General features: G+C 58.4%; 49 protein-coding genes, 4 tRNA genes and 1 riboswitch (2 of these 54 running past the window's edge). Of the genes, 31 read left to right on the top strand and 22 right to left on the bottom strand.

The features are described from left to right. Positions 1-454 carry the 5' portion of an SDR family NAD(P)-dependent oxidoreductase gene (locus AO353_RS03185; RefSeq protein ID WP_054593647.1) on the bottom strand. It extends 305 nt beyond the left edge of the window, so 454 of the gene's 759 nt are visible here — the first part of the coding sequence; it begins with the start codon at positions 452-454; the stop codon falls past the left edge of the window. Between the two features lie 122 nt (positions 455-576). Here AO353_RS03185 and AO353_RS03180 point away from each other — a divergent pair, with 122 nt between their 5' ends. Next, the gene (locus tag AO353_RS03180) at positions 577-1,473 is read left to right on the top strand and encodes a LysR family transcriptional regulator (RefSeq protein WP_054593646.1); all 897 of its coding nucleotides are present in this window, start codon (positions 577-579) and stop codon (positions 1,471-1,473) included. A gap of 37 nt (positions 1,474-1,510) precedes the next feature. Here the strand turns inward: AO353_RS03180 and AO353_RS03175 are convergent, their stop codons facing one another. The 3 genes from AO353_RS03175 to AO353_RS03165 all read right to left on the bottom strand — a co-directional run bounded on the left by AO353_RS03175 (position 1,511) and on the right by AO353_RS03165 (position 4,933). Then, a complete protein-coding gene (locus AO353_RS03175; RefSeq protein WP_371917620.1) occupies positions 1,511-2,011 on the bottom strand; it encodes a TylF/MycF/NovP-related O-methyltransferase in 501 nt (166 codons plus the stop codon). A gap of 55 nt (positions 2,012-2,066) precedes the next feature. Continuing rightward, positions 2,067-3,683 carry an inorganic phosphate transporter gene (locus AO353_RS03170; RefSeq protein WP_054593645.1) on the bottom strand — a complete coding sequence of 539 codons (1,617 nt, stop codon included), beginning with the start codon at positions 3,681-3,683 and terminating at the stop codon, positions 2,067-2,069. A 227-nt stretch (positions 3,684-3,910) separates the two neighbouring features. After that, the gene (locus AO353_RS03165; RefSeq protein ID WP_019693178.1) at positions 3,911-4,933 is read right to left on the bottom strand and encodes a transporter; all 1,023 of its coding nucleotides are present in this window, start codon (positions 4,931-4,933) and stop codon (positions 3,911-3,913) included. Positions 4,934-5,211: 278 nt separating this feature from the next. On the opposite strand from AO353_RS03165, the gene AO353_RS03160 reads away from it, so the two are divergent. Both AO353_RS03160 and AO353_RS03155 read left to right on the top strand, forming a co-directional pair. Beyond that, positions 5,212-6,837: a methyl-accepting chemotaxis protein gene (locus AO353_RS03160; protein WP_054593644.1), complete on the top strand. Its 1,626-nt coding sequence runs from the start codon at positions 5,212-5,214 to the stop codon at positions 6,835-6,837. Positions 6,838-7,105: 268 nt separating this feature from the next. Next, entirely contained in the window at positions 7,106-7,477 is a 372-nt protein-coding gene (locus AO353_RS03155; protein ID WP_054593643.1) for a hypothetical protein, read from the top strand. A gap of 76 nt (positions 7,478-7,553) precedes the next feature. Here the strand turns inward: AO353_RS03155 and AO353_RS03150 are convergent, their stop codons facing one another. After that, positions 7,554-7,874: a PepSY domain-containing protein gene (locus tag AO353_RS03150; protein ID WP_054593642.1), complete on the bottom strand. Its 321-nt coding sequence runs from the start codon at positions 7,872-7,874 to the stop codon at positions 7,554-7,556. A gap of 122 nt (positions 7,875-7,996) precedes the next feature. Next, positions 7,997-9,124 (bottom strand): glycerophosphodiester phosphodiesterase, encoded by a 1,128-nt coding sequence (locus AO353_RS03145; protein WP_054593641.1) that lies wholly within the window; start codon positions 9,122-9,124, stop codon positions 7,997-7,999. A 251-nt stretch (positions 9,125-9,375) separates the two neighbouring features. Here AO353_RS03145 and AO353_RS03140 point away from each other — a divergent pair, with 251 nt between their 5' ends. Then, the gene (locus tag AO353_RS03140) at positions 9,376-9,705 is read left to right on the top strand and encodes a DUF2025 family protein (RefSeq protein ID WP_054593640.1); all 330 of its coding nucleotides are present in this window, start codon (positions 9,376-9,378) and stop codon (positions 9,703-9,705) included. Here the strand turns inward: AO353_RS03140 and AO353_RS03135 are convergent. Together AO353_RS03135 and AO353_RS03130 are read right to left on the bottom strand one after the other, a co-directional pair. Beyond that, positions 9,693-10,025, bottom strand: coding sequence for an antibiotic biosynthesis monooxygenase family protein (locus AO353_RS03135; protein ID WP_054593639.1), 333 nt, complete (start codon positions 10,023-10,025; stop codon positions 9,693-9,695). The two genes, AO353_RS03140 and AO353_RS03135, sit on opposite strands and share 13 nt — an antisense overlap. After that, positions 10,022-10,732 carry a CTP synthase gene (locus AO353_RS03130; protein ID WP_054593638.1) on the bottom strand — a complete coding sequence of 237 codons (711 nt, stop codon included), beginning with the start codon at positions 10,730-10,732 and terminating at the stop codon, positions 10,022-10,024. The genes AO353_RS03135 and AO353_RS03130 overlap by 4 nt, the downstream gene beginning before the upstream one ends. Positions 10,733-10,747: 15 nt before the next feature. Here AO353_RS03130 and AO353_RS03125 point away from each other — a divergent pair, with 15 nt between their 5' ends. Beyond that, entirely contained in the window at positions 10,748-11,710 is a 963-nt protein-coding gene (locus AO353_RS03125; protein ID WP_081013851.1) for a LysR family transcriptional regulator, read from the top strand. On the opposite strand, the gene AO353_RS03120 is transcribed toward AO353_RS03125, so the two are convergent. Together AO353_RS03120 and AO353_RS03115 are read right to left on the bottom strand one after the other, a co-directional pair. Beyond that, a complete protein-coding gene (locus tag AO353_RS03120) occupies positions 11,695-12,234 on the bottom strand; it encodes a DUF1003 domain-containing protein (RefSeq protein ID WP_054593636.1) in 540 nt (179 codons plus the stop codon). The genes AO353_RS03125 and AO353_RS03120 overlap by 16 nt on opposite strands. A gap of 163 nt (positions 12,235-12,397) precedes the next feature. After that, the gene (locus AO353_RS03115; protein WP_054593635.1) at positions 12,398-13,012 is read right to left on the bottom strand and encodes a TetR/AcrR family transcriptional regulator; all 615 of its coding nucleotides are present in this window, start codon (positions 13,010-13,012) and stop codon (positions 12,398-12,400) included. A gap of 202 nt (positions 13,013-13,214) precedes the next feature. On the opposite strand from AO353_RS03115, the gene AO353_RS03110 reads away from it, so the two are divergent. Further along, complete coding sequence (locus AO353_RS03110; protein ID WP_054593634.1) at positions 13,215-14,270, top strand: MBL fold metallo-hydrolase; 1,056 nt, start codon at positions 13,215-13,217, stop codon at positions 14,268-14,270. A gap of 83 nt (positions 14,271-14,353) precedes the next feature. On the opposite strand, the gene AO353_RS03105 is transcribed toward AO353_RS03110, so the two are convergent. From AO353_RS03105 to AO353_RS03095, 3 genes are all read right to left on the bottom strand, one after another. Next, positions 14,354-14,674 carry a helix-turn-helix domain-containing protein gene (locus AO353_RS03105; protein ID WP_054593633.1) on the bottom strand — a complete coding sequence of 107 codons (321 nt, stop codon included), beginning with the start codon at positions 14,672-14,674 and terminating at the stop codon, positions 14,354-14,356. 30 nt (positions 14,675-14,704) lie between these two features. Beyond that, positions 14,705-15,022, bottom strand: a complete 318-nt coding sequence (locus AO353_RS03100; protein ID WP_054593632.1) for a helix-turn-helix domain-containing protein — start codon at positions 15,020-15,022, stop codon at positions 14,705-14,707. 94 nt (positions 15,023-15,116) lie between these two features. Beyond that, positions 15,117-16,076, bottom strand: coding sequence for a hypothetical protein (locus tag AO353_RS03095; protein ID WP_054593631.1), 960 nt, complete (start codon positions 16,074-16,076; stop codon positions 15,117-15,119). A 214-nt stretch (positions 16,077-16,290) separates the two neighbouring features. Here AO353_RS03095 and AO353_RS03090 point away from each other — a divergent pair, with 214 nt between their 5' ends. Together AO353_RS03090 and AO353_RS03085 are read left to right on the top strand one after the other, a co-directional pair. Beyond that, a complete protein-coding gene (locus tag AO353_RS03090; protein ID WP_054593630.1) occupies positions 16,291-17,268 on the top strand; it encodes a hypothetical protein in 978 nt (325 codons plus the stop codon). A gap of 34 nt (positions 17,269-17,302) precedes the next feature. Next, positions 17,303-20,809 carry an alkaline phosphatase family protein gene (locus tag AO353_RS03085; RefSeq protein WP_054593629.1) on the top strand — a complete coding sequence of 1,169 codons (3,507 nt, stop codon included), beginning with the start codon at positions 17,303-17,305 and terminating at the stop codon, positions 20,807-20,809. Between the two features lie 378 nt (positions 20,810-21,187). On the opposite strand, the gene AO353_RS03080 is transcribed toward AO353_RS03085, so the two are convergent. The 4 genes from AO353_RS03080 to AO353_RS03065 form a co-directional block, all read right to left on the bottom strand. After that, positions 21,188-21,907: an HNH endonuclease gene (locus tag AO353_RS03080; protein ID WP_054593628.1), complete on the bottom strand. Its 720-nt coding sequence runs from the start codon at positions 21,905-21,907 to the stop codon at positions 21,188-21,190. A 135-nt stretch (positions 21,908-22,042) separates the two neighbouring features. Further along, positions 22,043-22,591: a Bro-N domain-containing protein gene (locus AO353_RS03075; RefSeq protein WP_054593627.1), complete on the bottom strand. Its 549-nt coding sequence runs from the start codon at positions 22,589-22,591 to the stop codon at positions 22,043-22,045. A gap of 348 nt (positions 22,592-22,939) precedes the next feature. Next, a complete protein-coding gene (locus AO353_RS03070) occupies positions 22,940-24,187 on the bottom strand; it encodes a ribonucleotide-diphosphate reductase subunit beta (protein ID WP_054593626.1) in 1,248 nt (415 codons plus the stop codon). Positions 24,188-24,851: 664 nt separating this feature from the next. After that, positions 24,852-25,115, bottom strand: a complete 264-nt coding sequence (locus AO353_RS03065) for a DUF2790 domain-containing protein (protein WP_054593625.1) — start codon at positions 25,113-25,115, stop codon at positions 24,852-24,854. Between the two features lie 416 nt (positions 25,116-25,531). On the opposite strand from AO353_RS03065, the gene acs reads away from it, so the two are divergent. The 6 genes from acs (at position 25,532) to argR (ending at position 32,360) form a co-directional block, all read left to right on the top strand. Beyond that, on the top strand, positions 25,532-27,487 hold the full coding sequence (acs, locus tag AO353_RS03060; RefSeq protein WP_054593624.1) for an acetate--CoA ligase: 1,956 nt from the start codon (positions 25,532-25,534) through the stop codon (positions 27,485-27,487). A 726-nt stretch (positions 27,488-28,213) separates the two neighbouring features. Continuing rightward, positions 28,214-28,990, top strand: a complete 777-nt coding sequence (locus AO353_RS03055; RefSeq protein WP_054593623.1) for an ABC transporter substrate-binding protein — start codon at positions 28,214-28,216, stop codon at positions 28,988-28,990. 91 nt (positions 28,991-29,081) lie between these two features. Beyond that, entirely contained in the window at positions 29,082-29,771 is a 690-nt protein-coding gene (locus tag AO353_RS03050) for an ABC transporter permease (RefSeq protein ID WP_019693168.1), read from the top strand. Then, complete coding sequence (locus AO353_RS03045) at positions 29,768-30,466, top strand: ABC transporter permease (RefSeq protein WP_019693167.1); 699 nt, start codon at positions 29,768-29,770, stop codon at positions 30,464-30,466. Before AO353_RS03050 ends, AO353_RS03045 begins: the two co-directional genes overlap by 4 nt. 36 nt (positions 30,467-30,502) lie before the next feature. Then, positions 30,503-31,267: an ABC transporter ATP-binding protein gene (locus AO353_RS03040; RefSeq protein WP_019693166.1), complete on the top strand. Its 765-nt coding sequence runs from the start codon at positions 30,503-30,505 to the stop codon at positions 31,265-31,267. Positions 31,268-31,379: 112 nt separating this feature from the next. Beyond that, positions 31,380-32,360, top strand: coding sequence for a transcriptional regulator ArgR (gene argR, locus AO353_RS03035; protein ID WP_054593622.1), 981 nt, complete (start codon positions 31,380-31,382; stop codon positions 32,358-32,360). Positions 32,361-32,393: 33 nt separating this feature from the next. On the opposite strand, the gene AO353_RS03030 is transcribed toward argR, so the two are convergent. Further along, complete coding sequence (locus AO353_RS03030; RefSeq protein WP_054593621.1) at positions 32,394-37,109, bottom strand: dermonecrotic toxin domain-containing protein; 4,716 nt, start codon at positions 37,107-37,109, stop codon at positions 32,394-32,396. Between the two features lie 287 nt (positions 37,110-37,396). On the opposite strand from AO353_RS03030, the gene AO353_RS03025 reads away from it, so the two are divergent. The 7 genes from AO353_RS03025 (at position 37,397) to astE (ending at position 45,179) form a co-directional block, all read left to right on the top strand. Further along, the gene (locus AO353_RS03025) at positions 37,397-38,617 is read left to right on the top strand and encodes an aspartate aminotransferase family protein (protein WP_054593620.1); all 1,221 of its coding nucleotides are present in this window, start codon (positions 37,397-37,399) and stop codon (positions 38,615-38,617) included. 136 nt (positions 38,618-38,753) lie between these two features. Beyond that, entirely contained in the window at positions 38,754-39,773 is a 1,020-nt protein-coding gene (gene aruF / locus AO353_RS03020) for an arginine/ornithine succinyltransferase subunit alpha (RefSeq protein ID WP_019693162.1), read from the top strand. A 68-nt stretch (positions 39,774-39,841) separates the two neighbouring features. Continuing rightward, the gene (gene astA / locus AO353_RS03015) at positions 39,842-40,867 is read left to right on the top strand and encodes an arginine N-succinyltransferase (protein ID WP_054593619.1); all 1,026 of its coding nucleotides are present in this window, start codon (positions 39,842-39,844) and stop codon (positions 40,865-40,867) included. Beyond that, positions 40,864-42,330: a succinylglutamate-semialdehyde dehydrogenase gene (astD, locus tag AO353_RS03010; RefSeq protein WP_173859949.1), complete on the top strand. Its 1,467-nt coding sequence runs from the start codon at positions 40,864-40,866 to the stop codon at positions 42,328-42,330. The genes astA and astD overlap by 4 nt, the downstream gene beginning before the upstream one ends. 128 nt (positions 42,331-42,458) lie before the next feature. Continuing rightward, positions 42,459-43,805 (top strand): N-succinylarginine dihydrolase, encoded by a 1,347-nt coding sequence (astB, locus tag AO353_RS03005; protein WP_054593617.1) that lies wholly within the window; start codon positions 42,459-42,461, stop codon positions 43,803-43,805. A 63-nt stretch (positions 43,806-43,868) separates the two neighbouring features. Then, a complete protein-coding gene (locus AO353_RS03000) occupies positions 43,869-44,156 on the top strand; it encodes a hypothetical protein (protein ID WP_019693158.1) in 288 nt (95 codons plus the stop codon). 12 nt (positions 44,157-44,168) lie between these two features. Next, positions 44,169-45,179: a succinylglutamate desuccinylase gene (gene astE, locus AO353_RS02995; protein ID WP_054593616.1), complete on the top strand. Its 1,011-nt coding sequence runs from the start codon at positions 44,169-44,171 to the stop codon at positions 45,177-45,179. 122 nt (positions 45,180-45,301) lie between these two features. On the opposite strand, the gene AO353_RS02990 is transcribed toward astE, so the two are convergent. Continuing rightward, the gene (locus AO353_RS02990) at positions 45,302-45,811 is read right to left on the bottom strand and encodes a 6,7-dimethyl-8-ribityllumazine synthase (RefSeq protein WP_054593615.1); all 510 of its coding nucleotides are present in this window, start codon (positions 45,809-45,811) and stop codon (positions 45,302-45,304) included. Between the two features lie 120 nt (positions 45,812-45,931). Continuing rightward, a riboswitch (FMN riboswitch) is annotated at positions 45,932-46,102 on the bottom strand. A 215-nt stretch (positions 46,103-46,317) separates the two neighbouring features. Between AO353_RS02990 and ltaE the strand changes: the two genes are divergently transcribed. From ltaE to AO353_RS02955, 7 genes are all read left to right on the top strand, one after another. Continuing rightward, positions 46,318-47,322, top strand: a complete 1,005-nt coding sequence (ltaE, locus tag AO353_RS02985) for a low-specificity L-threonine aldolase (protein WP_054593614.1) — start codon at positions 46,318-46,320, stop codon at positions 47,320-47,322. Between the two features lie 146 nt (positions 47,323-47,468). Next, on the top strand, positions 47,469-50,090 hold the full coding sequence (gene alaS, locus AO353_RS02980; RefSeq protein ID WP_054593613.1) for an alanine--tRNA ligase: 2,622 nt from the start codon (positions 47,469-47,471) through the stop codon (positions 50,088-50,090). Positions 50,091-50,180: 90 nt separating this feature from the next. Then, entirely contained in the window at positions 50,181-51,422 is a 1,242-nt protein-coding gene (locus AO353_RS02975) for an aspartate kinase (RefSeq protein ID WP_054593612.1), read from the top strand. Positions 51,423-51,605: 183 nt separating this feature from the next. Further along, a complete protein-coding gene (gene csrA, locus AO353_RS02970) occupies positions 51,606-51,794 on the top strand; it encodes a carbon storage regulator CsrA (protein WP_003178872.1) in 189 nt (62 codons plus the stop codon). A 62-nt stretch (positions 51,795-51,856) separates the two neighbouring features. After that, positions 51,857-51,947 (top strand) — tRNA-Ser (locus AO353_RS02965). 107 nt (positions 51,948-52,054) lie between these two features. Next, a tRNA-Arg gene (locus AO353_RS02960) sits at positions 52,055-52,131 on the top strand. Positions 52,132-52,203: 72 nt separating this feature from the next. Then, a tRNA-Arg gene (locus tag AO353_RS02955) sits at positions 52,204-52,280 on the top strand. Between the two features lie 19 nt (positions 52,281-52,299). Here the strand turns inward: AO353_RS02955 and AO353_RS02950 are convergent. Next, positions 52,300-52,812: a hypothetical protein gene (locus AO353_RS02950; RefSeq protein WP_054593611.1), complete on the bottom strand. Its 513-nt coding sequence runs from the start codon at positions 52,810-52,812 to the stop codon at positions 52,300-52,302. Positions 52,813-53,132: 320 nt separating this feature from the next. Here AO353_RS02950 and mgtE point away from each other — a divergent pair, with 320 nt between their 5' ends. Then, entirely contained in the window at positions 53,133-54,575 is a 1,443-nt protein-coding gene (mgtE, locus tag AO353_RS02945; protein WP_054593610.1) for a magnesium transporter, read from the top strand. 165 nt (positions 54,576-54,740) lie between these two features. Here mgtE and AO353_RS02940 read toward each other — a convergent pair whose 3' ends face one another. After that, positions 54,741-55,067, bottom strand: coding sequence for an Arc family DNA-binding protein (locus AO353_RS02940; RefSeq protein WP_003178899.1), 327 nt, complete (start codon positions 55,065-55,067; stop codon positions 54,741-54,743). 388 nt (positions 55,068-55,455) lie between these two features. On the opposite strand from AO353_RS02940, the gene phnN reads away from it, so the two are divergent. Further along, entirely contained in the window at positions 55,456-56,040 is a 585-nt protein-coding gene (gene phnN / locus AO353_RS02935) for a phosphonate metabolism protein/1,5-bisphosphokinase (PRPP-forming) PhnN (RefSeq protein ID WP_054593609.1), read from the top strand. 123 nt (positions 56,041-56,163) lie between these two features. Further along, positions 56,164-56,240, top strand: a tRNA-Arg gene (locus AO353_RS02930). Between the two features lie 164 nt (positions 56,241-56,404). Here AO353_RS02930 and AO353_RS02925 read toward each other — a convergent pair. Beyond that, positions 56,405-56,739, bottom strand: partial view of a DUF6680 family protein gene (locus AO353_RS02925; protein WP_146016078.1) — the final stretch only. 436 nt of this gene lie beyond the right edge of the window; 335 of the gene's 771 nt are visible here — the last part of the coding sequence; its start codon lies beyond the right edge, outside the window — the gene reads right to left on this strand; the stop codon is at positions 56,405-56,407.

Here is a 56,739-nt window from a genome sequence, read left to right as displayed (position 1 = left end):
GCAGGCTGAAGCGGGTCAGACCGCTGGAAATATTGATGATCCGGCCACCGTCATTCAGCAGTGGCAGCAGGTTCTGGGTCAGGAAAAACGGCCCCTTCAGGTGAATGTTCATCAGCAGATCGAATTGCTCGACGGTGGTGTCGGCAAAGTTCGCGTGCACGCCGACCCCGGCGTTGTTGATCAGAAAGTCGAAGTGCTGGCGATCGAAGTGGTTTTTCAGGACCTTCCCGACCTCTGCGGCGAACGCGCCGAAACCTTCACTCCGGCCGACGTCGAGTTGCAGCATGGCGGCACGACCTCCAAGGCTTTCGATCTGTGTGACCAGCGCCTGGGCTTCATCGGCGCGGCTGTTGTAGGTGCCGATAATGTCGATGCCCTGAGTCACCAGGTGCAGGGCGGTGCTTTTGCCGAGGCCACGGCTGGCGCCGGTGATCAATGCGATTTTGCGGTTCATGGGACGTTCTCCAGAGCAGTGAGTGATGATGGGAGAAAGTTTATTTATCCGCCTTGTGGTGATAAACAGGCTTTAATCGGAATCACTGGTCGGAATAACCGAACAATAAAGAGTGCCCCCCCATGAACAAGCTGGAACTGTTGCGCACCTTCGTCCGGGTCAGCGAGATGTCGAGTTTCACCCTCGCGGGCGAAAGCCTCGGCTTGCCCCGTTCTACTGTTTCCGAACACGTCCAGGCCCTGGAAGCCCTGCTTGGTACACGCCTGCTGCAACGCACCACGCGCAAGGTTCAGGCAACTCAGGACGGGCTGGTCTTGTACGAGCGGAGCAAGGATTTGCTGTCGCACATGGATGAAATCGAAGGGCTGTTTCGCCAGGACGAAGCCTCGCTGACCGGGCGGATTCGCATCGATATGCCGAACATTCTGGCCCGTCGGGTGGTGATGCCGCGCCTGCCGGAGTTCATGGCTCGGCACCCTCATCTGGAACTGGAAATCAGCAGCACCGACCGCCGGGTCGATTTGCTCGGCGAAGGGTTTGATTGCGTGCTGCGGGTCGGCGCGCAACCGGATCAAACGGTGGTCGCTCGTCACCTGTGCGACTTTGCCATGGTCAACTGCGCCAGCCCTGCCTATCTGCAGCGCTATGGTGTGCCGCAGCGGCTCGAAGACCTGGCGCAGCATCGGCTGGTTCATTACGTCGGCGTACTGGGGGCGCGCTCGGAGGGTTTTGTGTACGAGGAGGAGGGCACGCTGCATCGAATGCCGATGAGCGGCAGTGTGACGGTCAATAATACCGACGCTTACGAGTCTGCGTGTCTGGGTGGTTTCGGGTTGATCCAGGCGCCGCTGATGGGGATGCAGTCGTACCTGCTCAGCGGTGAACTGGTGGCGGTCTTGCCGCAGTTCAACGCACCGTCGATGGGGGTTTCGCTGCTCTATGCCCGGCAACGGCATTTGCCATTACGCGTGCGGGCATTCATGGACTGGCTGGGGCAGGTGATCCAGGCAACCCACTGACTTGTAGGAGCCGAGCTTGCTCCTACGAGGTCATGCGTCAGATGTGGAAGTAATCCACGCAGGAGTCGAACGGCAGGCGCTTGAGTTCGATCTTGTTCAGGTCGAACACTTCGCGCAGGGCTTTGGTTTCGCCCGGTAAGTTGCGGTAGGCAACTTCATCCAATACCACGATGGCGCCTTTTGGCATGTACGGCAGGAAGGTTTCCAGCGCGACTTTGGTCGACTCATACAGGTCGGTGTCGAGGATCAGCATCGCCACGACCAGGTCCGGACGGGGCTTGACCCACTCCGGCGCGGTCTTGCAGATATCGCCCTTGACCAGTTCGCAACGCGGGATGCGGTTGACCGGACGCAGCAGGTCGTTGGCGTCGATCATGTCCTGGATCAGCGACTGGTCGGTGTCGGAGAGCATGGTCTCGTTGACGTCGGCCGGGTCTTCGTCCTTGTTGATGCTCTGGAAGCCTTCGAAGGTGTCGAAGCTAACGATCGAACGGTTGAGAAATGCCTGTCGAGTGAGCGTGCCGCTAATGGCTCTTATAAAAAAACTCCCGAACCGATTGCCCGGTTCGGGAGTTTTTTACGTGTTGTCGGGTTCAGAACAGTTGGGTGAACAACCAGTACAGACTACCGGACAGCAGAATCGCCGCCGGCAAGGTCAGCACCCAGGCCATCAGCAGGTTGCGGATGGTCTTCATCTGCAAGCCGCCGCCGTTGGCCACCATGGTCCCGGCCACGCCGCTGGACAGCACGTGAGTGGTCGATACCGGCAGGCCGAACATGTCCGCCGCGCCAATGGTCAGCATCGCCACGGTTTCTGCCGAGGCGCCCTGGGCGTAGGTCATGTGGGTCTTGCCGATCTTTTCACCGACCGTGACCACAATGCGTTTCCAGCCGACCATGGTGCCCAGACCCAGGGCAATCGCCACGGCGATTTTCACCCAGAGCGGAATGAAGCGCGTGGCGTTGTCGATCTGCTGTTTGAACAATTGCAGTTTGCCTGTGGTGTCGGCATCGAAGTCGCCGACCTTGTTCTTGTCCATCAGGCGAATGGTTTCGCTGGTCAGGTACATGTCGTTACGCACGTTGCCCATGGCTTGCGCCGGGACTTTGGCGAGCGAGCCATAACCTTTCACTTCGTTGCCGATGTTGCCCGCCAGGGCGGCGAGGGCAGGGATCAGTTGCGGTGTCGCTTCCTTGCTGCGCACGTATTCGGACAGCACGGGGCGCGGGTCGGCCGGGGCCGGTAACGGAGCACTTCTGACCAACGCTTGCTGGGTCACTTCGGCGACGGCGGCGAATTGCAACGCCTGGTCGGCCGGCATGGTGCGGTTCAGCGCATAGGCCATCGGCAGGGTGCCGACCAGAATCAGCATGATCAGGCCCATGCCTTTTTGGCCATCGTTGGAGCCGTGGGCGAAGGACACGCCGGTGCAGGTCAGGATCAACATCCCGCGAATCCACCACGGTGGTGGAGTGTTGCCTTTGGGGGCTTTGTACAGCGCGCGATGTTTGACGAAGATGCGCAACGCCAGCAGCAACAGCGCGGCAAATGCGAAGCCGATCAGTGGTGACAGCAGCAACGCGTAACCGACCTTGGTGGCTTGCGCCCAGTCGACACCGCTGGTGCCGTCGCGTCCGTGCATCAGCGCATTGGCGACGCCGACGCCGATGATCGAGCCGATCAAGGTGTGGGATGACGAGGCCGGCAAGCCCAGCCACCACGTGCCGAGGTTCCACAGGATTGCCGCGATCAGCAGGGCGAAGATCATCGAGAAACCGGCGGTTGAACCGACTTGCAGAATCAGCTCCACCGGCAGCAAGGCGATGATGCCGAAGGCTACGGCGCCGCTGGACAGCAGCACCCCGAGAAAGTTGAAGATCCCCGACCAGACCACCGCGAAATGCGGCGGTAGCGAATGGGTGTAAATCACCGTTGCCACGGCGTTGGCGGTGTCGTGGAAGCCGTTGACGAACTCAAAACCCAAGGCAATCAACAGCGCCACACCCAGTAGCAGAAACGGCGTCCAGGTGGTCACCGTGGTGCCGAGGTCATGCATGTCGTGCATCAGGCTGTAGGCGGTGAACAGCAGCCCCATGGCCAGCACCGCGAAAAACACCACGGCGGTAAGTACGCCGGGTTTTTTATCGAGTTGCGGGCCGGCACTGCTGGCGGGGGCGTTGGAGGCGGCGGTCAAGGACGGCGTAGCCATGGCCGGACAATCCTGTGTCAGGGAGGAGTGCCGGTCATGATCGTTGCCGAATGTTACAGCGAGACTGCTTTGGATCAGTGTTTGGGTTTTTAGCCGTTGCGCCGATCCGCGGCCCCCCGTACTTGTAGGAGCAAGGCTTGCCCGCGATGAACGATGACGCGGTCATCCTGTCAGACCGCGGCGCATCAATCGCGGGCAAGCCTTGCTCCTACGGTATACGAGTGGTTTTAGTAATCCGCCCGCTTGCGAAACGCCCAACGCCCGGCCAGCACCGTGAACGTCGCGACCAGTGCCACCAGAATCCAGAATCCTTCCGGGTCGCCGGCAAGGGGAATCCCGCCGACGTTCATGCCGAAGAAACCGGCAATGATGTTGATTGGCAGCGCCAACACCGTGACCACGGTCAGGGTGAACAGCGTTCGGTTGCTTTGCTCGTTGAGGTTGGCGGCGATCTCTTCCTGCAACAGCTTGATCCGTTCGCCGAGCGCCGTGAGGTCGTTGATGATCAGCGCGAACTCCTCGGTGGATTTGCGCAGCTCCTTGACGTCGTCCTTTTGCAACCATTGCGGCGGGCGGTTGAGCAGGCGCAGCAGCGAGCCCGGCTCCAGTGCCAGCAGCCGTTGCAAACGCACCAGCACTCGACGATTGGCGCCCAGTTCGGCACGGTTGGTGGACAGTCGCGATGACAGCAACTCGTCCTCGATCTGGTCGACACTCTGGCTGGTCTTGCGCACGATCTGCGTCAGCACTTCGCCCTGGTCGCGGAGCAAATGCACGAGCAGTTCCAGTGGCGAACGAAAGCATTCGCCGGCCTTGACCGAGGAGCGCAGCTTGTCCACCGAGTGCAGGGGTTGCAGGCGTGCGCTGATGATCAACCGACTGCGGGCGCAGACCCAAAGGGTCGAGACGTCTGACGAGACCATGCTGCTGAGGTTGAACACCACGTCGTTGACCACTGCCAGCAGCGCTGAATCGACGTGCTCGATGCGCGTCGAGCGCGAGCCTTCATGCAAGGCTTCGAAAAACTCTTCCGGCAACTCCAGGTGCGCTTTCATCCAGCGCTCGCACGCAGCGTGGGCGAGGTTCAGGTGCAGCCAGAGGAACTCGTCCTCGGCGCCCGGTTGTTGCAGCAGCTGCAGCGCCTTGGCCGAATCGATCTCGCGACCGCGTTCGCCGGGACGAAAGCTGAAACCGTAGAGCAGGCCGAACAGGTCAGAATCGCGATGGCGTTGATCGATGCTGTGGTTCATGGAGTCTCGCTGAAGGGAGGCGCCTGTCGTACGTTTCACAGGCTCACATGAGCGGCATCATGGCAACGCGGTTTGACAGTTTTGTGACGGTTTGGTGGCTCGCGTAATAGAGCCTTTACCAGTGGTCGGATTGGCTTCAAGAAAACGCGGCACACGCCGATGACGCCTAAGTTGGCTCAGGCACTTTGGTGTCCGGCCCGCATGTTGTCGACAGGGAGGTCCGGACATCTCGCATGCCCTACCGATGCGAGTCTTATCCCTGTCATGAGTATCACTCGATGTTTTTGCAAAAATCCCTGCGAGCGCAAATCCTGGCACTGCTGAGCGGCAGTCTGATCGCGATGTTGCTGATTGCCCTGGCCTGTTTTCACTTACTCTCCAGCGGGGTGCAGAACTACCGCAACCTCATCGAAGGCCCGTTACGTACCTCGCAACTGATTGACGAAGCCAACCTGCAATTCAAGGCTCAGGTTCAGGAATGGAAAAACGTCCTGTTGCGCGGCAAGCAACCGGCTGAGCTGGACAAATACTGGAAGCAATTCGAGGACCGTCAGGGCGACGTACAGAACATCCTCGGTGAATTGACCCGCCAACCGGGCATCGACGCCTCACTTAAAACCCGCCTTGAAAGCCTGCGTGATGCGCACCGGGTGCTTGGCGGCGCGTATCAAAAAGGTCGAGAGGCTTATCTGGCAGCCGGTGGTGATCCTTCGGCAGGTGATAACGCGGTCAAAGGTGTGGACCGCGCCACTAGCGAGCAGATGAGCGAACTGGTCAACGAGTTGCGTAAACAGGGCCGGGAGCAGTCGACGTTGATCAGCGCCAGCGCCGATCGCACGGTGTTGCTGGGTATCCTGGTGATGCTGGCTTCGGGCCTGTTGATTGGCTTGCTCAGCCTGTGGCTGGTCAACCGCAATCTGGTGGAACCGATCCGCAAGTTGATCGAATACGTCGCGCACTTGAGCCAGGGCCGGTTTGCCGAGCGGGTGGCGAGTGATCGTCAGGATGAGCTGGGCAAGCTGGCGGTGGCTGCCAACACGCTGCGCGATTTCCTTGCCGAGACCTTCAGTCGCTTGCAGCGCAGCGCCTCGGATCTGGACAGCGCCAGCGGTGAGCTGAACTCGATTGCGACCTTGATGGCCCATGGCACCAACGAACAGTTCAATCGCACGGATCAAGTCGCCACGGCAATGAACGAAATGTCCGCCACTGCCCAGGAAGTCGCTCGTCATGCGGCCGACGCGGCACGGGCCGCCGATGATGCCGATCAGTCGGCACAACAGGGCGAGAAGGTCATGCAAGGCACGATTCACACCATCACTCAGATGCGCGGCGAAATCGCCAACACCGCGACGGTCATCCGCCAACTGGAAACCGATAGCGGGCGTATCGGCAAGGTGCTGGAAGTGATTCGCGGCATCGCCGAGCAAACCAACTTGCTGGCATTGAACGCCGCTATCGAAGCCGCTCGGGCCGGAGAAGCCGGACGCGGGTTTGCTGTGGTGGCCGATGAAGTACGCAGCCTGGCCCAGCGCACGGCGGCGTCGATCATCGAAATCAACCAGATCATCCAGAGCGTGCAGACCGGTGCGGTAGACGCGGCGCAGGCCATTGAAAGTGGCCAGTCGCGCAGCGAAGAAAGCGTCGAGCAGGTCACTCAGGCCGGGGCTATGCTTGAGCGCATTACTGCATCGGTGGAGGCGATTCGCGACATGAACCGCCAGATCGCCACCGCTGCTGAAGAACAGACCTCGGTGGCCGAAGACATTTCGCGCAACCTGACCGAGATCACCAGCATCGCCAGTACCAACCTGGACAACGTGCAGCGCACTGAAGCGGCGAGCAACAACCTGCACGGGTTGTCGGGGCAATTGAGCGCGGTGACGGCGCGTCTCGGCGCCTAGCCAACTGAAATGTGTATCGGCACGCTAACCGTGTCGGTACACGATTGATCTCAAGTGTGGGTGTTGCACGTCGATGATTCGGCCGGGTTGGATGGGCCTTTGATGTTCCTGTCCCATGAGGCGGGTGCCGCCGGTCGGATTCAGGGGCAGAGAAGGCCTTGATTTACCGCCTACCTGTTAGTTCTGACAGTAGACGGGGGGGGGGGGCTGAGGATTGTATGGAACGGTCAGCGCAGCCTGCGCTACTTTTCCTGTCAGGAGCGATCCCATGTCTTTGAGTCTTAGCAAATTGCAAATTGAAAGCATGACACCGGAGCCCGGTTACGATGGGCAAGTCACAGTGCCGTCTGCCGGAGCAGGTCTGTGCGCTCAAGTGGAGGGTGACCAGGGCTATCATGCGGAAGACATTCTGCTGGTGTACTTGAATGACAAGCGTGTATTTATTCACACGGTCACTAAAGTTGAAGAGCAAAACGGCATCAGCTTTTTTATTGAGAAAGCTTATGTTATTCCGGGTGATGCCACGGTCAAATACACCATCATCAACGATCAGACCGGGATCCCCTCTGACTCACTTGTACTATTGCTTAAGGTCATCCCTGAAGAAGAAACTGAAGTAGTCCTTGCGTCGCAACGGTAGACTTGGCCATCCCTCTCATGTTCAACACGCAAAAAAGCCGCACAACCTCACGGCTGTACGGCTTCTTCTGTTTGATCTACTTGTCTTGAGTATTACTCAGCACTCTGCCGGTTTTTGCGTCCAGCTTCACGTCCCACTCGACATTCTTCGCGTCGCGGATTTCGACCTTGTACTCGTAAGCACCGGATTTGGCATTGTGCTCCAGCTCGGTGTCGGTGATGTTCGCGACAGCCGCGCCAGGGTGCTCGGTCAGCGCGGCCTGATTGAGTTTCTGCATGTCCATCACGGTGCCGTCCTTGAGCAGACCAGGGATCAGGTCCGGGCGCACATCGGCCAAGGCGAAACCGGCAGTCAGGGTCAGGGCAGCGGCGGTGAACAGGGCAGTCAACGTCTTCATGGGGCATTCCTTGGGTGAACTGTTTAAGTGGCGTCAGGTTAGCCAGCGCAACTTAATTCATCCTTAAATTCACTTGAGCCCAATCAGATCGTTCCCACGCAGGAGCGTGGGAACGATCAATACTAGTAACCATTGACCTCAAGCAACTGCGCAACGCTGCCTGCTGCCGGGCGCTTGTAGTACTTGAGCAGTTCGCTGGCGCGGTTGGTGAAGATGCCATCGACACCGGCGTCCATGACCTTCTTGTAATCCACCGCATCGTCGATGGTGTAGACGTGCACCAACATGCCTTTGTCGTGGGTGTACTGGTTCATCCATGGTTGCACCAGGTCCGAATAGCTTTGATCGCCGCCGTTGGTCAGCGCTGCCGAAGGGCCCGTGCCAATGGCGCCCTGAGACTTGGCGTAGTCGACCCATTGCTCGAATTCGGCTTTGTCCTTGGGTTCCTGTTTGGCGTAGTAGGTGGCTTTATCCTTGTCGCCGGATTCGGCGAAGGTCACTTTCGACTTGGGCTCGATGCTGCCTTCGCCCACCCACAGCAGGAGAATTTTCGGCACTTGCGGCATTTCTTTTTGCAGCAGTTCAAGGCTGCTCTTCTCGAAGGTTTGCAGGATCACTTTGCCTTTACCCTGGCCGACGCTCAGTTCACTTTTAGCCAGTTTGGAACCCGCCGGGCTCAACCAGCCACGGTCTTGAAGCTTGTCCTTGAGGTCGCGCTCGATGCCGGGAAACTGCTTTGGCTCTTTGGTTTCGATGTAAAGCCCTGGCTTGTGCAGCGGGTTGCCTTCGGCGATATCGATGATTTCGTCGAGGGTCAGGATTTTCAGGCCGGCGTAACTGGCGCGTGCGCGATCCGGGTGAGCGGTGTTGAACCAGCTGCCGGCATCCAGGGTTTTAAGTTCGGCGATGGTGAACGCGTTGGCCGGGCTGTCCTTGCGTTCAGGAAACTTGGTGGCAACGTCGGTGGTGCGTTGCAGGTTGTTGTCATGCAAGGCGAACAGCACGCCGTCCTTGCTGCGTTGCAGGTCCATTTCCAGGTAATCGGCGCCCAGGTCGCGCGCCAGTTTGTAGGAGGCGGCAGTGGATTCCGGTGCATCGAAAGAGGCGCCACGGTGGGCGATCACTGCCGGGTGCGGGATCCCGCTGGCGGTGGCCAGAGCGGTCGGGCTCTGCTGGCTGGTCGCCTGTGCCTGGCCAAGGCCGAGCATCAGACTCAGCAACAGGGCGCTTTTGGTGTAGGTAACAGGCATTGTCGAGGTCCTTTCGTAAGAAGCGATTTCAAAGACCTATCTTTTAACAATTGAGCGCCGGATGCGCTATCGCCAAACCGACATTAACGTGTGTGAGGGGCATTTTTTCCGCGCTTTTGTGCAGTCCTTTGCAGTACGATCCACCTCGGCAATTTCCCCTCCAGAGGGAAATCCCGAAACATCCGTTATCCCGCCCTCTGCGTGTAAACCATCGTTCAGCCGTCCTTCGGGACGCATCCGTGAGGTTTACCATGCGCATCACGTCCGAACTTATCTGCCAGGCCGCCGACCAGCTCAACGGCTTCGTCGGTTTCAATCGCAAGACCGCCCGATACATCGTCCGCTTCAGCGAAGACGCCTTTGGCATGGACGTCGCAGACGACGCGATCATCCCCGCCAGCGAGTTCGTCTGGGCGCCTGAGGACGGTCAAGCCATGACCCTCAAGCGCGAGTTGATCCGCTTGCTGCTGGAACAGAACATCGACGACCGGATCAACATCACCGAACCGCTGCGGGTTTATATGCGGCGCGAGGATTTACCGGAGATCAGCGCGCTGCGCAGTCTGGTTCAGGCCGGCTGACGCTCGAAGGCATAAGCGCGTTCGACCTTGCAGACCCGCGTGTGAAACGCTTCATACCAGGTCGAGCGTCCGCGTTCGCGGGTTGCACTGTGCTCGGCGTGTTGTTTCCAGGCGAGAATCGCTTCTTCGCTGGACCAGTAGGAAACGGTGATGCCGAGCCCGTCCTCACCCCGGGCCGACTCCACCCCGAGAAACCCTGGTTGGTCGCGGGCGAGTTCGACCATGCGCTGTGCTGCTTGCTCGTAACCCTGGTCGGTGGCGATGCGCAGTGAAGTGAAAATTACCGCGTAGTAGGGCGCCGAAGGCGTGTTGGCGATCATCTGACGTTCCTTGCGCAGGCCTGGATAAAGGCATCGACCAAGGGTGGACGGGTGCCGGTTAGCGCTGCGCGTTCTGGTTGAAACAAGGTCGCAACGAAGAATGGATGATTGCTGAGCTCCACGGCCCGTAGATCACCCGCCGAATCGTGGCCGGTGGCTCTCAGGTTGTGTGTCAGCAATTGCTCTTCGAACGCTGGATTGACGCCGTAGCGGCAGTGATAGCCTTCATGAATCTCTGTGGACTCGTAGGCGTTGGCAATCAGCGAGCCTTTAACCAACCGGATGCTGTCGACGATCTCCACCAGCGAGCAGGTGAGCGGCGTGAGCACGGCGCGCGCGGCGTCTGGCGAAGTTTCACCATGCTCGGCATCGGTCCATCCCAGAACGTTGCGTGCGTATTCAAGCACCGCGTGTTGAAAACCACCGCAAGTGCCGAGGAACGGCCGCTGTTGTTCTCGTGCAAAGCGGATCGCCAATAGCGCACCGTCCATGTTGCGGTAAGGGCTGGCAGGCACGCACCAGAAGCCGTCGAAGTCAGCCAGCGGGGTGTTTGCGTCAATGTGGTCAGTGGCCAGCCACTCAATGTGCACATCGACGTCAGCGTGTTGTGCGGCCAGGTTCAGCGCCAGGGGAATTGCCTGATGGGCAGTGACCTGTGGGTCGTAGTCACCGATCAGTGCAATACGCAGTTGAGGGCTCTCTTGCATGGTGTCTCCCAAGACTTGTTGATTGCTGGAGCCGACTATAGAGTGGCGTTCACGCAATCAATAGAGGCGTTTAGCCAAGTGTTCAATGCAGCAACGCACTATCAGTTGGATTACCCGGACCTCGCCTTGATTCTTGCGTTGGTGCGCGGCGGCTCTCTGGCACGGGCGGCGGCGCTATTGAAGGTCGACGTTTCGACGGTGTTTCGTGCGGTCAGGCGCCTGGAAGCAGCGTTGGGCCAAGCGCTGTTCGAGAAAAGTCGCGCAGGTTATTTGCCGACCGCCCTGGCCCGAACACTCTCCGAGCAGGCCGAACGCGCCGAGCAGGCGCTGGAAGCGGCGCGTATTGGCGTGGAGCAGGGCGGTGACGTGATCAGCGGCACCGTGCGCCTGACCTGCACCGATTCGGTGTTGCACGCGTTACTGTTGCCGGCACTGACGCAATTCATGCCGGCGTACCCGGCGCTGACCCTGGAACTGAGCACCTCCAACGATTTCGCCAACCTCAGCCGCCGCGATGCCGATATCGCCTTGCGGCTGACCCGCTCACCTCCGGAGCATCTGGTTGGGCGGCGATTGGGCGCTGTGTCGTATCGGGTGTGCGCGAGTGCGGCGTATCTGAAATCGGTCGAGCCGAGTGATCTGACACGGTTGAGCTGGATCGCTCCGGATGACTTTCTGCCCGACCATCCAACCGTGATCTGGCGTCGTCAGCAATTTCCCGGTGTGTTGCCGAGCTATCGCTGTAACAGCATGCACTCGGTCACCGAGTTGGTACGCGCCGGGCTTGGGGTCGCCGCGTTGCCGGACTTTCTGATCGACCCCGCGCAGGGGCTGCGCCCTTTGAGCGAACCCCTGCTCGGTTACGACACCAGTCTGTGGTTGCTGACTCGCCCGGACTGTCGAGCATTGCGCTCGGTGGTGACGCTGTTCGACGAGTTATCACGCTGGGTGCAATTGCCCGATCAGGAGCGTTGCTGATCTTTCAAAATGTGTTGATGCATCTCCGATGTCAGGTTCTCGATGCGTTCGGTCAGCTCTTTGGTCATCTTGGTCAGTCGGGTGTTTTGCTCAAGCAACGTCAGTAACTGTGCGGAGGTCTTCGCGGCTTGCGCTTGCCGTTCGCTGTTGGCAATCGCCAACGTCTCGCGGTGTAGCGCGTCGGCTTCGGACTGGGCTTTGTCGCGAGCGGCCTGACGGGTTTGCGCCAGCAGAATCAACGGCGCGGCATAGGCCGCTTGCAGACTGAACGCGAGGTTGAGGAGGATGAACGGGTAGACGTCGAAGGTCGTTAACCCCGTGACGTTCAGGGCAATCCAGACCACGACGATGAGGGTTTGCGCGCCGAGGAAGGTCGGGGTGCCGAAGAAGCGTGCAAAGGCTTCGGCCTTCAATGCGAAAGTGTCATTGCCGAACGTCGATGCCAGATGAGCGTGCGGCCGGTGGAAGCGCAAGTGATCGATGGGGGCGGCGGGATCTTTTTCTTCGGGCTTGGCTGAATTCATGATGCTCTCTGCAATGCCATGGGACTGAGGCTCACTATAACCCCCACAGCTTCCAGCGCCCGACTCGCTTTGAAACACTTTGTAGTGTTTTATTCAGCGCTTCGGTCCAGCGGATAAACACGTGAATAGTGTCATTTGTTCCATGTGTCCTTTTGCGTGCCCTTCATGCCTGCCGTTGATAGCAGGCCAGAAACATGTCCAGCGTCGACTCTACAACCGTTGTCTGCATCTCGGGTGACAGTGGTGGACAGTTCAGGGAGATCTGCGGCCAGAAGGCAAATGCCTTGAGCATTCCCTGCACCTGCTGGGCAGCAAAGGCCGGGTCTACAGGCTTGAGCCGACCGTCAGCCTGAGCCGCGCGAATCCAGGTGGTCAGCCCTTCTTCACGTTCGCCAATGCGCTCCACCATGTCCTGGACCCGTTCTGGCGAATGGATGGTGGCGGCGATGGCAACTCGTGCCAGATCAAGGAAATTGGTGTCCCCCAGCAACTGCAATTTGCAGTGCAGCAGTTGGCCCAACTGCTCGCGAAGCGGCAGGTCTGTGCGATAACAGTTGTCCTGCTGAGCGGTGACGTTGGTCCACAATCGTTGCAGGATTTCAGTCCACAGCTCTTCTTTGCTGGGGAAGTGGTTGTACACCGTGCGCTTCGACACGCCCGCGGTGGCGGCGATCTTGTCCATGCTGGTGATGTCGAAACCGTTGGCACGGAATTCGGCAATCGCCGCCTGAACAATGGCTTCGCGTTTACGGTCGGTGAGGCGCTGCGGAGCTGTCATAAATACGCGTCGGTAGAAAAAAGGGAGAATTACACTCGGCAGTTTACTTGCTCACGGCTTTGTTGCAATCTTGAAACTACACTGTGCAGTGTAGTTGAACGGTTGAAAAATAGAGTTTGCGGCTGACGCGTGCGTGCATTGGCCATTTATCGTCCGAAAAAGAAACGCCGCACTTCGTCGGTTTTTCTGGAGTCACTTAAACATGGCCACTTTCTCTTACCAGGCGGATAGCGCCACTGAACTGAAAACGTCCCGGCAAGAGCAGGGGCAATACCAAAACCATGCGGCCGTACCGGGGCAAGGCTTTCGCAAGACCCTGCGAATTTTCTGGAACATGATTTTCCACAAGCCGAGTAACACGCGACCGACCGGTGTTATTCCGGTTCAAGCGCTGACTCTCGAACAGCTTCTCGACGCACCGAACCACAGCGTATTCCGCCTGGGGCATTCCACCGTGCTGCTGAAACTGCGCGACAAGTTCTGGCTGACCGACCCGGTCTTCGCTGAGCGCGCATCACCGGTGCAGTGGGCCGGCCCCAAGCGCTTCCATCAACCACCGATCAGCCTCGAGGCGTTGCCACCGATCGAAGCGGTGATTCTGTCCCATGACCATTACGATCACCTCGATCGTCAGTCGATTCTCAAGCTGGCGGACAAAACCAGACACTTTCTCGCGCCGTTGGGTGTGGGTGAGACGCTGATCAAATGGGGCGTCGATGCGAGCAAAGTGCGTCAACTGGATTGGTGGGAAGGCACTCAGATCGAGGGCATTCATTTCATTGCCACGCCTTCGCAGCACTTTTCCGGTCGCGGGCTGTTCGATGGCAACAGCACGCTCTGGGCCTCGTGGGTGATGATCGATGGCGGCAAACGGATTTTCTTCAGTGGCGATACCGGTTACTTCGACGGTTTCAAAGCGATCGGCGAACAGTTCGGCCCCTTTGATCTGACCCTGATGGAAACCGGCGCGTACAACGTCGACTGGCCGCACATTCACATGCAACCAGAAGAAACCCTGCAAGCCCACATCGACCTCAAGGGCCGTTGGCTGCTACCGATTCACAACGGCACCTTCGACCTGTCAATGCACGCCTGGCATGAACCCTTCGACCGCATCTTGGCTTTGGCCTGGGAACGCAGTGTCTCGATCACCACGCCACAAATGGGCGAAGCGTTCAGCCTTGGCCAACCGCAGCGTGGGGAGGCCTGGTGGCTGGAGGTTGAAGAGACGACCGTTCAGTTGATCGTTAATAGCTAGGGACGTACGCCTATTCCACGGATTGTTCTGCGCAGATGCTGGTACAGCAGACTCTGCCAGTGTTGGGGGGAAGGGAACCCCTATCAGGAGAAAACCACTTCAATCCGACCTTCGCGTCTCGATCTCGGCACTGGTTTGACGATGATCTGTACATCGCGTCCAAGCCGTGAGAGACACTCCATCATCTTGGCTTCACTGATGCCCCGAAATTTTCCGCGAAGCATTTCGGAAAGTTTGGGTTGTGATAACCCCAGGATCTCGGTGGCCTGAACTTGGGTCAGGTGACGGGCCTTTATGATTTCGCCGATTTTTGCCGCGAGCTGGGCTTTAAGGTGCATTTCGATGGTGTCTCGACTTTCTAGGTCGTCATAAATATTTCCGATGCTTCCTTCGATCTCAATCATGTCTAGATCCTTGATATATTTTTCTGGATATCACTCAATCATCGCGTAATCCGCCCGTCCCACCGGGTCTGGCGTAGAGCCTCTGACGCTCATGCCTCGGCCCGGTGCAAAGCCTGGGAAGAACACCAGGCCTTCGGCTTCAAACCGGTAGGCGAGGGCCAGACGGGTGACGTCGAGCACTTCACCGCCCGCTTCAAACCGGCGGATAGCTTCAACGGTAACCCCGGATTCCCTGGAAAACTCCTCCAGCGACCAGCCCAGCATCGCACGGGCTTGTGCGCTGTGTGCGGGGGTGAATTGGAAAAGGGCGATACGTTCCAGGGTGATTTTCATCGCAAGAGAGGCCATGGTTTTCTCCGGGTTCGAAATGGGTTATTCAATGAGTACTGTGTTTTTGTACAGTTGTTTTCGACCCGGATCAAACTCAATTTTTTGATTGGTTCTACGTCGCCTCCAACCCCGGCACCTCGCGAATAATGAAGTGATCCAGATTCTCGATATCACCACTGAACACCCCGAACGTCTGCTCGGGGTTTTTCTTGCTCGGCACCTGCTTCAACTCCGGGGTCACACCATAGAAGAAGCAATAAAGCTCCCGCTCACTGCCGATGGCACCCTTTATTTCCTCCAGGAAGGCTTTGCGCTTGCGGTAGTTTTCGATCAGTTTTTTGCTCAGGTAGACGTTCACCGAGTAGGGCTTCTTGTCGAGCCAGACCTTCTTCTCGAAATCGATGCGGAAGCTGGTGTTGTAGTCCTTGATCGCCTTGATCTTGCCCCAGTAAATCAGCCCCTTGTTGTCCTGCAGGTATTCGATTTTCTTGAAGAATGCGCTGTAGGACGCAGTGTGCTCGCCAATCTTCAGCGGCATGCGTTTGAGCAGGTCCTTGTTATCGAAATTCGACACGAAGCACTCCACCGGGTGGGCGAAGACGCTGGTCTTGTCCGGTGCCGACTCGCGAGTCGGGTGCTCGGTAGTGCTGGTCGTGGCAGACGGTTGTGGCTGTTCCCGAGGCGCATCGACATCCGGCGTTGAGGTGGATGGCTTACGCACATACTGACGCCGGGTCAGCAGCAGTTCTGACGGAAAGTGCTCCTCTGGCCCGTCGTCCGTTTCTGCACCTTCTGACGCCGGTGCTCTGAGGCTGACATAAGGGCAGCCCTCGATATGCCGGGTGCCGGGCAGGTTCTTGAAGTGCGGCGTGCGGATGTAATTGACGTTTTTCGCGTTGAACGTCCCCAGCCCATTCGCCTCGTCGAACGCCGTGCGACAGTCGTCGTTGGGGCACTGAAAGCGCTCCTTGGCCGAGTCGAAGTCCATGGTCTCGTCGAAGTTCAGATCGCGCACGTCATAGATCGACAGCTTGTCGTCGAGGCTGATGCAGTAGGCGGTGTCGAATTTCATGCGCGCTCGGGTCCTTGAGAGGTAGGTGGCGTATTAATAGCGGGTGGCGCGTGATGGCGCACCTGTTGATTCACGTTTGTCGCATCAACGCCCTCTGCAATTGGACAAGACCCCATAGCCTGACTAGCGTTGTCAGATGGAGCGTAGGGCTCCATGCCTCAGACTGAGGCGCCGTTGCGGGCTGACTATCTGTTGCATCTACAAGGAGGTAAGGATGTTTGGGTCGGTCGTTCTGGACGCGATTCTCGGGATGTTGGCGCTGTTCACGCTGCTGGGTATTTTCGTCACCACCCTCACTGAAATCATTCAATCGTTCTTCCAGAAGGTCCGGGCGAAGTACCTTTATAACGCCCTGAAGCTGTTGTTCACCGGCAAATTGAAGGGGCTGAGCGACAGCGACCTGGCGTTCTTCCTGCAGGTGCTCGATCACCCGATGATCCAGTCCATGGCGCCACCCGGCAATCGCCCCAGTTATCTGGATCCGGCGATGCTGGCGCAGGTGGTGATCACGCTGCTGCTGCACAAAGACGACACCACGACCCTCGATATTCCCCTCGACGAACTTAATGCAGCCCTGACCAAGGGCATTGCGCAGGTCCCGTCCGAGCACTTGCGCCGTGCACTGTCGACGATGCTTGCGGCGGCCCAGGCCAAAGTCACCACGGCCCAGGAGCTGCTATGCGCGTTCAAGACCCGGCTGGAGCACTGGATCAATGCGGTGATGGACCGCGCCGAAGGCTGGATGCGGCGTAATGCCAAAGTCGTCTCGTTGGTTTGCTCTTTGGTGATTTGCCTGGTGCTCAACGTCAACGCGTTCGACCTCATGCAAGGCATGGTGCGCAATGACACGTTGCACGCAGCAGGCATGCAGATGGCCAACAATCTGGTGACGAACAGCGCATCCGCAGCACTCGATCAAGCCTGCGCGAATCGGGACGACAAGGCCCAGTGTCAGTTCGATTCGGCATTGAGCAGTTTGCAGGCGCTGCCTCAGGGCGCTATCGGCTGGAACAACCCACCGGCGTTTTTACACCACGATCAGACAAACAAAATCGCCTGGTTCGGCTATTGGTTGCTTGGGGTCATGACGGCGGCGTTGGCTGCCTCGTTGGGCGGTGATTTCTGGTTCAAGATGTTGAGCCAGATGATTCGCCTGACGGGCAGCAAAACGGTCCCACAGCCCAAGCCCTGAGCGCGATCGGGCACATCAACTCAGGGAGAGCAGCATGGCGAACAAATGGCCCGACGAGATCAAGCACGTCGTTGTGCTGATGATGGAAAACCGCTCGTTCGATCATCTGCTGGGGGATTACACCAGCATCAACCCTGCGTGCGACGGCATCAACCCTAAAGCGCCCAGCACCAACCCGCTGACGGACGCCAGTGGCAACATGGCGGTGATCACTCAAACGGCGGAAACAGCGGGCTACTTCGCCCTGTGGGCGCCGCCCGCGCCTTCGCCACCGGCGCTACCGGCCAAGGACAGCGAAGGTTTCGACCTCGGTCACGAGTTCGTCGATGTGGTGAAGCAACTGGATGTATCACTCAAGACCAGCCTGACTGCACCCAAGCTCGATGGCTTTGCGCAGGACGCCTACGACAAGGCGCGCAACGATCTGAAAGTGTACAAAACTTACTCGCAATCCATGGCCCAGCGGGCGATGAACTACATCCCGTTTGGCTCCACGCCCGCCGCCGATCCACTGCCGGCAATCCAGGGGCTGGCGCGCAATTTCACCGTGTGCGACCGCTGGTTTGCCTCGGTGCCGGGCCCGACCTGGCCGAACCGTTTTTTCGCCATGCTCGGCAGTTGCAACGGCCACTTGCTGATGCCCTCCACGGGCACCGTGCTGGCCGGGATCAAAAGCCTGATTGCACAGTTTGGCGGCGACAGCATTTTTTCGCTGCTGCGCGACAAAGGCCACGATGTGCGAATTTACTCCGACGGTGCCATCCCGCTGGCGGCGCTGGTCAAAGGTGGTTTGCAACACATGAGCATCGACGACTTCAAGTCGGATGTCGCTGGTAACAAGCTTCCCGAACTGTCCTGGATCGAGCCGAGCTATGGCCTGCTCAATGGCAAGCTCGGGCCCAACGTGTCGCATCATCCACCGGAAGACCTGCGCTTTGGCGATCAGTTTGTCGGTGAGGTGTTCAATGCCTTGTCGGCCAACACCAATGTCTGGAACAAGACCCTGTTCGTGCTGCTGTACGACGAGCATGGCGGCTTCCATGATCATGTGGTGCCGCCGACTTGCGTGGCGACGGGGTCGACGGTTGATGTTGACTGGCCCAATCCCTTCACTCGGCTGGGCATCCGCGTACCGGCGATCCTCGCTTCACCTTGGCTCAATCCGGGTCTGATTCCGTGGACTGACAACCTCCAGGCGCAACATTACGATCACACCAGTTTGCTGGCCTTTCTTTGCGATCATTTCCAACTGCCGCGCAGCGCCCTGGGTGCAAGGGTGGTCGTGGCCCAGCACTTCGGCAACGCGCCGATCTGGCGCACAGCCGCAAGCACTGCACCTGCGCCGAAACTGGCAGCCACCGCCGTGCCAAGCCGCGCCGGGCTGCCCTTGATCGAGTCCCAACTGGCGACCCAAAGCCGGCAGGTGGTGGACAGCGCCACCGGTTACCTCGACGGCCTGGATCCGGAGCAGATCTGGAAAAACAGCGCTCAAGGCGTCAGCAGTTTCCTCGACAGCCGCACCCGTGCACTGGCTGAGCCCGGCCAGGCTGCCCTCACGTCCGCCGCGCCCAGTGCCGACAGCCTGGAAGCGAAACTGCGGCGCCTGCAGGATTTGATGGCCACCGCCCACGGTCAAACGGTGGCTGCCGTTGGTGCGCCCGCCGTCAAAACCTTGCAAGCAGGGGCGGCGCCGGCTGTTGTGCCCGCGCAACTGCGAGTCCTGTGCCTGCCGGGTGTGGGATTCACGCCGCCCGCCAATGGGCAGGGCAGTACCGACGCGAACTGGCAGGAACAATGGCGCACGCTGATCCGTAGCCAACTGGCGCAGAACGGTCGCGTTATCGACGACCAGGACATCGACTTTCTGCCCTTCGATGATCAACTCAAGGAAGGACCGGACTTCGCCCAGATCACCCGCGGCCTGGCCATGTTGCGGGACGACGCCAGGGGCAAGGCCGACGAGGATTTCGGCAGTTGGGGCCTGCCGGTCAATCAGATGCTGCGCACCACCGTCGGCGCCATCGTGCAGTGGATCGAAGACGCCGAATTGCGCACCGCACTGACCCAACATCTGCTGGAAAAAATCGACGCGTTCAACCCGCAGATCATCTTCGCCCAAGGGCTGGGCAGCCTGATCGGTTACGACGCCTTGCGCCGTTCGGTGGCCAAGAAAGGTTCGGCGCTGAAACTCGTCGATGGCCGGGTATTCGTCAGCTTCGGCTCGCCCATCGCGCTGCCATTGGTGATGCGCGAAGTCTGGGGCGGGCGGGTCATGCGCCTGAGTGAAAACGGCCGAGGCATTCGTCGCTGGTTCCACCTCTACAACCCCAACGACGGTTTGCTGACCCGGCCGATCACCTCGCCAGACTCGGCGCGGGTCGACCTGCAAACCGAGTTCAGCGTGCCGCTGCGTGATGACCTGCTCGACCTTAATCACGCAGCGCAAGCCTACTTGTCGTCCGCCACCAGCCAGACCGGCCTCTGGCCACAACTGGCTCGCGATGTGGTGGCGGCAAGCGCTCTGGAAGTGCCGGCATTCCTGTCCCGCAGCGGCCAACGCAAACGCCGCGCCCTGGTGGTCGGCATCAACGATTACCCCGAACCGGGCGCACGCCTCGACGGCTGCATCAACGACACCTACCTGATCAGCCGCATGCTCCAGGAAAGCGGCTACGACGCCGGCGACATCCGTTTGCTGCACGACGCCCGAGCGACGCGGGCGAACTTCGTCGAGCGCCTCGAATGGCTGGTAGAAGGCGCCCGCGCCGGCGATGAACGCGTGCTGTTCTATTCCGGCCACGGCACCCAACTGCCGGCCTACAGCAGCAGCGGCGAAGCCGACCGCATGGACGAAACCCTTGTGCTCTACGACTTCGACTGGGACGACGAAAACACCCACTTCACCGACAAACTGTTCCGCCAGTTCTACAGCCACCTGCCATTCGACCCGAACGGCCACGGCGCCAAACTGACCGTCATGTTCGACTGCTGCTACGCCGGCGGCATGACCCGCGGCAACGGCCGTGTACGCGGCATCACCCCACCCAGCGACATCCGACACCGCATGCTGCGCTGGGACCCCTACGCCGGCGACTGGGACCGCCGGGTATACGCCGCCGACAGCGACGGCCGCGACTTCAGCGAACACGACCACACCTCCCGCGCACTCACCCGCACCCGCAGCACCCAAGGCGCCGCCACCGGCCTACGCCCCGAGAAAAAAGCCCAACTGCAACGCCAAGGCAAACTCTACGGCCACCACGGCCCCTACATGCCGCTGATGCTCTACGCCGCCCGAGAAAACGAAAAAGCCAACGAGTATGAGGTGGGCTCCACCAGCTACGGCGCCTTCACCTACGCCGTGGTCGAGCAACTGCGCAAACTGCAGCAGGAAAATGTGACGTTGGGGTTTGATAAGTTGATAGAGCAGGTGGGCAAAGTGCTGAGCGCGAGGTCGCTGGGGCAGACACCAGAGATCGTCGGGCCGAGCGGGGTGAGGGAAGCGGTGTGCCCGTGGAAGATTAGTGGGCTTGGAAAGTGACGCTGAATCTGGTGAGCACTACTGTGGCGAGGGGGCTTGCCCCCGTTCGGCTGCGTAGCAGCCGCAAAACCTGCAAATGCGTTCTACCTGAACGTCCGCGATATTTGGATTCAGGGCTGCTTCGCGGACTGCACTCACTGTTTTCATCACTGCACTAAACCTATGGAAGCCTGACTGGGCGGAGTTCCATTCAACTCAGTTACCAACCTAAGCACCGATTTGTGGCGAGGGAGCTTGCTCCCGCTGGGGCGCGCAGCGACCCTAAAACAGGAAAACGCGGTGCGTCAGGCATAGCGCGTTATTCGGTTGGCGACTACTACGTAGTCGAACGGGAGCAAGCTCCCTCGCCACGGATAGTGTTTAGCCCAGTTACTTGGATCAGTCCTCCCGCTTTAACCGATTCACTTTGTCGTACAGCATCGAGGTGAAGTCATCCTTCTCGGCGGAGTGGTGGCAACGCTTATGGCAATTAGGGCAAAGAGCAACGGCATTACTCCGACGATCCGATCCTCGATTGGCCAAATGCTTTACATGGTGGACTTCAAGAAAGCGAGTTCCGTCTGTCTGTACGAATGGCCCTGGCTGGTCGCAGCCTTCACAAATGCCTTTTGCGTTATCCAAAATCCACGCTTTTATCCGAGGGGAGCGCGCATACGAGGTGGTAGTGCTCACCATCTTTTTTGGCTTCTCAATGCCTTCTGGCTCGCCTATGAGGTTTTGTTCTCGAAGCTTTGCAGTACGACGGTTCAGGGTCTCTTCGTCAGCTGTAGGCAAATAGTCATCGAGGTTGATTAAGCCTTTTGAAGCAAGAATCTTTTCAACGCGTGCGGCAATCCCTGAGCCGATATTTGGCTTGGATGGGTAGCAATTAGTAGGTTTCAGGCCAAGCTCAACAAACAAAAACGATATGTTCTGCAGCCGATAATCAACGGCTTTGGTACTGCGGTTGATCAGTGCACCGTTCTGCAAAATTTGGTGTTCGAGCGATTTGTTGATGGTTTGCCCATCATCTTCGAGTGCGAGAATTTTAAGGTAGGCATCGACCGAGGCTGTTAGCTCCTCGTCAGTCCAACCAGGTTGTTTCTTTCCAGTGTCCATACAATCGCCGAGGGTTGAAAACCCTCGGACAATACTGAGTGGCCATTACGGCGTCTACGAAATTTCCTACGGCATGATCCGAAGTAACTCTCAAATTGACTAAGGAAATCCCACAAGCATCACGTCGATGGTCGACTAAAAAACTTTGAACACCCGCGAAGCCTTCCGCCACCAAGACGTTTGCTGCTGAGTCAGTAGGATGCAAGGCATATCCCGCAACCGAATCCACGGTTCATCCTGCCAATGCAACAGACTCAACTGCATCTGCGGCCAATCCAACACGCTTAACGTCGGCCGCTCCACCGCCCGCAACGGCCGCGCATCCCTTAACGTCGGCACCACCTGATGGGTCAGCCATTCGCGTAGCGAACGGTACTCCGGGCAATAGTGATAGACCAGCAACGCATACACACCGGACTCACTGAGCATCAACCGCTCTTCTGCAGTGCCATGGGCTTGCACAAGCAGCATTCGCCGTTGATCCGCATCGAGCTTTCGGGACATGCGTTCGTCCAGGTATTTGCCCATCAACCGCCCAATATCGCGTGCGTAAAACCAGGTTTGGTTTTCCAAGAGCAGGGCATGGAGGTGGATGTTGTGGCGGGTGAAGAGGGTGGAGGTGATGGGCTCCGCTACGTCATCTGTTAACGAGGGAAAAACATGGGGTAAGACTCGAGTCGTCATATTCCGTGACCTCTACGTATGAATTGGGCAGGGCCAGAACCCAACGTAGAGCGGGCTTAAGAAATCCCAACGAGCTAGGCCTTCCACCGATATCAAATGACGAGCACCCAGGGGCTATCATTTTCAAGTCTGTGTGATGGGCTTGCTTTCTACGTTGGGTGTTTCTTAGGCACCTGTCATGGAGTTTAGAAGTGCTATCGCTGAGCATCCATGCGGCATGCTCCCTACTTTGTGTAGGAATTAAGTGTTTTCTGCAGGCAATAAAAAGCCCTGATCAAATCAGGGCTTTTTGGTTTTTCGATCTACCGGTTTAGATACGCAACGGCAAATCGCGGCAAGCGCCAGAAATCAATCCCAGCTCAACGCCCCACCAGTCTGATACTCAATCACTCTTGTCTCAAAGAAATTCTTCTCTTTCTTCAAGTCCATGATCTCGCTCATCCAAGGGAACGGGTTAGTCGTCCCTGGATACTCTTCTTTCAAACCAATCTGCGACAAACGACGGTTAGCGATGAACTTCAGGTAGTCCTCCATCATCGCCGCGTTCATGCCCAGCACGCCGCGAGGCATGGTGTCACGAGCGTATTCGATCTCCAGCTGAGTGCCCTGCAGAATCATCTGCGAAGCTTCTTCCTTCATTTCAGCATCCCACAGGTGTGGGTTTTCGATTTTGATCTGGTTGATCACGTCGATGCCGAAGTTCAGGTGCATGGATTCGTCGCGCAGGATGTACTGGAACTGCTCGGCGACGCCGGTCATTTTGTTGCGGCGGCCCATGGAGAGGATCTGGGTGAAGCCGCAGTAGAAGAAGATGCCTTCCAGAACGCAGTAGTAGGCGATCAGGTTGCGCAGCAGTTCTTTGTCGGTTTCGACGGTGCCGGTTTCGAACTTCGGATCGGAGATCGAACGGGTGTATTTCAGGCCCCAGGTGGCTTTTTTCGCGACCGATGGGATCTCGTGGTACATGTTGAAGATCTCGCCTTCATCCATGGCCAACGATTCGATGCAGTACTGGTAGGCGTGGGTGTGGATCGCCTCTTCGAACGCCTGGCGCAGGATGTACTGGCGGCATTCCGGGTTGGTGATCAGGCGGTACACGGCCAGTACCAGGTTGTTGGCAACCAGGGAGTCGGCGGTGGAGAAGAAGCCGAGGTTGCGCATCACGATGCGGCGCTCGTCGTCGGTCAGGCCTTCCGGGTTTTTCCAGAGGGCGATGTCGGCGGTCATGTTGACTTCTTGCGGCATCCAGTGGTTTGCGCAGCCGTCCAGGTACTTCTGCCAGGCCCAGTCGTATTTGAACGGGACAAGTTGGTTGAGGTCGGCGCGGCAGTTGATCATGCGCTTTTCGTCGACCGCTACGCGGGCAGAAGCGCCTTCGAGTTCGGCCAGGCCTTCGGCGACGTCGAGTTTGTCGAGGGCGGCCTTGGCGCGAACGATCGCAGCCGAGTCGGTGGCGGTTACGGCGCGAGCTTCAAGGGCTGCGGCACCACCGGCGCTGTCGAGGCGGTCCATGTTGGCTTCAGTAGCGTGGCCAGCATTGGCGCCTTTGGCGACAACTTCGCCGTCTTCTTTGTCGAATTCGTCCCAGCTCAGCATGACGTGTCGTCTCCTGCGTGAGGGCCAGTCGCCCGTGTGAAAACACTGATGGTCGGTTTTTCACACGGCCCGCTGGCCGCGTTGTCTCTAAAAGGAATCGTTTGTTGCAGCAGTACGCAGGCAAAAAACAGAAATGTGTACGGGTGTCCTGAAGTCGCTAAGGGCGGAGATAACGTCGTCAGCTCCTGCGGTGGCCTCAGCGTCCTGCATCCTCCTGTAAGGGGATGTTGCAGGCCCGATTTACGGGCGCATTATAGGTGTTTTTTCACGCTTGTGGTGCGACGAAGTGGCTCAGAGAACCCTCGGCAGGGCGCGTAATCAAGGCGGAGCAAGGGTTTACAGGGCTTTGGCCGATGAAGATTTTTTTTAGCGTTTTTTGGCGACTCGGCAGCGCTGATGACGTCGGTGTTTGCTGTCAAAACGCCGCAAGCCCGATGGGATGGGACTTGCAGGGGAGATGGGGTGTTTTTCGAGGGGCGATTGTGTGCAGTTTCGGGTGGCATTTGTTGATCGGATGATCTGTTCAAAAAACAACCAAAAACAGCTTTTTACACTACATGTAGTGTTTTGGTTCGGATTTCTGTATCCCCAGACACAACGACGCCCGACGAAGGTCGGGCGGTGATGTCGGGTTCGGCAGCAAGCCAAACCTCAGCGTTGATGATCAGCCGTTAGAGCAGCCGTTACCCATTACGCTGTAGCGCAGAATATGCCGTTGACCTTTCGAGTCTTCATATTCCATGCGGGCCGGTACAACTTCGCAAACGCTGGGTACTTCGCTCATGGAGATAACTTTGGCGATGTCCAGGTGAGTCGAATAAGTGTATTCCTCTACCGGTACGGTGTTGCTGGCAACATCAGTCGGGATCTCGTCTGCCATGGCGGTTGCGCACAGACTGCTGAGGGCCAGAACCAATAAAGCTTTCATTTCAATTTTACCTTTCTAAGGTCGAGTGGGGTCACGCAACCTTTTTGGGGTTGCGTGTGGAACTTGATAACTAAGTGTTGGATTAACTGCCTTCGTGGGGGCTGCAACTGGGTTAATCACGTTTGCCGTGTTGGCGAGGCTGATTTTAGGCGCCCGAGTTGCACGCATATAGGTGTGCTTTTGATAAAGACTTTTGGCATATCCTGTAACAATCCCTTAAAAACGACCTCGTATGCTTCAGGGCCGGCTTTCTCGAAATGGCTGAAAGCCAATGAAACCGCGGTGTCTGAGCGGTTCGCTCGGTAAGCACGACGTTTAGTAGGGGCTTGTTACTACCATCGTCGAATGGTTCTATAGGCCCGCCCCGGGCTACAACAGGGCCATACAAAAACAACTATTCCACCGAGGTAAGAAAGATGAGTGCGGCTTCTCTGTATCCCGTTCGTCCCGAGGTTGCGGCCAACACGCTGACTGACGAGGCGACCTACAAGGCCATGTACCAGCAGTCGGTCGTCAACCCGGACGGTTTCTGGCGCGAGCAAGCCAAGCGCCTCGACTGGATCAAGCCTTTCACCACGGTGAAGCAGACGTCCTTCGACGATCACCATGTCGATATCAAGTGGTTCGCCGATGGCACCCTGAACGTTTCCTACAACTGCCTCGACCGCCATCTCGCCGAGCGTGGCGATCAGATCGCGATCATCTGGGAGGGCGATGACCCGGCCGAGAGCCGCAACATCACCTACCGCGAGTTGCACGAACAAGTTTGCAAGTTTGCCAACGCCTTGCGCGGCCAGGATGTGCATCGCGGCGACGTGGTGACTATCTATATGCCGATGATTCCCGAAGCCGTGGTCGCCATGTTGGCCTGTACCCGGATCGGCGCGATTCACTCGGTGGTGTTCGGCGGCTTCTCGCCGGAAGCCCTGGCCGGTCGGATCATCGACTGCAAATCGAAAGTGGTGATCACCGCTGACGAAGGCCTGCGTGCCGGCAAAAAGATCTCGCTCAAGGCCAACGTCGATGACGCGCTGACCAACCCGGAAACCAGCAGCATTCAGAAGGTCATCGTGTGCAAACGCACCGGTGGCAACATCAAGTGGAACCAGCATCGCGATATCTGGTACGAAGACCTGATGAAAGTCGCGGGCACCGTGTGTGCGCCGAAAGAGATGGGCGCCGAAGAAGCGCTGTTCATCCTTTATACCTCGGGCTCCACCGGCAAGCCGAAGGGCGTGCAGCACACCACCGGCGGTTATCTGTTGTACGCCGCGCTGACCCACGAGCGCGTGTTCGACTACCGTCCGGGCGAAATCTACTGGTGTACCGCCGACGTCGGCTGGGTCACCGGCCACACCTATATTGTCTATGGCCCGCTGGCCAACGGCGCCACCACCTTGCTGTTCGAAGGTGTGCCGAACTACCCGGACATTACCCGGGTGGCGAAGATCATCGACAAGCACAAGGTCAACATCCTCTACACCGCACCGACCGCAATCCGCGCCATGATGGCGCAGGGCACCGCGGCTGTTGAAGGTGCTGATGGCAGCAGCTTGCGTCTGCTGGGTTCGGTCGGTGAGCCGATCAACCCGGAAGCGTGGGAGTGGTACTACAAGAACGTCGGCCAATCTCGTTGCCCGATCGTCGATACCTGGTGGCAGACCGAAACTGGCGCAACCTTGATGAGCCCGCTGCCGGGCGCTCACGGGCTCAAGCCGGGTTCTGCGGCGCGGCCGTTCTTCGGGGTGGTGCCGGCGTTGGTCGACAACCTTGGCAACATCATCGAGGGCGTTGCCGAGGGTAACCTGGTGATTCTCGATTCGTGGCCAGGTCAGGCGCGTACGCTGTATGGCGATCACGATCGTTTCGTCGATACCTACTTCAAGACCTTCCGTGGCATGTACTTCACCGGTGACGGCGCGCGCCGCGATGCCGATGGCTACTGGTGGATCACTGGGCGCGTGGATGACGTGCTCAACGTTTCCGGGCACCGCATGGGCACGGCCGAGATTGAAAGCGCGATGGTCGCTCACCCGAAAGTCGCCGAGGCGGCGGTGGTCGGTGTGCCGCATGACATCAAAGGGCAGGGCATTTATGTCTACGTCACCCTCAACGGTGGCGAAGAGCCGAGCGAAGCGCTGCGCCTGGAGCTGAAAAACTGGGTGCGCAAAGAGATCGGTCCGATTGCCTCGCCGGATGTCATCCAGTGGGCGCCAGGCCTGCCGAAAACCCGCTCGGGGAAAATCATGCGCCGCATCCTGCGCAAGATCGCCACGGGTGAATACGACGGGCTGGGTGATATCTCCACCCTGGCCGATCCGGGTGTGGTGCAGCATTTGATTGATACGCACAAGACCATGAACGTCGCGTAACAGCCGTTCTTGAGTCATCGAAAGCCCCGCCCGGTGTTGAGCCTGGCGGGGCTTTTTTGTGGTGATCGGATTGGGATCGTCGGTGGCTGTGCGGGCCTCTTCGCGGGCAAGCCTTGCGCCTGCAAATTGGTGTCGTTCGCAACTTTTTGATCGACTCAAGCCTGTAGGAGCAAGGCTTGCCCGCGATGGCGGTCTGTCGGGCACCACATCAACAACGGTGTAATCAGCAACCAATATTTATCGGCTTCTTTCGTAGGAGTCTTCCCACTGTTACCCGCCACCCTTCAAGTAACTAAATGTGTAACCGCACGCCCGCTTTCGAGGCATTGGGAAACGCCAAGCCCCATTCCAGGGCCTCTCTAGACCACCTAAAAAATAAGACACAACGCTGCGCTTGCCGGATTAGAAGGGTTTGCGAATAATAGGCCCGCAATTTGCAACATAGATCGGTTCACTGTCTTTTGCTCTTGCATGAATTTGCAGGGCTGTCAATGTGCTTGGTCGGGTTTCTCAGTGCTTCTGTAATTTGTTGTCGCATTGAAGAAATATCGGCTTCGGGCCTGTCGTTAGAATGCCGATCACTCGCTCGCCGTTGCCTGCGTTGAAATCAGGGCTGAACTCAACGCAACAATCCTACGACGTAGCGCCGCTTTCAATTTCCACCCATTCGCATATTGGGCTGTCGCTCACTCTGCCGTTTTCGCCCTATACCGATGGAGTCCTAAGATGAAGAAACTCGTGCTTCTTGGCGCCCTGGCACTGTCCGTGCTGTCCCTGCCGACGTTCGCCGATGAAAAGCCTCTGAAAATTGGTATCGAGGCGGCTTACCCTCCGTTCGCATCCAAAGCACCGGACGGCAGCATCGTCGGTTTCGACTACGACATCGGCAACGCCCTGTGCGAAGAGATGAAGGTCAAGTGCGTTTGGGTCGAGCAAGAGTTCGACGGTCTGATCCCGGCACTCAAAGTGCGCAAGATCGACGCGATCCTGTCGTCCATGTCGATCACTGACGACCGCAAGAAGTCCGTGGACTTCACCAACAAGTACTACAACACCCCGGCACGTCTGGTCATGAAGGCCGGAACGCAGGTCAGCGACAACCTGGCCGAGCTCAAGGGCAAGAAAATCGGCGTGCAACGCGGTTCGATTCACAACCGTTTCGCCGAAGAAGTCCTGAAGCCGCTGGGTGCTGAAATCAAGCCGTACGGCTCGCAGAACGAAATCTACCTGGACGTGGCTGCCGGTCGCCTCGATGGCACCGTGGCCGACGCCACCCTGCTGGATGACGGCTTCCTGAAAACCGACTCGGGCAAGGGCTTCGCGTTTGTCGGCCCGGCCTTCACCGACGAGAAATACTTCGGCGACGGCATTGGTATTGCCGTGCGTAAAGGCGACAAGGCTGAGCTGGACAAGATCAACGCCGCCATCGTCGCCATTCGTGCGAATGGCAAGTACAAGCAAATCCAGGACAAGTACTTCAACTTCGATATTTACGGTAAGTAAATAGTCGCAGCTGTCAGTCCGAAATGGCGCAAGCAACAGGATCTCTGAGGTTTGCGCCATTTTTTCATCCCAACTTTCGAGGACCTGAATCATGTTGAAAGGCTACGGGGCTGTCATCCTCGATGGCGCATGGCTGACGCTTCAGCTCGCCTTGTCGTCCATGGCCTTGGCCATTGTTCTGGGTCTGATCGGGGTCGCATTGCGCCTGTCGCCGATACGCTGGCTGGCCAGGCTGGGCGATCTGTATTCCACGGTGATCCGCGGGATTCCCGATCTGGTGCTGATCCTGCTGATTTTCTACGGCGGTCAGGACTTGCTCAACCGTGTTGCGCCATTGCTCGGCTATGACGACTACATCGACCTGAACCCGTTGGTCGCCGGTATCGGCACCCTGGGTTTCATCTTCGGTGCGTACCTGTCGGAAACCTTCCGTGGGGCCTTCATGGCGATCCCCAAAGGCCAGGCAGAAGCCGGTGCGGCATACGGCATGAGCAGTTTTCAGGTGTTTTTCCGGGTATTGGTGCCACAGATGATTCGCCTGGCGATTCCGGGCTTTACCAATAACTGGCTGGTGTTGACCAAGGCGACTGCGCTGATTTCGGTGGTCGGTCTGCAAGACATGATGTTCAAGGCCAAGCAGGCGGCAGATGCCACCCGCGAGCCTTTCACCTTCTTCCTCGCAGTGGCCGCGATGTACCTGGTGATCACCAGTGTCTCGTTGCTGGCATTGCGTCACCTTGAGAAGCGCTACTCGGTAGGCGTAAGGGCGGCTGATCTATGATCTTCGACTACAACGTCATTTGGGAGGCCTTGCCGCTGTACTTCGGCGGCCTGGTCACCACCCTCAAACTGCTCGCGCTGTCGCTGCTGTTCGGTTTGCTGGCCGCCTTGCCGCTGGGCTTGATGCGGGTTTCCAAGCAGCCGATCGTCAACATGTCGGCTTGGCTCTACACCTACGTGATCCGCGGCACGCCGATGCTGGTGCAGCTGTTCTTGATCTACTACGGTCTGGCGCAGTTCGAAGCGGTACGTGAAAGCTTCCTCTGGCCGTGGCTGTCCAGCGCGACGTTCTGTGCGTGCCTGGCCTTCGCGATCAACACCAGCGCCTACACCGCTGAAATCATCGCCGGCAGCCTGCGCGCTACGCCGAACGGTGAGATCGAAGCGGCCAAGGCCATGGGCATGTCGCGCTTCAAGATGTACAAGCGCATCCTGCTGCCGTCGGCCCTGCGCCGGGCGCTGCCGCAGTACAGCAACGAAGTGATCATGATGCTGCAGACCACCAGTCTGGCGTCCATCGTGACCTTGATCGATATCACTGGTGCCGCGCGTACCGTGAACGCTCAGTACTACTTGCCGTTCGAAGCCTACATCACCGCAGGCGTGTTCTACCTGTGCATGACGTTCATTCTGGTGCGCCTGTTCAAGATGGCCGAGCACCGCTGGCTGGGCTACCTCGCCCCGCGCAAGCACTGAAACCACTGACTGACTGTTTTTGTGAGAACCGACAGCATGTACAAACTTGAAGTCCAAGACCTGCATAAACGCTATGGCAGTCACGAAGTGCTCAAGGGCGTGTCCCTGAAAGCGGCGGCCGGCGATGTGATCAGCATCATCGGTTCCAGTGGCTCCGGCAAAAGTACTTTCCTGCGTTGCATCAACCTGCTTGAGCAACCACACGCCGGCAAGATTCTGCTCAACAACGAAGAGCTGAAACTGGTGGCGAACAAGGACGGCGCGCTGAAAGCCGCCGACCCGAAACAACTGCAACGCATGCGTTCGCGGCTGTCGATGGTGTTCCAGCATTTCAATCTGTGGTCGCACATGACCGCGATGGAAAACATCATGGAAGCGCCGGTTCACGTCCTCGGCATGTCCAAGGCCGAAGCCCGTGAAAAGGCCGAGCTGTATCTGGCCAAGGTCGGCGTGTCCCATCGTAAAGATGCCTACCCTGGCCATATGTCCGGCGGTGAGCAGCAGCGTGTGGCGATTGCCCGTGCGTTGGCGATGGAACCTGAGGTGATGCTGTTCGACGAACCGACCTCGGCACTCGACCCGGAGCTGGTGGGCGACGTGTTGAAAGTGATGCAGGCGCTGGCCCAGGAAGGTCGGACCATGGTCGTGGTGACGCACGAAATGGGCTTTGCCCGTGAAGTGTCGAACCAGTTGGTGTTCCTGCACAAAGGCGTGGTTGAAGAAAGCGGTAACCCGCGTGAAGTGCTGGTCAATCCACAGTCCGAACGTCTGCAACAATTCCTCTCGGGTAGCCTGAAGTAATCGCTCCCGTTACGCACCAAATTAGGTCATGCTGCGCACCGCGCGCCAGATGGTCTAATTTGGTTGCAGCCGCCTTTGGCTTTAACACTGTTTTCGTTTCGGACTGCCCGCCATGACTGCCCATCGAATTGGTTTCCTGATTTGGCCCAGCACTAAAGCCTTGACGCTGGCGCTGGCCGAGGAGGCCTTGCGTGTTGCTCAGCGCGTGCATCCGGAGGTTGTTTACGAACTCTCGTTCCTGCAGGCCGAAACGCCTGCCGAAGGGGCCTGGCAATTGCCGGGTGAGGCGTGGACCGGCAAGCTGGAAAACTTCCAGAAGCTGTTCCTGCTGGCCGATGAGCCACCGACGACGTTGGCGCCAGCGCTCAGCAGCGCGCTCAAGCAATTGGTGCGTGCCGGTTGTGTGATTGGCGGTCTGTCGGCCGGTGTTTATCCGTTGGCCCAGCTCGGTTTGCTCGATGGCTATCGTGCGGCGGTGCACTGGCGCTGGCAGGATGATTTCGCCGAGCGTTTCCCCAAGGTCATCGCTACCAGCCATCTGTTCGACTGGGATCGCGATCGCCTGACGGCGTGCGGCGGGATGTCGGTGCTCGATCTGTTGCTGGCGGTGCTGGCCCGTGACCACGGCGCTGAACTGGCCGGTGCGGTGTCCGAAGAGCTGGTGGTCGAGCGCATTCGTGAAGGTGGTGAGCGTCAGCGCATTCCGTTGCAGAATCGCCTTGGCTCCAGCCATCCGAAGCTCACGCAAGCCGTGTTGCTGATGGAGGCCAACATCGAAGAACCGCTGACCACCGACGAAATCGCCCAGCATGTGTGCGTGTCCCGTCGGCAGTTGGAGCGGATTTTCAAGCAGTACCTCAACCGCGTGCCGAGCCAGTACTACCTGGAATTGCGCCTGAACAAGGCCCGGCAGATGTTGATGCAAACCAGCAAGTCGATCATCCAGATCGGCCTGTCGTGTGGCTTCTCTTCGGGGCCGCATTTCTCCAGCGCCTACCGCAACTTCTTCGGCGCCACGCCGCGGGAAGATCGTAACCAGCGGCGCAGCAGCAGCCCGTTCGAATTGTCTTCGGTGCCGTCGGAGCGTGGGTGATCAGGCACGCCACGCCCTGAGCTGAAGGCTGCTTTACTCGTCGATCTCGGTGCCGTCGGTGGACGAAATCTCCATTTCACCTCGATCGATCACCTCTTGTACGCCGAAGTCGGTGCCCGTCCGTTCGAAGAAACCGATTAGCCGTAACAGGCTCTCCTCGGAAAACCGATTGCCTCTAAGCGTGATGTTTTCAGCGAGCTCCACCGGCAGTTCCAATACATCGCTGGGAACTTCGGTGATGGCGTTGTCACTGAGGTCGGCCCAGTCCAGCTCTGTCATTTGCAGCAGGCCGTGCGGAATTTCGGTGATGCCGGTTTCATTCAGCAGCACGGTCGCCAGCCCTGTCATCTGGCTGAGGTCAGGCGTTCGCCCCAGAGGATTGCGGGCCAGGTCGAGATAATCGAGCTGTTCCATGCCCGCCAGCGCGCTTACCGATTTCGCTGACAGACTGATGCGGCATTCCGGAAACGACAACGACCGCAGTTGCCCCATCTTGAACACGGCATCGGGAATGTTGCCCAGGTTGCAGTCGCGAAGCCTGAGACTTTTGAGCTTGGGAAAGGACTCCAGAAAACCTCCGATGCGGGTTATGCCATCGGCGCTCAGTATCTCCAGTGACGTCACATGGCTGAAGTCGGCGCTCAGGGTCGGCAGCTCTCCATTGATGAGGAGGGGGATGATGAGTTCAAACGTGGGCTCAAGCGCCTCATTAAAATCATCCAGATCGGTTTCATGTCGCCAGCACTGTTCCAGCAATTGCTTGAACTCGTCGCGACTCGAGTGCTCGATGAGTTGTTGCTGTGCATCGAAAGGTTCACCGGTCAGCGGGTGTCGGGCCGGCAGATCGGCCGTCCAGGCAGACAAGTCAGTGCTGAGCCGACTGAGCTCTGCTTCCAGGCTTGCCAGTTCAAGTCGACCGTCTTTCAGTGTGCCGGGCAACTCGTACACAAAGTCGCTCGCCTGCTCGACCTCCAGGTTCGGGTACAGCGCCCTGACTCGTTCGATATCCGCCTCAGGGGCAGAGACCCCCAGGTCAAAGAGGGAGTCGACGTAGTGGCGCTTGATCCGTTGTCGCGCATTCTCGGAGAGTGGGTTATGCGTAAGAAACACGCTGTGTTTTTGGTACGCCGGACTGTCGAATAATTCGCGAGGCAGTTCGCTGATGCTGTTGCCGGAAAGTCTGGCGGTGTCGAGCTTGGGGTGGTGCATGATGCCGGCGGGAATGTCGGTCAGGCCGGTATGGCTCAGGTCAAGGTGAACGAGTTCGGGCATCGATTCGACGCTGGGCACCGCACTGAGCGGATTGTTGAACAGATCCAGCATGACCAGTTTGTTCAATGAAGACAGTTTCGACCAGGTGACAGCGTCGAGCTGGATGCCACAATCACTGAGCACCAGCGCGTCGAGGTTGGGCATTCGGGTAATGGCGTCGGGGAGGGTGGTCAGGGAGAAACGGCGCAAATCGAGACGGTGCAGACCTTTGAAGTTCTGCAGAAATCCGTGGACGCCATGTGCCGCACGACTGCCTTCCAGAGACAGCAGTGACACATGACTGAAATCGGCAGTCAGTGTCGGCAGATCACCGAGTATTGGTTCTGCGAACCTGAGCACATACCGGCCGGTGCCATCCGGGGCGTCAAAGTCCCGATCGGATTGTCGGCGCCAGCTACGCTGGATTTCCTGGGCCAGTAAGCGGCGATTGTGTTGCGCGACCTGTTGCTCCAGATCGCTGAGCGCAACCCTGATTTCGGGGTGGACGGTGGGCGTATCGGTTACCCAGATTCCCAGGTCCCGATGCAGTTGTTCGAGCTCGTTGGCCAGGCGTGAGAGCTCTACGCGAGCGCCGTCGGGATGACGCTGTAGTGCCAGGACCATGGGCTCGAGTTCTTCCGCTGAAAGGCTGGGGTAAACCTCGCGAACCCTGTCGTTGAGGGTCGGCGTCGTGCGGTTGTTGCGACTGTAACCCTGCGTGCCACCTGGCAGGCGCATGGTTGTCGGGTCGTAGAACGGTTTTCGATGAGGGTGTTTTGCGAGCAGGGTGCGTAACGTCGGTTGGTCCGCAGCGTGTTCGGCGATGCGCTGTTTGAGGGCCTCACCGTCTTCGAGGGTGAAGCCCAATGCCGTGCGATCTGCATCCGGCAACGCCAGAAGGATGGCGTGATAAAAGTCGCCGGATGGTTTTTTGTTCTCGTGCACCTGGTAGGTGAAGTCATCAGCAAGCACCAGCGTTCTGAGGATCGGCGCGTCGGCCTGGCCAATGCTGTCGCGCAAGGTGCCGTCGTGCGAATAATCCCTCACCTCGATGCGCAGGCGCTCGGGCCAGCCGGGCAATGATTCGAGACTATGCAAAGCCAGTCGGTGGGTATCTGCCGACTCCATGTCTTCAAGATAAAAACCTTCATAGGCTCTGGCGACACGCACGGCTTCCATGGCTTTTAGCGCCACGTCCTTGAGTCGCTGCGGCACTCGACCATTGTGCAGGCTCATCAGCTCGGTGCCTGTTGCATTGCTCAGCAGTTCTTGCGCGATGTCGGTCGGTAAGTTCTGAACTGTACCGAGCAGTAGCTGAACCTGCTGATCATCGGTTTTTTCAAGTTCGCGGTAGCGAGATTCGAACAGCGATTTGCGCTGGTTCAGGGCCTGATAATGCTCGGGTTGGTCGTTGCTGGTCTGCTCGATCAAGGCCTGAATGTCCCGCTCGATCTTGAAGCGCTTGATGGTGTCGGTCAGCAACGACGGCGGGCGATAGTTTTCGACGTGCGTTTCGCGCAATACGTTGTCGTGAAAGCCGCTGATCCGCAGGATCTGTTCGCGCTCGGCGCTGCTGAACGACTCGACGCTATGGCCGAGGCGACGCATGACGGTTTCCCGGTCCCAGCGCAGCGGTTGTTCGAGTCCGGTTTGCCAGGCGCCATGGTTGTTATGCCGCAGGGGCGGCTGATAAGCGTCGGCGCGACTCGGATGCTGAAGTGCAAACTGGCCGGTCTCGCTATTCAAGCGCACGGCATAGAGCTTGTCTTCAAGGGGCAGAAGGGTCTGGCCCTGGTGTTGATACAGGCCGAGGTGATCGGGTTTGGCCTCGGTCGGCAAGTTTACGGAGTACTCGTAAGGTGTCAGGTCCGGCTTCCAGTAGCGTGTTTTGCCGTCGGCAGCCTTGGCGGGGATGAGTCGGTCGAACAGCGCCAGTGTGTCGCGGGGCAGCAGGGGTTTGATCTCTCCAACGGCAATGACGCCACCCACCGCGAATGTCCCCAGTTGAACGAGCGATTCGACGACGCCCATCAGGTGCTCGAACGCCTCTTGTTGCAGGTCTTCGGCCCAGTCGACGATGCCTTCAAAAGCCTCGTCGAGCAGTTGGTAGGCCATGTAGGCCAGTGTCAGTTCGCCGAGGAATGGAACAAAGGGCAGGGCGACGAACGCGGCCACTTCAAGGATCGTTGAGGCGACTTTGCTGAAGGCGTCCCACAGCGCCCATCGTGCGTTTTGGTCGGCGCTGGCGGTGGAGACGGCAATGGTGCGTGCGTCGTTGAGGATCTTGTTCAGTTGCCGCTGATAGAGGTGAGCCCATAGGTCGGCGTTGATCGGGTTCAGTGAAAATCGCAAGTTGGGTTTGTCGATGGGCGTCTCTCGCCAGCTGGGCAGCGGGTCGCCGTGCTGATGCTGGTGCCAGGTCACGACGCTGAGGCGGCGGTTAAGGTCGGCGAAAAAATGCCCCCTCTCCTGATGGTCGACGAACTGGCTGAAAAAGCGCTGGTAGTCGGGTGAGCGCAGCTTGCGGGTCAGCTCCGTCATGAACGCCAGCGTGTCGGGATACTGTTTGACGGGATGTTCGGGGTCTTCCGGGAGATAGACCACGATCCGCGTTGCCTGGCGCGAGCGTTCAAGATTGGGGGCGAAAATGACAATGCCGGTCAACGCCGAAGACATCATCGTCAGATCATGGCAGTGCAACGGCTCGCCGTCCAGCTTCATGCCCGGGCGTCCCTCCAGGAAGCCGAGAATCGCGTCGCAGGTAGCGTTTTCAATATTCTGTCGAAGCAGTCCCTGGTGCAGTGCCGACTTGAGTGCGGCGTGCTGCGCGTTCCTGACGCTTGGCTTTAAAACGGCGTCGACCAGTGGATTGGTCACGCCCAGGTTGTCGTTTAGGTAGGCGCTGTACTGGCCGCCGATATCCAGTTCTCGGCACAGCCGGGTAAACCCGGCGATGGAGATGTGCTGCTTGATCGCTGGCAGCGTGTCGAACTGTCCCGTGGCGGAGGGTTCGGTGATGAAGGCCGAGGCCGGCTCATAGGCGTCCACCTCAGTCTCCGATGCCTGGAAATTGTGCAGGGCAGCGTCGAGCAATGACACTGTCCAGGTGCGCGCGGCACCGGATTTGACCGGGAGCCAGGGGATGGTCTGGGGGATGTACAGGCGCAGGAAGGTGCTCTTGACGTCCAGCTCCAGGCCGAAGCGGGTTTTCAACGCTTCGCTCAGCAGCGGTTCGGCGAAGGCGCGAGCGTTTTGCAGTTTGCTCAGCATCTGCTCCAGCGGGTTTCGATGGGACCAGTGGTCGGTGTTGAGTGCGTTCAGTGTCTGCAGTTGCAGGCGGGTCGCGTTGCGATACCGGTGAGGCGTTTCGAGCCTGGCGTTTTTCAGCGCGTTGCGCGTCTCGGGCGACGCTTGTAAGACCCAGGTCGGGAGGAGTGTGGAAAGGTGTTGGTAGTGGCTGTCCGGATGAGCGGCAAGCTCGTCGTCGTGTTGAGTCATGGGCCGATTCCTTGGCGTTTGAAGTAGACACAAGGAAAACAAACGGCGATGTGCTCCGTGCAGTACATAATTACCGTCCGGCTGGACAAGCCTGCCTATAACGTACTCCGGCAGTTTAAACTGCGCCTTTGCGACGCTATTTGTCGCATTGCCGTAAACCCGGGTCAAACCTGTGTTTGCGCTATAAGAAGTTGTCGCTTGGCGGCAAGGCCGGGCTGAAAACTGTCCTTACAATCCCCCTCATCGCTCGCCAGTTTCAGGCGGGTGTTTCTCATCAGGAGACTCCGATGTCCGTTGAGCACGCTGCGGTACAACGCGCCGATTTTGACCAGGTAATGGTTCCCAACTACGCGCCAGCCGCTTTCATTCCGGTACGTGGCGCCGGTTCCCGCGTTTGGGACCAGTCTGGCCGCGAGCTGATCGACTTCGCCGGCGGGATTGCGGTTAACGTATTGGGTCACGCCCACCCGGCACTGGTCGGTGCCTTGACCGAGCAAGCGAACAAGTTGTGGCACGTGTCCAACGTGTTCACCAATGAGCCGGCCTTGCGCCTGGCCCATAAGCTGATCGACGCGACTTTTGCCGATCGTGTGTTCTTCTGCAACTCTGGCGCCGAAGCCAACGAGGCCGCCTTCAAGCTGGCCCGTCGTGTTGCCCACGATCGTTTCGGTTCAGAGAAATACGAAATCATCGCCGCGCTCAACAGCTTCCACGGTCGCACCCTGTTCACCGTGAACGTCGGTGGCCAGTCGAAGTACTCCGACGGTTTCGGTCCGAAAATCACCGGCATCACTCACGTCAAGTTCAACGATCTGGACGCGCTCAAAGCGGCCATTTCCGACAAGACCTGCGCGGTAGTGCTGGAGCCGATCCAGGGCGAGGGCGGCGTATTGCCGGCTGACCTTGCGTACCTGCAAGGCGCCCGCGAGCTGTGCACCCAGCACAACGCACTGCTGATTTTTGACGAAGTACAAACCGGTATGGGCCGCAGCGGCGAGCTGTTTGCCTACCAGCATTACGGCGTGACGCCGGACATCCTGACCAGCGCCAAGAGCCTGGGCGGCGGTTTCCCGATCGCGGCGATGCTGACCACCGAAGACCTGGCCAAACACCTGGTCGTCGGCACTCACGGCACCACTTACGGCGGCAACCCGCTGGCGTGCGCCGTCGCTGAAGCGGTGATCGACGTGGTCAACACCCCTGAAGTGCTGAATGGCGTCAAAGCCAAGCACGACCTGTTCAAGACTCGCCTGGAGCAGATCGGCGCCAAGTACGGCCTGTTCACTCAAGTGCGTGGCCTGGGCCTGTTGCTCGGTTGCGTCTTGAGCGAGGCCTGGAAAGGCAAGGCCAAGGACGTGTTCAACGCGGCTGAACGTGAAGGTTTGATGATTCTGCAAGCCGGCCCGGACGTGATTCGCTTCGCGCCAAGCCTGGTGGTTGAAGACGCGGACATCGAAGAGGGCCTGGAGCGCTTCGAACGCGCCGTGGCCAAACTGACTCAAGCCTGATTCAGGCTGCGGTACCGCTCGGCGCCTATTCTTAGGGGCAGGTGTCGAGACTATTTTCCTGTGCCGGGCCTGCCCGGCATTTTTTTCCCCGAGTCGGCGCATTTCGTCGACCTGATGTTAAGTAAGGAGTGACACCATGCTGGTGATGCGCCCCGCGCAAATGGCTGATCTGGGCGAGGTACAGCGTCTGGCTGCGGACAGCCCGATTGGTGTCACCTCCTTGCCGGATGATGTCGAACGCTTGAGCGACAAGATCGCCGCAAGCGAAGCGTCGTTCGCTGCCGAGGTCAGCTTCAACGGTGAAGAAAGCTATTTCTTCGTCCTCGAAGACACCGCCACCGGCAAACTGGTGGGCTGCTCGGCCATCGTCGCGTCGGCCGGCTATTCGGAGCCGTTCTACAGCTTCCGTAATGAAACCTTCGTGCACGCCTCTCGCGAGCTGAAGATTCATAACAAGATTCATGTGCTCTCCCAGTGCCACGACCTGACCGGCAACAGCCTACTGACCAGTTTCTACGTGCTGCCGGAGCTGGTCGGTTCGCCTTGGTCGGAACTCAACTCTCGCGGTCGCCTGCTGTTCGTCGCCAGCCATCCGGAGCGTTTCGCGGATTCGGTGGTCACCGAGATCGTCGGCTACAGCGACGAAAATGGCGATTCGCCGTTCTGGGATGCCATCGGTCGCAACTTCTTCGACCTCAACTACGCTGAAGCCGAGCGTCTGTGCGGGCTCAAGAGCCGGACCTTTCTCGCTGAACTGATGCCGCATTACCCGATCTACGTGCCGCTGCTGCCGGACGCCGCCCAAGAGGCGATGGGCCAGGTGCACCCACGGGCGCAGATCACCTTCGACATCCTGATGCGCGAAGGCTTCGAGACCGATCACTACATCGACATTTTCGACGGCGGCCCGACCCTGCACGCACGTGTCTCGGGGATCCGTTCGATCGCCCAGAGCCGTGTGGTGCCGGTGAAAATCGGTGAGCCGGTCAAAGGTGCCGGTCGTCAGTACCTGGTGGCCAATGCTCAGTTGCAGGATTACCGCGCGGTATTGCTTGAGCTGGATTATGCGCCGGGCAAACCGGTAACCCTGGATCTTGAAGCCGCCGAGGCCTTGGGTGTCGGTGAAGGTGCCAGCGTGCGCCTGGTGGCAGTTTAAGGGCCGATTTCAGGCTTAAGAGCAGAGAGTTTTACGGGTGGCCTGAGCGACCCGTTTGAGGAGATAGCATGATCGTTCGTCCCGTACGCAGCAGCGATTTACCCGCGCTGATCGACCTGGCCCGCAGCACCGGCACCGGCCTGACCACCTTGCCGGCCAACGAAGAGCGTCTGGCTCATCGGGTTGGCTGGGCTGAAAAGACCTTTCGCGGCGAAGCGGGGCGCGGCGACGCGGACTACCTGTTCGTGCTCGAAGACGATAACGGTCGCGTTGTGGGAATTTCCGCGATTGCCGGCGCTGTCGGCCTGCGTGAGCCTTGGTACAACTTTCGGGTCGGTCTGACCGTCAGCGCGTCGCAAGAGCTGAACATCTACCGGGAAATCCCGACGCTGTTCCTGGCCAACGACCTGACCGGTAATTCCGAGTTGTGCTCGTTGTTCCTGCACGCCGATTACCGTTCCGGCCTCAATGGCCGCATGTTGGCCAAGGCGCGGATGCTGTTCATCGCCGAATTCCCGCAGCTGTTCGGCAACAAGATCATCGCCGAAATGCGCGGTGTGTCCGATGAAGCCGGCCGCTCGCCGTTCTGGGAAAGCCTGGGGCGGCACTTCTTTAAAATGGAATTCAGCCAGGCCGATTACCTGACGGGCGTGGGCAACAAGGCGTTCATCGCCGAGCTGATGCCGAAATTCCCGTTGTACACCTGCTTCCTCTCTGAAGACGCGCGCAATGTGATCGGCAAGGTTCACCCTGACACCGAGCCGGCGCTGGCGATGCTCAAGAGCGAAGGCTTCAGCTACCAGGGTTACGTCGACATCTTCGACGCAGGTCCCGCCGTTGAATGCGAAACCGGCAAGATCCGCGCGGTCCGCGACAGCCAGGCGCTGGTACTGGCCATCGGCACTCCGGGTGATGACGCCACACCATTTTTGATTCACAACCGCAAACGCGAAGACTGCCGGATCACTGCCGCTCCCGCACGCTTTGCCGCCGGTACCCTGGTGGTCGACCCGTTGACCGCCAAACGTCTTCAACTCAATGCCGGCGATCAAGTACGTGCCGTGCCGTTGTCTGCTGCTCGGGAGTCGAAATAATGAATTCGCTATACATCGCCGGTGAATGGCTGGCGGGCCAGGGTGACATGTTCGAATCGCTGAACCCGGTCACCCAGCAAGTGCTGTGGTCGGGGCAGGGCGCCAGCGCTGCTCAGGTCGAAAGCGCCGTGCAAGCCGCACGGCAGGCCTTCCCGGCCTGGGCCAAACGTTCCCTGGAAGATCGCATCGGTGTGCTGGAAACCTTTGCCGCCAGCTTGAAAAAACACGCTGACGAACTGGCTCACTGCATCGGTGAAGAAACCGGTAAGCCGCTGTGGGAAGCCGCGACTGAAGTGACCAGCATGGTCAACAAGATTGCTATTTCGGTGCAGAGCTACCGCGAGCGTACCGGCGAAAAGAGCGGCCCGCTGGGCGACGCCACTGCCGTGCTGCGCCACAAGCCTCACGGCGTGGTGGCGGTGTTTGGTCCTTACAACTTCCCTGGGCATTTGCCGAACGGTCACATTGTTCCGGCGCTGCTGGCCGGTAACAGTGTGCTGTTCAAGCCAAGCGAGCTGACCCCGAAAGTCGCCGAGCTGACGGTCAAGTGCTGGATCGAAGCCGGCCTGCCTGCTGGCGTGCTGAACCTGCTACAAGGCGCGCGTGAAACCGGGATCGCCCTGGCGGCCAATCCGGGTATCGACGGTCTGTTCTTCACCGGCTCCAGCCGTACCGGCAACCACTTGCATGCGCAGTTCTCCGGTCGCCCGGACAAGATCCTCGCGCTGGAGATGGGCGGCAACAACCCGCTGGTGGTCGATCAGGTCGCTGACCTTGACGCTGCGGTGTACACCATTATTCAGTCGGCGTTCATTTCTGCGGGTCAGCGTTGCACCTGCGCCCGTCGCTTGCTGGTACCGCAAGGCGCCTGGGGCGACACGCTGCTGGCGCGTCTGGTGGCGGTCAGCGCGACCATTGACGTCGGCGCATTTGATCAGCAACCGGCACCGTTCATGGGCTCGGTGGTTTCCCTGGCCGCTGCCAAGGCACTGATGGATGCGCAAGAACACTTGCTCGCCAATGGCGCCGTGCCGCTACTGAAAATGACCCAGCCACAGGCCAACGCCGCGTTGCTGACCCCGGGCATTCTCGACGTGAGCGCGGTTACCGATCGTCCTGACGAAGAGCTGTTCGGCCCGTTGCTGCAAGTGATCCGTTACGCTGATTTCGAGGCGGCGATCGCGGAAGCCAACAACACCCAATACGGTCTGGCGGCAGGTTTGCTGTCGGATTCCGAAGCGCGTTATCAGCAGTTCTGGCTGGAAAGCCGCGCCGGTATCGTCAACTGGAACAAGCAGCTGACCGGCGCCGCGAGCAGCGCACCGTTCGGCGGTGTGGGTGCCTCGGGCAACCATCGCGCCAGTGCCTATTACGCCGCGGATTACTGCGCGTACCCGGTGGCCTCGCTGGAAACCCCAAGCCTGACCTTGCCGGCCGCCCTGACGCCTGGCGTGCGGATGTAAGCCGCTTTCGCGAGCAAGCTATGCTCCTACAGGTTCGATGTAATCCATGTAGGAGCAAGGCTTGCCTGCGATGACCGCGAAGCGGTCAAACCGAATTTATAACAACAGATTCTCGTGGAGCCTCGCTGATGAAATCCTATGAAGTCAATTTTGACGGTCTAGTGGGGCCGACCCATAACTACGGCGGTCTGTCCTACGGCAACGTCGCGTCCCAGAGCAACAGCCAGCAGTCTTCCAATCCGAAGGAAGCAGCGCTGCAAGGCCTGGCGAAAATGAAAGCGCTGATGGAAATGGGCTTTCAGCAAGGCGTTCTCGCGCCGCAAGAGCGTCCGGATGTCGGCGCGCTGCGCAGCCTGGGTTTCAGCGGCACCGACGCTCAAGTAATCGAGCAGGCGGCCAAACAGGCGATGCCGTTGCTGGTTGCCAGCTGCTCGGCGTCGAGCATGTGGGTGGCCAACGCCGCCACCGTCAGCCCGAGCGCTGATACCGCCGACGGTCGCGTGCATTTCACCGCCGCCAACCTCAACTGCAAATACCACCGCAGCATCGAGCACCCGACCACCAGCCGCGTGCTGGGAGCCATGTTCGCCGACCAGAAACACTTCGCCCACCACGCAGCGTTGCCTGCCGTGGCGCAGTTCGGTGATGAAGGCGCAGCCAACCACACACGCTTCTGCCGTGAATACGGCGAAGCCGGTGTCGAGTTCTTCGTGTTCGGTCGCAGCGCGTTCGATACCCGCTACCCGGCACCGCAGAAGTACCCGGCGCGTCAGACCCTCGAAGCGTCGCAAGCGGTTGCCCGTCTGCATGGCTTGAGCGAAGACGGTGTGGTGTTCGCCCAGCAGAATCCTTCGGTGATCGACCAGGGCGTGTTCCACAACGACGTGATCGCGGTGGGTAACGGTGAAGCGCTGTTCTATCACGAGGACGCATTCCTCGACACCGAGCAGATGCTGGCTGAACTGTCGGCCAAGCTTGCCAAGCGCGGCGGTCAGTTCAAGGCGATCTGTGTTCCACGTTCCCAGGTGTCGGTCGAAGACGCCGTGCGTTCTTACCTGTTCAACAGCCAACTGCTGTCCCGCGCTGACGGTTCGATGCTGCTGATCGTGCCGCAAGAGTGCCAGAACAATCCACGCGTCTGGCAGTACCTGCAAGAGCTGACCAGCTCTGGCGGCCTGATTCGCGAAGTGAAAGTCTTCGATCTCAAGCAAAGCATGCAGAACGGCGGTGGCCCGGCTTGCCTGCGGTTACGTGTCGCACTGAATGAAACCGAGCTGGCGGCGGTCAATCCAGGGGTTATCATGACCCCGCCGTTGTATGGCACGCTGACCCAATGGGTCGACAAGCACTACCGTGACCGCATGACCGAAAGTGATCTGGCGGACCCACAATTGTTGCTTGAGTGCCGGACGGCACTGGATGAACTGACGCAAATCCTTAAACTGGGCGCGGTTTATCCATTCCAGATCAATTGAAAGCCCGCGTCCTGCTCATGAAGAGTCGGACGCGTTGCTTTATCTCCCGATGAGAACGTAAAAATGAGCGATACCCTGCAGCTGATTCTTGAAGACACCGACGGCACTCAGCTGGAAACCTCTTGCACCCGCGTTGCGGTAATGTGGCAGGGCAAAGAGTTGTGGATCCAGCACGACGGCCGTGGCCAGCTGCTGATCGGCGTTGACGTCGAAGAAGGCGACGCTGAATACGCCAACCTGCTGCTGCGCCCATTGGCGACTAATCTGGTAAGTCTGCAACTGGAAATGGAACCGGCTGAAATCGGTGACGAAGACCACGTGCACGGCCCGGATTGCAAACACGATCACTAAGGAATTCGCTCTATGCTCGCCCTCGGCAAACTGCTTGAACTGACCCTCGCCGGTCGTGAACCGGCGGAGAAGACTCAACTGACTGTCGAAGGCGTGCGGATGCGCTGGCTGAGCGAAGGGGCGCTGGAAGTCCGGCCTCCCGAGGCTCGTGACAATGGCCTGGACTTGCTGTTGTCGGCCGGCATCCACGGTAACGAAACAGCGCCGATCGAGTTACTCGATCGCCTGTTGCATGACATCGCCCGCGGAGAGTTGAAGCCGCGCGCACGTATTCTGTTCCTGTTCGGCAACCCTGACGCCATGCGTCGCGGCGAGCGTTTTATCGAGCAGGACGTCAATCGGCTGTTCAACGGCCGTCACGAACTCAGCAGTGGCTCTGAAGCACTGCGAGCCTGTGAGCTGGAGCGTCTGGCAGCGAGTTTCTTCAATCTGCCCGACCGCGCCCGGTTGCACTACGATCTGCACACCGCGATCCGTGGCTCGAAGATCGAGCAGTTCGCGCTGTATCCCTGGAAAGAAGGTCGTCAGCATTCCCGTCATGAACTGGCTCGCCTGCGCGCTGCCGGCATGGAGGCGGTGCTGTTGCAGAACAAACCGTCCATCGTTTTCAGTTCGTACACCTACGACAAGCTCGATGCCGAGTCTTTCACCCTTGAGTTGGGCAAGGCCCGGCCGTTCGGGCAGAACGACGGGGTCAACGTCTCGCGCCTTGAAACCCTTTTGAAGCAGATCATCGAAGGCACCGAACCGGAGTCTGCAGAAGAGAGCCTGGATGGCTTGCAGCTGTTCAGCGTGGCGCGGGAAATCATCAAGCACAGCGACAGCTTCCACTTGAACCTGCCGGCGGACATCGAGAACTTCTCGGAGTTGAAAAAGGGTTATCTGCTGGCCGAAGACATCGCCCAGACCCGCTGGATCGTCGAGGAGGAGGGTGCGCGAATCATCTTCCCGAACCCGAAGGTCAAGAACGGCCTGCGCGCCGGCATTCTGATTGTGCCGACCACTGCCGAAAACCTGGCCTGATAGCCGCTGATGCCCCTGTAGGAGCAAGGCTTGCCCGCGATGAACGATAACGCGGTCTGGTCGATAGACCGCGGCGCCTGCATCGCGGGCAAGCCTTACTCCTACAAGGGCGATGCTGCGTTTTAGACGGCTACTGCGCGGTGCTCGCTACGACGCAAGGCACGCATCTTGTGCAGCGTGTCGGCGCAGGTCTTTGCCGCTTCCTGGCCCTTGTGCACGAAGTGCTCGAAGAAGAACTTCTGGTGCTCTTCGCCGGCATGGAAGTGGTGCGGGGTCAGCACGACCGAGAACACCGGCACTTCAGTTTCCAGCTGAACCTGCATCAGGCCGCTGATCACCGACTGGGCAACGAACTCGTGACGGTAGATGCCGCCGTCAACCACTAAACCTGCAGCGACGATGCCCGCGTAACGGCCGGATTTGGCCAGCAGCTTGGCGTGCAGTGGAATTTCAAAGGCGCCGCCGACTTCAAAAAAGTCGATATCCGATTCCTGATAACCCTGGGCGATCATCTCGCTGACGAAGCCCTTACGGCTCTGATCAACGATTTCCTTGTGCCAGCACGCCTGGATAAACGCTACGCGCTCGCCCTGATGGTTTTTGCTTTTGCTATCGATTGCGGTGGGTTGCATCTGTTCTGACTCCTGTTTGTGTGAAAAACAGGGCGTTATGAATCGAATGGGATTTAAGGGTACGTGCAGGTCAGCCGTGCAGAGTATGCGCGTTGCCCACGGACGGCCCTTTGGTGCCAATCCCGTTCTCTCTTCATCCGGACTATGACCGTCGGTCCCGGGATCACACCGGGTCTGCTGACCTTGCCGTCACCTGCTGCCGAAGCATCAGTGACACCAAGCGCTCGCGGGCTATGCGCATTGCGCGCAATTACCGCCGGTGGGGAGTTGCACCCCGCCCTGAGAACGTTTTGCTGCCAGATTTTCTGGCGGCGGAGAGTTTTTAACACATATTTGTGGGCTGCGCATGGCTGCTTTCTGATGATATACATCGGTTTTTCCGTTGGCTTGAGCCGGCTTTTCCGGTCCGGGCCTTGATTAATCGCGGCGTTGGCCGCAGTAATCCCCTTCGAAAGAGATTTCCCTTATCAGCAGCGACGTTAGCGTCCTATTCCGAGGCCTGATTCATGAGCGTTATCGATCTTCGTAGCGACACCGTCACCCAACCGACCGCAGGGATGCTCGACGCGATGGCCAATGCGGTCACCGGGGATGACGTCTACGGCGAAGATCCGACGGTCAATCAGCTTGAGGCCGAACTGGCCAGGCGCCTGGGCTTTGCAGCGGCGCTGTTCGTGCCGACGGGCACCATGAGCAACCTGCTGGGGCTGATGGCCCACTGTGAGCGCGGTGACGAGTACATCGTCGGCCAGCAGGCGCACACGTATAAGTACGAAGGTGGCGGGGCCGCGGTGTTGGGCTCGATCCAGCCGCAACCGCTGGAAGTTCAAGCCGATGGTTCGCTGGACCTGGCTCAGGTGGCTGCGGCGATCAAGCCGGACGATTTTCACTTCGCCCGGACCCGGCTGCTGGCGCTGGAAAACACCATGCAAGGCAAGGTATTGCCGCTGGAATATCTGGCGCGGGCTCGCCGCTTTACCCATGAACACGGTCTGTCGCTGCACCTGGATGGCGCGCGGTTGTACAACGCAGCGGTCAAGCTGGGCGTCGATGCACTGGAAATCACCCGGCACTTCGATTCGGTGTCGGTGTGCCTGTCCAAAGGCCTCGGCGCGCCGATCGGTTCGGTGCTCTGTGGTTCGGCCGAGTTGATCGGCAAGGCCCGGCGCCTGCGCAAGATGGTCGGTGGTGGCATGCGTCAGGCCGGCATTCTTGCGGCGGCCGGCTTGTATGCACTGGATCACAACGTGCAACGCCTGGCGGACGACCACTCCAACGCGCAGTTTCTGGCTGAAGGTCTGAGCGCGGCGGGGTATACAGTCGAACCTGTACAGACCAACATGGTTTACGTGCGGATGGGTGATAAGTGCGAGGCGCTCAAGGCGTTTGCCGGTGAGCGCGGGATCAAACTCAGCGCCGCCTCACGTTTGCGCATGGTCACTCACATGGACGTCAACCGGGCGCAGATCGAGCAGGTAATCGCGACTTTCGTCGAGTTTTCTCAAAACTGAAGGTGTTAGCCGTCCAATTGACTGCCTGTATCGTACAAACACACTGTACCTGCACACTAACGCCGATATAATGCGGCCCTTTGCCGTCGCTTCGTCTGTTGACGATTCGCACAGGCCTTTGGCCGCAGCCTCCGTGGAAGAACCTAATGAAAAGCGCAGAAATCCGTGAAGCCTTCCTTCGCTTCTTCGAAGAGCAAGGCCACACCCGTGTAGCCTCCAGCTCTTTGATTCCGGGCAACGACCCAACCCTGCTGTTCACTAACGCGGGGATGAACCAGTTCAAGGACTGCTTTCTGGGCCAGGAAAAGCGCGCCTATACCCGCGCCGTCAGCAGCCAGAAGTGCGTTCGCGCCGGTGGCAAGCACAACGACCTGGAAAACGTCGGTTATACCGCTCGTCACCACACCTTCTTCGAAATGCTGGGTAACTTCAGCTTCGGTGACTACTTCAAGCGTGATGCGATCACCTACGCCTGGACCTTCCTGACCTCCGACAAGTGGCTGAACCTGCCGAAGGAAAAGCTCTGGGTCACGGTCTACGCCAGCGATGACGAGGCCTACGACATCTGGACCAAGGAAGTCGGGGTTCCGGCCGAGCGCATGGTTCGCATCGGCGACAACAAAGGCGCACCGTACGCCTCCGACAACTTCTGGACCATGGGCGATACCGGCCCGTGCGGTCCTTGCACCGAGATTTTCTACGATCACGGTGCCGACATCTGGGGTGGCCCACCGGGTTCGCCAGAGGAAGACGGCGACCGTTACATCGAAATCTGGAACAACGTCTTCATGCAGTTCAACCGCACCGCCGATGGCGTGTTGCACCCGTTGCCAGCACCGTCGGTGGATACCGGCATGGGCCTGGAGCGGATCAGTGCCGTGCTGCAGCACGTTCACTCGAACTATGAAATCGACCTGTTCCAGAGTCTGCTGAGCGCTTCGGCCAAGGCCATCGGTTGCACCAACGACAACCAGGCTTCGCTGAAAGTTGTGGCTGACCACATTCGTTCCTGCGGTTTCCTGATCGCCGACGGCGTGCTGCCGTCCAACGAAGGTCGTGGCTACGTGCTGCGCCGGATCATTCGTCGCGCTTGCCGTCACGGCAACAAGCTGGGCGCCAAGGGCAGTTTCTTCTATCAGATCGTCGGCGCACTGGTTGCCGAGATGGGCGAAGCCTTCCCTGAGCTGAAATCCCAGCAGGCGCACATCGAGCGCGTGCTGAAAGCCGAAGAAGAGCAGTTCGCCAAAACCCTGGAGCAGGGCCTGAAGATCCTCGAGCAGGATCTGGCCGAACTCAAAGGCAACGTGGTGCCAGGCGACGTGGTGTTCAAGCTGTATGACACCTACGGTTTCCCGATGGACCTGACCGGCGACATCGCGCGTGAGCGCAACCTGACCATCGACGAAGAGGGCTTCGAGCGCGAAATGGAAGCCCAGCGCGTCCGTGCCCGTTCGGCCAGTTCCTTCGGTATGGACTACAACAGCCTGGTCAAGGTTGATGTGGCCACCGAGTTCACCGGTTACACCGCTCACAGCGGTTCGGCAAAAATCGTTGCTCTGTATAAAGACGGGCAATCGGTCGACGTATTGAGCGAAGGCGAAGAGGGCGTGGTCGTTCTCGATCAGACGCCGTTCTATGCGGAATCCGGCGGTCAGATCGGTGACTGCGGTTACCTGCAGGCAGGCGCTGCGCGTTTCGACGTGCGCGACACCACCAAGACTGGCGGTGCATTCCTGCACCACGGTGTGCTGGATTCGGGCAGCCTGACCATTGGCTCGCCGGTTCAGGCCCAGGTGGATGCCGAGGTGCGTCACGCCACTTCGCTGAACCACTCCGCCACGCACTTGCTGCACGCGGCATTGCGTCAGGTGCTGGGCGAGCACGTTCAGCAAAAAGGCTCCCTGGTCGACAGTCAGCGTCTACGCTTTGACTTCAGCCACTTTGAAGCGATCAAGCCTGAACAGCTGAAAGCGCTGGAAGAAATCGTCAACGCCGAAATTCGCAAGAACTCCGAAGTTGAAACCGAAGAAACCGATATCGACACCGCCAAGCAGAAAGGCGCCATGGCGCTGTTCGGCGAGAAGTACGGCGACAGCGTGCGCGTACTGAGCATGGGCGACTTCTCCGTCGAGCTGTGCGGTGGTATCCATGCCAATCGTACCGGCGACATCGGCCTGCTGAAAATCATCAGCGAAGGCGGCGTGGCTTCTGGCGTGCGTCGTATCGAAGCGGTGACAGGCGCTGCGGCACTGGCTTACCTGAACGCTGCGGAAGAGCAACTCAAGGAAGCGGCCAACCTGGTCAAGGGCAGCCGCGACAACCTGATCGACAAGCTGTCGGCTGTGCTTGAGCGCAACCGTCTGCTGGAAAAGCAACTCGAGCAGTTGCAAGCCAAGGCCGCCAGTGCGGCGGGCGACGACCTGTCGGCTTCTGCCCAGGACGTCAAAGGCGTGAAAGTCCTGGCCGTGCGTCTCGACGGTCAGGACGGCAAGGCGCTGCTGGCGCTGGTCGATCAACTGAAGAACAAACTCGGCCGCGCAGTGATCCTGCTCGGCAGTGTCCATGAGGAAAAGGTCGTGCTGGTTGCGGGTGTAACCAAGGACCTGACTGGCCAACTCAAAGCCGGTGATTTGATGAAGCAAGCCGCTGCAGCAGTGGGCGGGAAGGGCGGTGGTCGTCCAGACATGGCGCAAGGCGGCGGTACCGACGCTGGCGCACTGGATGCTGCATTGGCCCTGACCGTGCCGTTTGTAGAGCAGGGTATTTAAGGCTGCGTGCCGAGCCCGTCGTCTAGTGGCGGGCTTCGCAGCTGTTTGAGTGATTAATGGGCGCCCTTCATGGGCTGAGGCGGCTTTGAAATGGCTTTGATCGTACAGAAATTTGGAGGCACCTCAGTCGGCACTGTCGAGAGAATCGAGCAGGTCGCCGACAAGGTTAAGAAATTCCGCGAGGCCGGCGATGACCTGGTGGTCGTGCTGTCTGCAATGAGCGGCGAGACCAACCGTCTGATCGATCTGGCCAAGCAAATCAGTGGCGGCGATCAACCGGTTCCGCGTGAGCTGGATGTCATCGTCTCCACCGGTGAGCAGGTGACGATTGCACTGCTGGCCATGGCGCTGATCAAGCGCGGCGTACCGGCGGTGTCGTACACCGGCAACCAGGTACGGATTCTGACGGATAGCGCGCACAATAAAGCGCGTATCTTGCAGATTGATGACCAGAAGATTCGCGGTGACCTGAAGGCCGGTCGCGTGGTTGTCGTTGCCGGTTTCCAGGGCGTCGACGAGCACGGCAACATCACCACCCTTGGTCGTGGCGGTTCCGACACCACCGGCGTGGCGCTGGCAGCGGCCCTGAAGGCTGATGAATGCCAGATCTACACGGATGTCGACGGCGTCTACACCACCGACCCGCGCGTGGTGTCCGTGGCTCAGCGCCTGGACAAGATCACCTTTGAAGAGATGCTGGAAATGGCCAGCCTCGGCTCCAAGGTGTTGCAGATCCGCGCGGTCGAATTCGCCGGTAAGTACAACGTTCCGCTGCGCGTACTGCACAGCTTCAAGGAGGGTCCGGGTACCCTCATTACTATTGATGAAGAGGAATCCATGGAACAGCCGATCATTTCCGGCATCGCTTTTAACCGCGATGAAGCCAAGCTGACCATCCGTGGCGTGCCAGACACCCCGGGCGTGGCCTTCAAGATTCTCGGCCCGATCAGCGCCGCGAACATCGAAGTCGACATGATCGTGCAGAACGTTGCGCACGATAACACCACCGACTTCACCTTCACTGTGCACCGCAACGACTACCAGGCGGCGCAGACCGTGCTGGAGAACACCGCTCGCGAGATCGGTGCCCGTGAAGTCGTTGGCGACACCAAGATCGCCAAGGTGTCGATCGTCGGCGTTGGCATGCGTTCTCACGCAGGCGTTGCCAGCCGCATGTTCGAGGCTCTGGCTAAAGAAACCATCAACATCCAGATGATCTCGACTTCGGAAATCAAGGTTTCCGTAGTGATCGAAGAGAAGTACCTGGAATTGGCTGTGCGCGCTCTGCACACAGCTTTCGAACTGGACGCACCGGCCCGCCAGGGCGAGTGATGCTCCGCTAAGGGCGCGGTCTGACCGCGCCCTTTGTTTTTTGAGTGGCGCGACTGAAATCTGTTCTTTTGCTCGTGCTGGTCAATACTTAGGCGTGTAGGGCTACGATCGTTCCGGTTGTAGGTCGAACGCCTTTTTTTTGCAGACTGTTGTCCCTGAAATGAAATGCGTGAGGAGAAAGGTATGCTGATTCTGACTCGTCGGTGCGCAGAAAGCCTGATTATTGGTGATGGCGAAATCACTGTGACCGTGCTCGGCGTCAAAGGAAATCAAGTGCGTATTGGCGTTAACGCGCCTAAAGAGGTGGCTGTTCACCGTGAGGAAATCTACCTGCGGATCAAGAAAGAGAAGGACGACGAACCAAGCCATTAATTTTTATCGTTTTTTATGTTTGCAAACGGGGAAAAGGTTGGTTAAGATACGCCCCGTGTTGCGGAGAGCTGGCCGAGTGGCCGAAGGCGCTCCCCTGCTAAGGGAGTACACCTCAAAAGGGTGTCGGGGGTTCGAATCCCCCGTTCTCCGCCATTATTTATTTAGTACGTTGTAATCTGGCTTCTTCGGTAAGTTGTTGAAATTACTAGAAAAAGTGCTTTACAAAAAGATTTAACGGCCTATAATGCGCGGCAACAAATGCACTCGTAGCTCAGCTGGATAGAGTACTCGGCTACGAACCGAGCGGTCACAGGTTCGAATCCTGTCGAGTGCACCATTTAAGGGTTTTTTGCAGTAATGCAAGTAACCTGGCTTCAACCAGTTGTGATCTGGTCTAAAAACACAAATTGCACTCGTAGCTCAGCTGGATAGAGTACTCGGCTACGAACCGAGCGGTCACAGGTTCGAATCCTGTCGAGTGCACCAAACACCAAAAAGCCTGCGTCTAACGCGGGCTTTTTGCTGTCTGGGATTTGCCTTTTACGCATCCCTTCTCATCGAACACGATTTGCGCGCTTCGACCTTTCTTGCTGTCGTAGCGATAATTCGTCGTCGCGTTTCGAATGCTGACCTTGTCAGGTTTACCTAGCGCACTTTCAACGTCCTGCTGGCTCATGCCGGGAACGATCCGCTGATTGATGATCGCTTCGCGACGCTCCTTGGCGCTGAGCACGTTTGCGCATTTGTCATTCATTTGGCCGATAACGACCGGATCTCTCGGTGTGCTTTTAATTCCTGATGTTTCCTGGTGGTTGGCGCCGGGGAGTATTGCCTCGAATTTGAAAACGCTTGGGTTGTAAATGTTCTGTCGCGACAGTGCCTCTCCAGGAGGGCAGCTCAGCGTCGTGTAAGTGATGCGGCCCTCAGCGTCTTCACATCGATGCACAGTCATTGCAGTGGCCAGTAGAGGCGGGCAAAGCAGGGTGATCAACAGGGCTGTGAGTGTTTTCCTGGGCATTGGGCGTCCTCCATGACGGTCACGATCAAGGGTAGTCAGTACATTTCTCAGTGGGGGTGTGTTTTCTTTTCAGGATGAGTCGTCGCAGTTTCAGGGACGCGGACAGCGCTCGGGTTTATCTCGCAAGCGCTTGTTTCAGGCTGGTTTTTTTAACGTTTAAAACCCTCATGCGGTGTATGATTGCGCCCGTCAGCCCCGCCGGGGCTTGTGGAATACCTCCATGGACTTACCCAGTAGTTGCTCAGTACCCCGTTTTACCAATCATGAATTGACTGATTGATCCTTCCGGCGTGCCCCGCTGCTGGGAGTGGAGTTCGCCTATGACCGAAGTTGAAGTAAAGAAAACGCAAGAAAGCCTGCAAGACCGCCTTGCTCAAGTCGTTGAGCTGCTGCATCGCCAGCGAGTGGTCGAAGACCTGACTCATCGCCAGGAAGGTCATCATCACGACCTGGTCGAGAACCTGGTCCACCGGCAAAACCTCGTCGAGTTGCAACGCAAGCTCGATGATCTGCACTCCGCCGACGTTGCCTACATTCTTGAAGCCTTGCCGCTTGCCGAGCGTCTGACTGTCTGGCAGTTGGTCAAGGCCGAGCGCGACGGCGACATTCTGCTTGAAGTATCCGACTCGGTTCGTGAAACCCTGATCGCCGACATGGACGATCACGAGCTCCTGGCGGCGGCCAAGGAGATGGACGCCGACGAACTTGCTGACCTGGCCCCCGAGCTGCCGCGAGACGTCGTCCACGAGCTGATGGAAACCCTTGATAGCCAACAGCGTGAGCGCGTTCGCTCCGCGTTGTCCTATGACGAGGAACAGGTCGGTGCATTGATGGACTTCGAGATGGTGACGATCCGCGAGGATGTCAGTCTTGAAGTGGTTCTGCGTTACTTGCGTCGCCTCAAAGAGCTGCCAGGCCATACCGACAAGCTGTTCGTGGTTGACTACGATGGCGTGCTCAAGGGTGTGCTGCCAATCAAGCGACTGCTGGTCAACGATCCAGACAAGCAGGTTTCGGAAGTCATGGCCAGCGATCCGGTGAGTTTTCACCCGGATGAAGACGCCTACGATGCCGCACAGGCTTTTGAACGTTACGACTTGATTTCGGCCCCGGTGGTCGACAAGAACGACAAACTCATTGGTCGTCTGACCATCGACGAGATGGTCGACCTGATTCGTGAAGAGAGCGAAAGCGAAGTTCTCAACATGGCGGGTCTGCGTGAAGAGGAAGATATTTTCGCGTCAGTCTGGAAATCCTTGCGCAACCGCTGGGCCTGGCTGGCGATCAACCTGATTACCGCATTTGTTGCATCGCGGGTAATCGGTTTGTTCGAAGGTTCTATCGAGAAGCTGGTGGCTCTGGCAGCGTTGATGCCGATCGTTGCCGGTATTGGCGGTAACTCCGGCAACCAGACGATTACCATGATCGTTCGTGCGATGGCGCTTGATCAGGTCAGTACCGGTAATACCTCGCGTCTCATGCGCAAGGAGCTGGCGGTTGGTTTGATCAATGGCCTGGTCTGGGGTGGGGTAATCGGCGTGGTGTCTTACATGCTGTACGGCAGTTGGTCGCTGGGCGTGGTGATGACTGCGGCCATGACCTTGAACCTGTTGCTGGCGGCGTTGATGGGGGTTTTGATTCCGATGACCCTGGCGCGCTTTGGGCGCGACCCGGCGATGGGCGCGAGTGTCATGATTACGGCCATGACCGACAGCGGTGGCTTCTTCATCTTCCTCGGGCTGGCGACAATCTTCCTGCTCTGAGTTTCTAGTGTGCGGTCTTGCTCAAACCAGCAGGCCGCGCACCTTCATTTTTCAATCTATTAGCGTTATGTCGATGGCAACTGAGCTTGCCGTTGAGTAGGTGATTGGCTGAATTTCAGGCAAAAAAAAGCCAGCACATGGCTGGCTAGAGCTTACGGGATGCAATCAGGAGGCGTCTGCGGCCATTTCAGCGTCGTGGGCAATCAGCGAAACCAGTGCGTTTTGCTGGCGGTGGGAGAGTTGACGGAAACGTTGAAGCAGTTCGCGTTCGTGCAATGACAGCTCGGGGCTGTCCAGGCGCATGCTCAATTCTTCGCCCAGCGCGCCTTCCTGAATAAGACTCTGCTCAAGACGGGCGATGATCTCGGAATTCATGCTGCGGTGATGATTGCGAGCCACCTCGGCAATGCGTTCACGCATCCCGTCTGGCAGACGTACGACGAACTTGTCAGCCGTACGGCTGGAATAAATTGCCTGTTTCAATGGGCGCATATATTTAACCGGTTAGTTCAGGGGAGCGGTTCTCGGAATTGGCCGCAGGATGTCATGTAGGACAAGCCTCGTCGCCAAATGTTCAACCTGAATTGATATGAGGCCCGCATCATGCCTCAAAATTGCCAGATCATTGGCGTCAATTCTGTGACAAATATTGAACTGGAAGCAGGCGTTATGCCAGCACCAATTATCAGAAATGCGGACTGGTTTGAAAACACTTACCGGGCCCGTACATCTGACCGCGTCCTCTTTGCCCGACAGGTGCGTGCTTGGGCGCCCCTGAGCGTGCATGCTATGCGGAAACGATCTTCGTTCCTTACAAGATACAGAATAGTGGCAAATGGCCGATTTACTAGGGCGAGCACGCAATGGAGGTGATATAGGGATGCACGGCAGACTTATTTATTTGATGGGGCCGTCCGGCTCCGGCAAAGACAGCCTGATCGATGCGGCCCGCGACTCTTTGCTTGGCCTTGATTGCGTTGTGGTGCGCAGGGTGATTACCCGGTCGGCTGAATCGGTCGGCGAAGACGCTTTGAGTGTTTCCAGGGAGCAATTCGCTCAAATGAGGCACGAAGGCGGTTTTGCACTGTGCTGGCGGGCCAATGGGCTGGATTACGGCATTCCGGCAGAGATCGATAGCTGGTTAAGTGACGGTCGCCATGTACTGATCAACGGCTCAAGAGGGCATTTGTCTGAAGCCATGGCACGTTATCCGTCGTTGTTGCCCATAGTGCTGACGGTAAAAACCGATGCCCTGCGCAAACGTCTTGAGCGGCGAGGGCGCGAGAGCGCTGAGGAAATCGAAGCCCGACTTGAGCGCAATGCCCTGTTTTTAATGGACGCCGCTCAGGAAGATCCGGAAGGGATCTTTCGGTTGGACAATTCTGGCGAGCTTTCCACTGCCGTCGACAATTTGCTGGCTCTATTGGTGCAAGAGGGTATCAGCGCAAAAGCCGATCGAATCTAAGCCCGTGATCGAAGCTGGCGTTTGCCTACACTTAATAAGCCTTACAGACGACATGACAAAACCGGGCCTGCCCGTTAACATGCACGCCGTCCATCGCGCCGCATGTCCTTGCGGCCGGCATGTGTCTCAGTAGCTCAATTGGATAGAGCATCCCCCTCCTAAGGGGAAGGTTGGCAGTTCGAACCTGCCCTGGGACACCATATAATTCAGGCCTTTCAAGCCATTCTCCTGACAGCTTCATTTCTCCGTGACAGCAGGGTGGCAGCAGCAGGCCAAAAATAAGCCCCACTCAGAATCAATCTGATGGGGCTTTTTAGTTAACGACAATTGATCAACCTTTGCCGGCCGACGAGCTGACAACAAGTTAGGCGGGAGCCTTCTCGTCAGTCTCCGCTGTGCTTCCGGGCTCTATTCGAATTTTCAGGTGACCTTGCCCAGCAAGAACATCAAAGAGACCTTCCTGCAACTTTAGCTGGGAATTTGTCATTTCCTCACTAAAAGGGAAACCGGTCACGTTCATGCTAATCGGTTGCTGCCCGGACAGGACTTCAATTGCATAGTGCCTTAGCTTTTGCTGGTCGAGTTCAAGATCTGTATGGCCCTTTGGAATGTAGGCTCCGTTTCGTAGAAGGACCCGGTCATACCGAAGATTTAGATCCGTGGCCATTGCACTCAACATTAAAATCAAAAGCTCTTGCT

The organism is Pseudomonas fluorescens, assembly GCF_001307155.1.
GTDB lineage: Bacteria > Pseudomonadota > Gammaproteobacteria > Pseudomonadales > Pseudomonadaceae > Aquipseudomonas > Aquipseudomonas helvetica.
The sequence above is the reverse complement of the archived record's forward strand: the minus strand, read 5'-3'. Positions and strand labels throughout refer to the sequence as shown.

Bases quoted from the DNA above. Each gene is read 5' to 3' on its own strand.
- AO353_RS03180 (WP_054593646.1), top strand. From the start codon at position 577: ATGAACAAGCTGGAACTGTTGCGCACCTTCGTCCGGGTCAGCGAGATG.
- AO353_RS03170 (WP_054593645.1), bottom strand. From the start codon at position 3,683: ATGGCTACGCCGTCCTTGACCGCCGCCTCCAACGCCCCCGCCAGCAGT.
- AO353_RS03165 (WP_019693178.1), bottom strand. From the start codon at position 4,933: ATGAACCACAGCATCGATCAACGCCATCGCGATTCTGACCTGTTCGGC.
- AO353_RS03160 (WP_054593644.1), top strand. From the start codon at position 5,212: ATGTTTTTGCAAAAATCCCTGCGAGCGCAAATCCTGGCACTGCTGAGC.
- AO353_RS03155 (WP_054593643.1), top strand. From the start codon at position 7,106: ATGTCTTTGAGTCTTAGCAAATTGCAAATTGAAAGCATGACACCGGAG.
- AO353_RS03150 (WP_054593642.1), bottom strand. From the start codon at position 7,874: ATGAAGACGTTGACTGCCCTGTTCACCGCCGCTGCCCTGACCCTGACT.
- AO353_RS03145 (WP_054593641.1), bottom strand. From the start codon at position 9,124: ATGCCTGTTACCTACACCAAAAGCGCCCTGTTGCTGAGTCTGATGCTC.
- AO353_RS03140 (WP_054593640.1), top strand. From the start codon at position 9,376: ATGCGCATCACGTCCGAACTTATCTGCCAGGCCGCCGACCAGCTCAAC.
- AO353_RS03135 (WP_054593639.1), bottom strand. From the start codon at position 10,025: ATGATCGCCAACACGCCTTCGGCGCCCTACTACGCGGTAATTTTCACT.
- AO353_RS03130 (WP_054593638.1), bottom strand. From the start codon at position 10,732: ATGCAAGAGAGCCCTCAACTGCGTATTGCACTGATCGGTGACTACGAC.
- AO353_RS03120 (WP_054593636.1), bottom strand. From the start codon at position 12,234: ATGAATTCAGCCAAGCCCGAAGAAAAAGATCCCGCCGCCCCCATCGAT.
- AO353_RS03115 (WP_054593635.1), bottom strand. From the start codon at position 13,012: ATGACAGCTCCGCAGCGCCTCACCGACCGTAAACGCGAAGCCATTGTT.
- AO353_RS03110 (WP_054593634.1), top strand. From the start codon at position 13,215: ATGGCCACTTTCTCTTACCAGGCGGATAGCGCCACTGAACTGAAAACG.
- AO353_RS03105 (WP_054593633.1), bottom strand. From the start codon at position 14,674: ATGATTGAGATCGAAGGAAGCATCGGAAATATTTATGACGACCTAGAA.
- AO353_RS03100 (WP_054593632.1), bottom strand. From the start codon at position 15,022: ATGGCCTCTCTTGCGATGAAAATCACCCTGGAACGTATCGCCCTTTTC.
- AO353_RS03095 (WP_054593631.1), bottom strand. From the start codon at position 16,076: ATGAAATTCGACACCGCCTACTGCATCAGCCTCGACGACAAGCTGTCG.
- AO353_RS03090 (WP_054593630.1), top strand. From the start codon at position 16,291: ATGTTTGGGTCGGTCGTTCTGGACGCGATTCTCGGGATGTTGGCGCTG.
- AO353_RS03085 (WP_054593629.1), top strand. From the start codon at position 17,303: ATGGCGAACAAATGGCCCGACGAGATCAAGCACGTCGTTGTGCTGATG.
- AO353_RS03080 (WP_054593628.1), bottom strand. From the start codon at position 21,907: ATGGACACTGGAAAGAAACAACCTGGTTGGACTGACGAGGAGCTAACA.
- AO353_RS03075 (WP_054593627.1), bottom strand. From the start codon at position 22,591: ATGACGACTCGAGTCTTACCCCATGTTTTTCCCTCGTTAACAGATGAC.
- AO353_RS03070 (WP_054593626.1), bottom strand. From the start codon at position 24,187: ATGCTGAGCTGGGACGAATTCGACAAAGAAGACGGCGAAGTTGTCGCC.
- AO353_RS03065 (WP_054593625.1), bottom strand. From the start codon at position 25,115: ATGAAAGCTTTATTGGTTCTGGCCCTCAGCAGTCTGTGCGCAACCGCC.
- acs (WP_054593624.1), top strand. From the start codon at position 25,532: ATGAGTGCGGCTTCTCTGTATCCCGTTCGTCCCGAGGTTGCGGCCAAC.
- AO353_RS03055 (WP_054593623.1), top strand. From the start codon at position 28,214: ATGAAGAAACTCGTGCTTCTTGGCGCCCTGGCACTGTCCGTGCTGTCC.
- AO353_RS03050 (WP_019693168.1), top strand. From the start codon at position 29,082: ATGTTGAAAGGCTACGGGGCTGTCATCCTCGATGGCGCATGGCTGACG.
- AO353_RS03045 (WP_019693167.1), top strand. From the start codon at position 29,768: ATGATCTTCGACTACAACGTCATTTGGGAGGCCTTGCCGCTGTACTTC.
- AO353_RS03040 (WP_019693166.1), top strand. From the start codon at position 30,503: ATGTACAAACTTGAAGTCCAAGACCTGCATAAACGCTATGGCAGTCAC.
- argR (WP_054593622.1), top strand. From the start codon at position 31,380: ATGACTGCCCATCGAATTGGTTTCCTGATTTGGCCCAGCACTAAAGCC.
- AO353_RS03030 (WP_054593621.1), bottom strand. From the start codon at position 37,109: ATGACTCAACACGACGACGAGCTTGCCGCTCATCCGGACAGCCACTAC.
- AO353_RS03025 (WP_054593620.1), top strand. From the start codon at position 37,397: ATGTCCGTTGAGCACGCTGCGGTACAACGCGCCGATTTTGACCAGGTA.
- aruF (WP_019693162.1), top strand. From the start codon at position 38,754: ATGCTGGTGATGCGCCCCGCGCAAATGGCTGATCTGGGCGAGGTACAG.
- astA (WP_054593619.1), top strand. From the start codon at position 39,842: ATGATCGTTCGTCCCGTACGCAGCAGCGATTTACCCGCGCTGATCGAC.
- astB (WP_054593617.1), top strand. From the start codon at position 42,459: ATGAAATCCTATGAAGTCAATTTTGACGGTCTAGTGGGGCCGACCCAT.
- AO353_RS03000 (WP_019693158.1), top strand. From the start codon at position 43,869: ATGAGCGATACCCTGCAGCTGATTCTTGAAGACACCGACGGCACTCAG.
- astE (WP_054593616.1), top strand. From the start codon at position 44,169: ATGCTCGCCCTCGGCAAACTGCTTGAACTGACCCTCGCCGGTCGTGAA.
- AO353_RS02990 (WP_054593615.1), bottom strand. From the start codon at position 45,811: ATGCAACCCACCGCAATCGATAGCAAAAGCAAAAACCATCAGGGCGAG.
- ltaE (WP_054593614.1), top strand. From the start codon at position 46,318: ATGAGCGTTATCGATCTTCGTAGCGACACCGTCACCCAACCGACCGCA.
- alaS (WP_054593613.1), top strand. From the start codon at position 47,469: ATGAAAAGCGCAGAAATCCGTGAAGCCTTCCTTCGCTTCTTCGAAGAG.
- AO353_RS02975 (WP_054593612.1), top strand. From the start codon at position 50,181: ATGGCTTTGATCGTACAGAAATTTGGAGGCACCTCAGTCGGCACTGTC.
- csrA (WP_003178872.1), top strand. From the start codon at position 51,606: ATGCTGATTCTGACTCGTCGGTGCGCAGAAAGCCTGATTATTGGTGAT.
- AO353_RS02950 (WP_054593611.1), bottom strand. From the start codon at position 52,812: ATGCCCAGGAAAACACTCACAGCCCTGTTGATCACCCTGCTTTGCCCG.
- mgtE (WP_054593610.1), top strand. From the start codon at position 53,133: ATGACCGAAGTTGAAGTAAAGAAAACGCAAGAAAGCCTGCAAGACCGC.
- AO353_RS02940 (WP_003178899.1), bottom strand. From the start codon at position 55,067: ATGCGCCCATTGAAACAGGCAATTTATTCCAGCCGTACGGCTGACAAG.
- phnN (WP_054593609.1), top strand. From the start codon at position 55,456: ATGCACGGCAGACTTATTTATTTGATGGGGCCGTCCGGCTCCGGCAAA.